Source organism: Psychrilyobacter piezotolerans, assembly GCF_003391055.1.
Taxonomy (GTDB): domain Bacteria; phylum Fusobacteriota; class Fusobacteriia; order Fusobacteriales; family Fusobacteriaceae; genus Psychrilyobacter; species Psychrilyobacter piezotolerans.
In genome coordinates this window covers 1-57671 of sequence record NZ_QUAJ01000008.1, presented here as the reverse complement: position 1 = coordinate 57671, position 57671 = coordinate 1, and the positions used below count along the sequence as shown (strand labels likewise).

Sequence of the window (57671 nt, the reverse complement as noted above, 5' to 3'; positions counted from 1 at the left end):
TAGATGAGGAAAGGACTTTTAGGAATATAAAAACAATAGATATAGATGCCTGTGGTCTCCAGTGTCCAGGACCAATTTTAAAAACTAAACAAAGTATGGAAGGGTTAAAAGAGGGGGATATCCTTTCTATTAAGGCTTCAGATTTGGGATTTAAAAAGGATATAAAGGTCTGGGCTGAAAAAACAGGAAATAAACTGGTCAGTGTGAATAGCGAAGACGGTGTTATTACGGCAAATATACAAAAATTAAAAAAATTACCTCCTCAAGGAACTAAAATAATGAAAGACCCCGACAATAAACAAACTATGGTAGTGTTCTCCGGGGATTTAGATAAGGTACTGGCATCGTTTATCATAGCCAACGGAGCCCTGGCCATGGGAAAAGAGGTATCTATGTTCTTTACTTTCTGGGGATTAAATGCCCTTAGAAAAGAAAATTTCACAAATAAAAATAAATCATTTATAGATAAGATGTTTGGAATGATGATGCCCAAGGGAGTTAATAAGCTGAAGTTATCCAATATGAATATGGGTGGAATGGGAACTATGATGATGAAGAAGGTAATGCATGATAAAAATGTGGATACCCTGCCGACCCTTTTGAAGACTTATCTTGAAAATGGCGGAAAGATAATAGCATGTCAAATGTCTGTAGGTATTATGGGATTTAGTCACGACGAACTAATAGATGGGATAGAATATGGAGGAGTAGCAGCATTTTTAGGAGAATCCGAAGAATCTTATTCAACATTGTTTATATAAAAAAAACATAAAAAGGAGTTTTGGCCTAAAAAATTTTAACTAATGACAATTAATAAAAAAAATATTTACAAATAGGGAGGAAGAATATGTCTAAACCATTAAAATATGGAACCAAAGTATATCTTAAAAGTCAAACAGACGGCCATTCAGGACGGTGGCTTTGCGGATGTAGAGATGATGAAAATAAAGGGGTTTATACCACCGATAAAAAAAAAGAACCGAAAAAAATAAATACTTATAAATGGGAAATATGGGAAACTCCGAATTCTATTGGAAGCGGAGATATTATATCCGGTAATACTGTATTTTTAAAATGCTTATATGAAAAAGAAGGTATGATAAACAGCTGGCTCACTGGTGGAAGGGGTGATGAAAACAAAGAGGTGTATACAAAACATGGTGGCACTGAATTTAAGGAAACTTTTCAATGGCAAATTTTATTGAGCGAAGAATCTCATAACAGGCCTATTTATTTAAATGATAATATTTATTTAACTTTAAATTTGAGTGGGATGCCTCCTCTATATCTTACTGGTGGAAGAGGTCACGGAAATAAAGATGTATATACTCGAAAAAGTATCGATAAAATAAGTACCTTTTTATGGAAACTCAAAGAGGTGAAATCCATATAAAAGTTCCATAATAATTCTTTCTTAACTTTCATTTCTAATACTAATAAAATCAATATTAAAAGGACGCTATAAATTTAGCGTCCTTTTATTTGGTACTTTTTTAATTTTTGTCACAATATTCTTTCCGCTATAATTATATTATTTAAGATTATATTAATTTTTTAAAATAGTTACAGGTTGATGGAGCATTGTGTTATTGGGATAGAAAACAAGTTCGTTCTCCATGGTAATTATTTCTACATAGAATAACTTCATATTATGTATAACTCCTTCAATCTGATCATCTCCACTTCCTACTCTCACTTTGTCCCCAAGTTTTATATTATAGTTGAAAAAGAGAATAACACCAGAGGAAATATTACTAAGATTTGACCATGAAGCAAAACAAGCAGTACCTATTATGGTAAAGGTAGTAGCAATAATAAGGAAAAATTCCCTAAGTTTTACTCCCCACACCAGTAGCAATGTGGAAAAAATTATAATTCCTACAAAAAAAACAACAAATCTTTCGGTTATTTTTATTCTTTCGTGAGAAAGAAATTTTTTTCTTCCAAACCTCTCAATTCCTTTATAGAAAATCATCCTAACAATTAAAAATACCACAATGAGTAAAATACTTAATAATATATTCTCTATAGGTTTGAATAATATATTCATATTTTCTGAAAATTTTAATGGTATATTCATATTTTTGCCTCCATTCACTCTCATAAAAATTGTAATTTTTATGAGAGTGTTATTTAATCTAAATTATAATCTTTAAGACCTATAGTACTATATGGTGGGCCATTTCGTCAAACACTTCACCTATTTTTCAAAGAAATTTCTTAGATCCATTTTTTTAACTTTAGTACAGCCAGAGTTATTATTATGGATAAAATCATAAGAAAAATGCACAGTGGATACCCGAAGCTCCAGTTTAATTCTGGCATAATATTAAAATTCATCCCATAAATTCCGGCGATCAAAGTTGGAGGAGCAATGCACACTGTGACAACAGTAAAAATTTTAATTATTTGATTTTGTTCCAGTTCAATTTTACTGGATATATTTTCTTTCAGATCATTTAATCTGTCAAAATTATAATTGATATGTCCGTTTATTACTGCCAGATCTTTATTCTCATAAATTAAAAATTTTTTATTTTTTTCATCTATGAGTGGGCTTCTTTTGAGCTGCAGTATAATCCTCTGTAATTCTATCAAACACTCTTTAAGTTGAATGTTGTCTAACTTTATTTTAGTAAGATTATCAAGTTCCTCTAGAGAAATATTTTTAAGATTAAGAACTTTCTTAAAATATTTTTTTACTTTTTTTGATATTAATTCTATCAAATCAGCATAATAATCCGTAAGAGCACTTAAAAAAAGCAGAGAGATTCTTTGACCTGAAAAATTTTTATCAATATCAAAAATTCGATTTTTTAAAATTTGCATAAGAGATATTTTAGAAATACCATTTGAGTTTAAAATGACAAGATCTTCTAAAATTACTATATGAACAAAACCTTCCTCTATTCTTTCCTGCTCAGTCAAATTTGGAATGGTCAAATTTAAAAATATATGTGAATCTTCTTCTACATATCTTGAACTTATCTCTATTTCGTTTCTTTTGTCCAAAGGTTGAAAAGTAAACTTAAATTCTTTAGATAATCTGATCATCTCTTGTTCATTTGCCTCAACCAGGTTAACACATAAAATTTCAGAACGATCAATGTCTAGTTCATCGAGACTCGATATCTTTTTAATTGTTCCGTTTTGTAATAAAACCTCAATCATCTATTCCCTCCAATTCTATATTTATGCAACACAAATATATTAACATATATCCATTGATAAATATAGAATATGTTAATTTAACCCTATTTTTTTTTATTTCAGTTGTCCATAAAATTTCGATGTTTTCTAACTTAAAATAGATCTCCTCCGCACTTCAACTCCCAAATACAATATTCTAATTCATTATAGACCACTAGGGAAACATTGATTTTATTGAAATATTGTAGTATAAAGTATGGCGGGCTTAAAGTATATAATCTAGGGGGAGAAGATGAAAGTATCTAAAGGATTATTAAAAAAATTAGAAGAACTATATTCTCAGTATGAAAAAGAAGTTCCAAAGACAGAAGAAAATGAATATTTAAAAGCAAATACCAGAAAAACTTATTTATTGCATAGTAATAATTTTATGAGATGGCTTAAAAATGATTTTGAACCAGGAGAAAGGAATGAATAAAAGAATTATGAAAATACTCTATGGAACAACTAATGATTCAAAAATTAACCATATGAAAAAAGATTATCAGGGTTTCCAATAGATTCACTTTCTAAAGAAATTCAAAGTGGGAAATATTATTTAGAAATAAAGAATGAATCTGAAAGTAAAGACAAGATGGAAGATGGATTCAAAAGATTTTTTGAAAATAATTTAAAAGAATTGATAGATTAAAAAATTAATATAAAAAGGGAGCAATAATTTTTTGAATTATTGCTCCCTTTTCCGATATTCTATCTCGTTACTATCAATAAAGCTATTCCACCAAGTATTCCAATGATAATTGTTCTAATATAATCTCTTTTTTTTAAACTCAAAATATTCTCCTCCACAGGCTAGGTTTAATTTACTTCTCTATTTAAATATTATATCATACATTATAATGAATTTTTAAAAAATAGTGTTGACATGATATTTAAAGATATTGTAAAATAATACATAATGAATTAATAAAAAACATTTTAGGAGGAAACATGAAAAAATTTCAATGAAACTGACAATTAGTTGAAACTTCCGGCGGGAGTTACGAGATCTATTGCAAATGGATAGTATAGATAAGGTCGGTTTAGAGATATTTCTGTTCCTAACTTCTTTTCTTATAGTTTTAAAAACTATATCTATTGCTTTTTTTTCTGCTTAGATCATCTTTTATATTTTAATACAAAACTTTAAAATTCTATAGGGCAAAATCCCAAAGGGATTCATATTTTTATGCCATTGTTATGGGGCTTTATCGGATAAAAATTATCAATATATATGTGGAGGATACTCCCTGTTTTTATTGAACCATTTTTTTATAGAAAAAAATGGAAGATCAAAGATAGAAAGATTATAAATATTGCGTTAAAAATCAGAAAAAACTAATCATATTTAGAAGAAGGAGAAAAAAATGTTTATAGATACACACATGCACTGTATAGAAGGTTCAGATGACAGTTTCATTAAAATTTCAGAAATTGTAAAAAGAGCAAAAACCATGGGACTCAACGGGATCTGTATTACAGATCACGATAATAATAAAGTTAAAGAATATGCTGTTCAATATGGAAAAAAACATGATTTCAAGATCTTTGTAGGAGCTGAAATCCTAACCCATGAAGGAGATATATTGGTATTTGGATTAGATGATATTCCTACAGAAAAACTTTATGCCCAGGAATTAATAGATTTAGTCAACTCCAAGGGAGGAGTTACCATTGCTGCTCATCCATTCAGGGAAAATAACAGAGGATGCGGAAAACACCTGAAAAATCTAAAAGGTCTTACTGCTATCGAAACTTTTAACGGCAGTACAAAATCTTATAATAATCTAAATGCCTTTGAAAGTGCCATTGAATTGAATTTAGCTACTACGGCAGCCAGTGACTGCCATACCAGTGATGCAATAGGTAAATATTGTACAAAATTTTTGGATGATATTGAAACTGAAAAAGATTTAATAGATGCTATTAAGAGTAGAAGGGTAAGGCCTGCAGTATACAGGGATGGAGAATATATAAAAATAGATAACTATGAGAAATATGGAGAGATTTTTCCAGAAGACTCAGCTTATGGTCGTGTGGTATAAGTAAAAATCGATTAAATAAAGAGACTCTCAGAATATTTTTCTGAGAGTCTTTTTTGGTGATCAGGATCCGGAAATATATAAATTATTCTCCTTGTATTTCTTCAGTATCTCCGAAAGTTTTTGTTCCATCGGCAGATTCTGCTGGAATATCCAGGTTTTCATTATATTTTAAAAGAGATTTTTTTATTTTATTTATAGAAATATCACTAATTCCTGCTTCCTTTAAAGCATTTACAGTTTCTATATTTACCTCAGCACCAGAATAATCACCGATCAGCTTCTGAACCAATTTTTCCAGGTCATTGGGATGATTTGGATCATATCCTTCCAGTGAGCTTAAATCCAAATCAGGATTTTTTTCCATTTCCTTTCTGATCTCATTTCTGACTCTTTTTTTAGTCTTGATAGCCGCCTTTATTTCCTTGTCGGTATAATCTCCTATGGGTTTGCTGAGTTCCTCCAAACCCAAAAATTCTTTAAGTTGATCTTCGTTATAACTGCCCACTTCATCTTTAAGTTGTCCCCAGTTTTTTTTGGCATCTTCTGCTTTTATATTCTTTTCATGTTTTTCGGGTTTATCCCTTTCAGGCTTCTCTTTCTCGGGTTTATCCTTTCCAGAATTGCCTTTAGCATACAGCTCGTTAGTCAGTGTCAGAGAAGCAACCATTATCATAAGTAGCGTCAGTTTTTTCATATTAATCCTCCTGTTTATTAGTAGCGATAACATTATATAACATTTTTGAGATTTTTGCCAAAAAAAAAGAACACTTCAGTGCTCTTAAGTTAATCTTAAATAAATTTTAAATATAATTATTAACCCCAAATTCAAATAATTTATAAGCGATTGTAAGCATTACACAGCCTATAGCAAAGTCTGAAACTTTCCAAGTTATATCTTTCTTAAATAAAGGGGAAAGGAATCCTGCTCCTATTCCAAAACCTTCAATAATAATACTTGGATTCATCACAATTACTCCTTTTAAAATTTAATTTTTATTGACCCTGCCTAGATAGAATAGAAAAAAGGAACTAAGACAGGGACTAATCCCGACAATAAAATTCCGTTGATAAATGCTATCACAACGGTTTCCGGGTTGGTGTATTTAGAGATTATAGGAAGTGTAGAATCCATGGAAGTGGCTCCTGCAGGAGCTATAGCGGTGTAGTCGTTTAAATATTTTGCAATGAATGGTATAGAAACCACAGTGATGAGTTCCCGGAAGATATTGGTTAAAAAGGCTATGGTGCCTATCTCCGCGCTATGCAATTGTGTGAGGATAATACCGGAAAGGCTGTACCATCCGAAACCAGAGGAAATAGCCATACTTAAGTTTTTAGGCATATGAAAGATATAGCCGGTGATAAGTCCTCCTATTAAACTCCCTGCAATTATAGAAGTTGGAATTATTAAAATAATTAAACTATGTTTTTTTAGATCCTTAAAAATATGCTTATTTAATCCTATGTCTATTCCTACACAAAATATTAAAAAATAAAGTGCTGAATCTATAAGGATATCGATGTGCTGGGTAAAAGATTCAGAAATGAAAAAATATCCTCCTAAAATACCTGTTATCACAGAAGCAACTATAGATAATGTCATTAATTATTCCTCCCTTTAATTATTATTCTGCTCATGAAAAATACCAAAATGATACTGAATAGGGAAGTGAGAACGGCAAAAACAAGGGAAATACCGCCTATTTCCTTTAAATTACCGAGCAATGACCGGTTGATCCCAATGGTAATCCCAATGGCAAACAATAAAAGAATTACTCCTAAATGCTGAAATGTTGCATTAAATTTTTTCATCTTATCGGAAAATTTCACCGTAGAACCTATTAAAATGCCTAAGATTAATGATATTAATATGTTTTGCATGGACTCACTCTCCTAATTATAGTGATGCAGGGCCTATTTCAGGATCGCATCATAGATTTTATTTTTGTATATTTTCAATTCTTTGGAAGACAGGGTTCGTTCAGATTTTGGGAAATCAATGGTGAGAACCTCTTCTATAACAGTTGGTTTTTTAGAAAATATAATCACTTCATCTGCCATGAGGAGGATCTCATCTATATCGTGACTTATCATGATGAGAGTTTTTGAGTATTTTTCCAAAAGGGAGATGATCAGATCGATCAATTTTATTTTCAGGGAAAAATCCAGAGATTTTAAAGATTCATCCATCAGTATCAACTCTGTATCGTATAGAAAAGCACGGGCTATTGCAACCCTTTGTTTTTCCCCTCCGCTTAAATTTTTAACCAGATGGTCTGCCTTGTGGGGGATGTGCAGAAGTTCCAGGATATAAAGTATTTTTTCTTCTGTAGCTCCTGGAATGATATTCAAATTTTCTTTTACACTTTCCCAGGGGAGGAGTCTGTCCTCCTGGAATATATAACCTACATTTTCAAAATTTTTAATGACCTCCCCCGAATGATTTATTTCTATTCCGGCGATAATATTAAAGAGGCTGGTTTTCCCTCCTCCAGAGGGGCCTAAGATTGCAGTGACCTTATTTTTTTTAAATTTATATGTGATCTTATCCAGGATTTTTTCCCCATGGAAGGTGAGGGAAAGATCTTTTAATTCAATCATAAGTACCTCCTGAATCTGTTTTTTAAAGATGTTAAAATTGTTTTTGAAATGAGGAAACTGAGAACATATATTATCAGGGTCCATCCTAAAATTGTATCTGTTTCTATATTGAGCCATCCGATGTTTAAACCATTTCCAATTCCACTGCCGACCCTTGAGATAACCTCTGCCATGACGATCACCTTAAATGAAGACCCAAGGATGATCTCGGTGGCAGGGAGAAGGAATCTGATAAGGGAAGGAAGCTGTATCTTATAAAAACGGTCTTTTTTTGAAATATTATATATACTTGCCATCTCCAATATTTTTTTATCGATCCCCTCCATCCCGCTGACGACATTTAAGACCAGGATAGGGATGGCATTGATACAAATTATGAAGATTGGTATATATCTGCTGTCAAACCAGATTAATGCCAGTAAAATCCATGAAATTATAGGAGTACTCTGCATAAAAAGTAATCCAGGCTGGATAAGGATCTTAAGGTTTTTAGAAGAAACTATTCCAAAAGCCAAAAAAATCCCTATAAGGTAAGTCAGGATAAGGGAAGCTCCCAGCCGACTCAGGGTAATCAGGATCTCATTATAATTATTCTGCAATAAAAATAATGAGGTATAGAAAACCCGTAAAGGAGAAGGTAAAATTATAGGAGATACCTTAGCTGAGATCCCGGCCCATAAAAATAAAAATATGATCATGGGAATCAATTTTTTTTTCATCTGTTCTCTCCTAAAATTTTTATATATTCTTTTACCAGTTTATCTCCTTTTTTTCCATCGATAAGGGTTAAATTCATATATTTGATAGATTCTTCATATCCTTTCTTACTGAGATTAATATTAAAATTAACCTGAGCCAGGTCTATAAATTCATCGGGATTTTTTTTAAGATCTTTCAGGTTTTTTTTATACTCATCTATAAAATTTTCTATCTCTTTAGAATGAGTTTTACTGTATTTGCTGGTTGTATAGAGCCCTACCTGGGGGATTCCAGAAAGGGAAGTTAATTTTCTCCATTCGTCCCTGTATACGATGGTTCTGATCAGTTTAGAATTTTTTTCAAGAACCAAGGTAGCCATTGGTTCAGGCAGGACAGCATTGTCGCCTTTTTGAAGGATCATCAATTTAGCTATCTCTGGAGTGGATCTGTAGGTGATCTTAGGAGCTATATTATTTTTTTTAAACAGGAATTTTGAAATTATATCGGGGGATGAACCCTGAGCTCCAATTAGGATGTTCTCACCATCCAAATCTCTTATATTCTCTATTTTTTTATTTGATATTATGGAGATGAGCCCCTGGCTGGTTACCCCCAGTAGTTTTAATTCAAGGCCTTTATTTTTTAAATTTTCGCCCAGGTTAGTGGGGATAACATAGATTCCATCTTGGTTTTTAATGATCTTAGGAATAATTTCTGTATGGACATCCTGATAATAATGGATTTTGACTTCATCTTTCATAGGTAACATAGGGATGCTGGGTGGGGCTTTTGGGGTATAGATATCCATGGAAAAACTGCTTATGGAGATAGCCAGGCTCAGTAAGGCTGTTATTTTTATTTTTTTTCTTATCATTTTTTTTACTCCTAATTTAAATTTTTAAAATCATAAAAAAGCAACATGACGTTGCATCCAGATAAGAATAATCTAGAATTTCATAATTTTTAAGTGTCATTCACCGGCAGAAATCCTGGTGTAATTTCCTAAATCATAAAAAAGTGGTAGAGATATCTACCACTTTGATATTTAAAATATATATATATATATCGTAACTTATATCTGTTCTTTGTGGTTTTTTCTTAATTTTGCCAATTCGCCTAACCAATATTCATCGGTATTAGCAGTTCTTCGACAAGATTCACGGGCAACATTTAAAATTATCTTGCTAAATAATTTAGTATTTTTGCTGTGCAGGGAGTAAAGTGCAGATTTAGAAAATACAAGTAATTTCACATCTGTTATAGCAATAGCAGAGGCAATATATTTGAAGATACCAATAAGTTCCGTTTCACCAAATAAATTTCCTTCCTTAAATCTAACTAATTCTACCTCTGTTTCATCTAGTTGCTTAACAATTTTAATTTCACCACTTTGAATAATAAAGATATTATTTGGTGATTCTCCCTGGGTGAAAACGGCCTCTCCTTTTTTAAAGGAAGCTGTAGTCAGCATAGGGATAAGACATTCCAGTTCTCCGGCAGTCAACCCGCCAAAGAGTGATATTTTATTTAACATAGAAAAAATCAATTGTTTTTCCTTGTAAGTTACTTCAGGTTTAGATTTTTTTGTATTCATAGTGATAATTAAAACTCCCTTACATTTTTGATTTTAAACTTTTTTTTCTATATAGGCAATGATCTCATGAAGCAGCTCTTTCTTATGGTGATCAGTGACCTCGGTTGAATATGATTCCAATTCTTTTATATCTGATTCTGCCTCTTCTTTTGCAATGGTATCATAAACACGATCTAATTCTATGTGTAATTCATGTATAACAGTATCGTGTAATTTTAAAAATGTACCCACTTCCTCGGCTCTTTCATACATAGACAATTCTTTTATAATTCGATCAACTCTTGGATTCATACAGTTCCCCCCTTATATTTTGATTAATATTAGTTTACTATATAATGTATAAAATACCCAAATTTATTTTATTTCTTGAATTGTATAATTAATTGCAACTATCCTTTTATTTACAGAAATCTAGATTAACCATTTTTTTATGCAAAATTGTCGTAAAAAATATCTTTTATGCCGTTGTCATTGAGAACATTAATACAAGCCCCTATCATCCCCGGACTTCCGCAAAGAAATCCTTCCTTGTGTTTAGAAGGAGTAATTTTAGATTTTAAATATTTATCCAGAACATCAGTAATCAAACCTTGTTCACCATCCCAATTCTCATCAGGTGAACAATCTGATAGTGCAGGAATAAAATGAAAGTTAGGCCATTTTTTTTCCATTTCTTGAAATTCTTTAAGTAAAAATAAATCTTTTGTAGTTCTGGCTCCAAAAAAATACCAAACTTCTCTATCAATTTCACCTTTTTCTAACATGTCATGGAATATAGACTTAAATGGAGCCATACCAGATCCTCCAGCAATACAAATCATTACAGATTCACAATCTGATTTTTCAAATTCACCAAAAGGTCCTATTAATCTTAATTTATCCCCTACTTTCATATACTTATGAACCCATGTGGTAGCTATTCCGTCTGGAACCAGCCGAATTAACATAGCAACCTTATTTCTTTCTGAAGGTTTAGAAGAAATAGAATAAGCCCTTTGAGTGGATTCTTTTATTTTTCCATATGGAGGAACAACTAATTGAATATATCTTCCAGAAACAAAATCTATAGACTCATCTCCTATAGATACGATAACTTCTTTGATATCATAGGTTAAATCATTGATTTCTTCAACAATGCCGGAGAATTCTCTGGCGTTGAATAATTCTTCCGGGATATATACATCCAGGTTTTTTTTTACCTTGATTTGGCATGCCAATCTTGTATTGTTATTGATTTCTTCAATGGATAAATAAGGTTTTTCAGTGGGAAGGACAGGGCCTATATCTGTGGAAATTTTACACTTACAAGCTCCGCAAGATCCCCTTCCTCCACAACCAGAGGGAAGAAAAACTCCTTCTGAAGATAAAGTTGTCAGGAGTTTGTCTCCCCCTTTTACATCTAGCACTTTTTTACCTTTATTAATATTAATTTCTACATCTCCATAGTTATTGACATGTTTGTCTAAGATAGAGATAGTGAGAGCAAGTGCGCTAGCAAGAAGTGCAACGATAATTGGTGCAATTAAAAATTCCATAAACACTCCCCCTTTTATTGAACTATGAGCATACCGGAGAACCCTATAAATGCCATGGCCATGAACCCAATTGTTATCAGGGTTATTCCTGCTCCTTTTAAACCTTCAGGGACAGGAGCTTTTAAAACTTTTTTTTGTATAGCTGCTAAGGAAACGATAGCAAGCCACCATCCCAGACCAGAACCAAAAGCAAAAACAATACTCTGTAGAAATGAATAACCTCTAATCTCCATAAATAAAGCAACTCCTAAAATAGCACAATTAACAGTTATTAATGGTAAGAAAATACCTAAAGCCATATAAAGGGCAGGAGAAAAACGGTCGATAACCATCTCTAAAACCTGGACGGTAGCCGCGATAATTATGATAAAAACAATAAACCTGAGATATAAAAGATCAAAAGGTATTAATATATATCTGTATACAACCCAATTTATAGCAGTTGTAATAGTCAGAACTGCAGTAACAGACATTCCAAGACCGTTGGCAGAATCCATATCTTTAGATATTGATATAAAGCTGCACAACCCTAAGAAATTAGCTAATAAAATATTACTGGTAAGTATTGAAGCGAGTAACAAAACCAATGGATTAATATCTGGTGCCATGTAAAACCTCCTATTTTGAACTTTCTTTTGAAAGTTTTATGTTATTGATTATCCAAATAACACCGCCTAAGATAAAAAATGCACTTGGAGCCATAATCATTATTGTCCAAGTTTTGAATCCTTCCGGCATGATTTGAATCCCAAATAGTGAGCCAAAACCAAATAATTCCCTGATAAAAGCTATAGCCATTAGAACCCACATATATCCTATCCCTGTTGTAAAACCATCCCAAAGAGAGATTAGAGGCTTATTTGAACGAGCAAAAGCTTCGGCTCTTCCCATGATAATGCAATTAGTAATAATTAAACCTACATATGGGCCAAGAGATTTACTGATGTCTGGCAGAAAGGCTCTCAGCAATAAATCTACTATAATAACAAAGAAAGAAATTATAAGAGTTTGTATGATCATACGAACTTTACCAGGAATGAAATGTTTTATGCTGGCCACACTAAAATTAGTCAATCCAGCAACAAACACTACAGAAATACTCATTATAAGTGTATTTGTTAAATTATTAGTAACTGCTAATGTCGAGCAAATCCCAAGGATTTGAACAAAAACAGGATTATCATCCCATAAATTATCCTTTAATATGTCTTTATATTTATTCATTCCCTGCCTCCTCTCTCAGACTTTTTATCTTTTGATTTATCATAACTTCTATAGAGTGGCTGGTTCTGGTAGCTCCAACAATTCCATCTACGATTCCATCGTTAGAATTATAATTTCCATCTCCATTACCCTGTATCACTTTAATATTGTTTTTACTAACAGCTTCTCCTTTAAATTGGCTCAAAAACCACTCCTCTTCAATCCGCCCGCCTAAACCAGGAGTTTCATTATGAGAAATAATGTCTATACCTATTATAGTTTTTAAATTTTTATCCATGGCGATAATTCCATTTACTGTACCCCAAAGAGCTTTCCCGGAGAATTTGCTGACCAATATATCTTTTCCATCAATTTTTGCTGTCATAGTTTCATTGGTAGGAAGTTCTAAATTAAAGATCGATTTAAATTGTTCCTGAACCCCTTGATCTGTAAGCTGTACACCGGCAGCTTTTAAAATAGAAGAAATTTCATAATTTCTGTTATATTGAGAAACTCTATTTTTAGTACCAAGATGGGTCAAAGTCAGGAAAAAGACCAGGATAAAAGTAATAATAAATGAAAAAACAGCAGTATAGGTCATTGAATTTTTTTCCATCTATACCCCCCTTTTAATTTTCCAATAGTTTCATCAAATAATGGAGCAAACATATTTCCTAATAAAATGGCAAAACTGGTCCCTTCAAGAAAAAGAGAATAAGTTCGGATTAGTGAAGTAAAGACTCCAATGAGAAGGCCGTATAAAATTAATGAACTATTTTTTTTAGGTGAAGACACAGGGTCGGTAACCATAAATACAGCAAGAAACAGAATACTTCCAGAGAATAAACTGTAAATAGGGTTAGCTCCTCCTAAATTCATAAAATAAAGGATCGACTGCATAATTAAAAATCCAATTATAGTAGAAATAGATGACCTGTAACTTGCAGTTTTAGTAGATATTAAATAAACAAAAGCAATAAAAATGAGGATTATCGACCCTTCCCCAATAGACCCGCTCTTGAAACCGGTAAATAAATTTAAAAGGGGAGGCAGTTCACCATTCTTTAACATTGCAAGGGGGGTTGCCCCTGCAAAACCATCAAGAGATCTTGGATTTAACCATTGATTAACTGTATTTGGAAAAGAAATATAAATAAACAATCTGCCTGCAATGGCTGGATTAAAAATATTTCTTCCAAAACCACCATAAACCATCTTTCCAAAAGCAATTCCAAATATAATTCCAATTCCTACAATCCACAATGGAACCAAGGGCGGCATAGAAAGGGCATAAAGGGAACAAGTAACAAGAACAGCTTCACTTACTTTCTGCTTTGTTTTTCGAACGAATAACCATTCGGTAAATATACCCAAGGTAAAAGTAATGATAAAAATTCCTATACTTTTAAAACCATATAAAAATATTGAAAAAACTAAAAGAGGGGCAAGAGAAATAAGAACCTTTCTCATAACTGCTTGTTTTTGAAACATATTTTTAACCTCCAGAGTAACTTATTTTTCCTACGCTGATAATACTCAAATAAATTTAGGTAAGAGACAGTATGATATATAATACCAATTTTAAAAAAGAAGTCCTCTAAAAAGATAGAAATCACCTTTTTTTATTATCTAAGAAATTAAAAAAGCAAACCTTGTTAATGATTTTCAATAAAATCATATTTGAAGTTCAAAGCTAACGTTCTAATTGATGGGTTTTTAGAAATATTTTTTCTTATCTTGATATGCTATCTTTGTAAAATACCGATATAATTCTACCTGTCATTTATTCCTCCTAATTTATAATTACAACTTTACAGTATATCTTTAATCCAATTTTTATTTTCATTTTTTCCTAATAGTTTTGTTGTTATAAAGATTAATATAAAACAATTTATTATTATGATAAACTGAGGTCTGATCCACTTAGATATTTCTCCTATTACAAGGTTTCCTATGGGAATTAATAGTCCTGAAATAAAAAATACTATACCAAAAAATCTTCCCTGCATATCTTTTGGAACTGCCTCTTGAAATCCTGAAGTTAAAGGAACATTTACCATTGTATTTATAACTCCAAGTGAAAACCTTAAAAATGAATATACTATAAAAAATAAAGGTATATTCCTTAAAAATATCAGTGAGAAAATTCCTATTCCCATTATTAAAATTGATTCAATATTTATAAGAGTTGATATTCTAGCTTTCTGGCTTTTAAAAATAATAAATGAAGCTCCTACTATGGCTCCAGCCATACCCAGTGAACTACCTATTCCATATTGAGCTTTAGTCAATAAATTGATTTGGAGTGTAAGGTATGGAAAAATTATAACAAACATTGGAGTCATAAATAAGTTGAGTAACATTATGGTTATGACAAAGTTTTTTAATTTTTTATTTGAAAATATAAAATCTATCACTTCTTTTAAATTTTCTATAAAATTATTAGATATCATCTTAGTTTCCTCATGGATATAATCAATAAATATTTCAATAGTTCCTGACAATAAAAAAGTTACTCCATTTACTAGAAATATTCCACTGAGCCCCCATTTAATATAGATAAAGGTCCCCAATATAGGACTGATTAAAAACGATGTGTTATCTAATATACTTTTGCAACTATTTCCTTTTTCAAATAGTTTTTTATCTACAATTCTTGAAAAAATTGAAGAGGTAGACAGATCAAATATTTTTTCTATTAATAATGAGATTGTTAGTATCAATCCTAAATTAAATAGGCTCAAGTCGCCTATAAAGAATAAACTAATGAATAAAACTCCTTGTATGTAGTCAGTAATCACCATTATATGCTTTTTATTATTTGTCTCTACATAGCTCCCAACAAATGGCGATGCTAAGAGTGCTGGTATTGCCATTAGAGCTACAAATGTTCCTAACTTTGATACAGAATTTGTCTCATCTAAAATATATAGCGGTAAAGCTATTTGTAATAAACCTGTTCCTACCATTGAACTAAAACGACCTAATAAAAATATAATTAAATTTTTTATGTTTGCCTCCTTGTTAATTAAACAATAAATCTCCTATTTTATTCTTTATAAATTTTTTATAAAAAATAAACCTTTTCCACTTTTCAGTTTTAAATTTTTTAATATTTCTTTAATTCCATCACAATCAATAGTAAAAAAAAGTATAAAAAAAGCCTATCTAGGGGGATCCTAAATAGACTTAAATTTAATTTCTTAAACTCATAACTATTGAAGCAACCTAAACTCTTCTATTATTTTTTCCTTACCTCTTTTAAATTCATCATCATTACCGCCTCCTTGTTTTTAAATTCCTAACTTAATAATATACTTATACTCCATTATTAAGTTAGTGTCAATATAAAATCGGTATAATTTTATACTTTAATTTACTATAAATGTTAGGAAATATTGTTTTTAAAGATTACCTTTGTACATACGCAAGTAGAAATTCATTGCTGTGATTAAAGGAAATTCCTGACTGACTGTAAATAAGATAATAATATCTTTGTTATATATAAGGAGAGGGTCTATGGTGGAAGTACATGATTTAGGATTGACTACCTATGAAAAAGGACAAAAAAAACAGGAAGAAATTTATGAATATGTGTTAAATAATAAGAAAATAGACGGTGTTTTAATATTTTTGGAAGTGGATCCAGTGATTACCACTGCACACTCCTCAGATAGTGACGAAGTGGTAGTTTCAAAAAAAATACTAAATGAAAAAGGAATAAAATGCATAAAAGTAAATAGAGGCGGGAAAACAACTCTTCATGGACCGGGACAGTTGATCTGCTACCCTGTTTTAAATTTGGAAAGATTTGGAAAGGATTTACATAAATACCTAAGAAAATTAGAAGAGGTAGTAATTAATATTTTAAAAGAGTTAAATATTGATAGTGGAAGAAAAGATAGATACACAGGGGTTTGGGTAGGAGAAGAAAAAATTTGTGCCATGGGTATCCATGTAAAAAAATGGGTGACAACCCACGGAATTGCACTAAACAATGATATTGATTTAAGTTTATTCGATTCAATAATTCCATGTGGGATAAAAGATGCCGGAGTGACTTCAATTAAAAAATTAGGAATAGAGATAGACATGGACATTTTAAAAGAAAAATTTGTAGAGAATTTTAACAAAATATTTTATAAAAACTAAATCAAAAAGATCTACTCTTCAACACAAAGAAAAGAGGACACTAAGACACACGAAGAAATTCTAAAATAAAATATACAAAATACAGTATAAAAAGAAAAAAATCTGAGTTAATCTGCAGGAATATTGAGATTTGTAATTTCAAACGATCTCTACCCGATAAGGGCATCACCAAAAAACTATTAGTTTACTTTGTAAACATAGAATATTGAGATAATATCTGACTAAGTTCAACTAGAGAGTTATATTCATAACTTTAAGTTTCAGTTATGCGACAAAAATAAGGTTTTAACCAATAAAAACCTTTGTGTATCTCTTTATCTCATTTCTTAGTGCTGAAGCATCTCTGAGAATCTCAGTATGTTTTGAGTTACAGGAATGCTGATATTGTAATTTCATAACAATCTCATGCATCTGCATAAGTTCAATGACAGAGTTATGTTTATAACTCTAAGTTAATTAGATTTAAAAAAAGGGGGACTAATGGATAAACCTGGGTGGATTAGTAAGAAATTTTATAAAGATAATGAAATGGAAAAACTTTTAGATGAAAATTTATTAAATACTGTTTGTGAAGCTGCTAACTGCCCCAACAAATGGGAGTGTTTCAGGAAAAAAACAGCAACATTTATGATTTTAGGGAACAAATGCACCAGAGCTTGTAGATTTTGTTCTGTAGATAAAAATATAAGGGGAGAAAACCTAAATTCAAATGAACCTGTAAAAATAGCAGAAGTAGTTAAGAAAATAAGACTGAAACATGTTGTAATAACTTCTGTAACCAGGGATGATTTAGAAGATGAAGGGGCCATACATTTTAAGAGAACCATAGAAGAAATAAGAAGAATATCAGATGCTACCATAGAGGTACTCATCCCTGATTTTAATGGGAAAAAAGAATTGATAGATATAGTTATAGATGCTAAACCAGAGGTAATAAGTCACAACATAGAAACAGTAGAAAACCTGCATAAAAGGATAAAACCCATAGGAAGTTATGAAAATTCAATAGAATTACTTAATTATGTTAAAGAAAGGGATAAAAACATAATCACTAAAAGTGGGATAATGTTGGGGTTTGGAGAATCCATAGATGAATTAGCGGAATCTATAGAGGACTTAAAGGATATAAATTGCGACATCCTGACAATGGGACAGTATTTACGCCCCAGTGAGAAGCATATAAAAGTTTCTGAGTATATAACAGATGAAAAATTTGTTATGTATAAGAAACTAGCTTTAGAAATTGGGATACCAGTTGTTGAGAGCGGGAGATTTATCAGAAGCTCTTATAATGCCATAGATAGTATAAAAAAATTAATGAAATAGCAGCGAGGGGGAGTTATGATTTTTGAAAACCACAATCCTTTAGAAGGAAAAGTATTCCAGATATTAGATAAGACCGGAAAGATAGTAAATGAAGAATACTATAAAGATATAGATCGCGATCTACTGCTAAAAATGTATAGATGTATGGTTTTGTCCAGGATCCAGGACGAATGGGCATTGAAATTTCAAAGACAGGGGAGAATGTTAACTTTTGCTCCTACACTGGGTCAGGAAGGGTTACAGGTAGCGTCTATGGCTGCATGCAGAGACGATGACTGGTTAGTTCCTGCTTTTAGAAGTAATGCTGCCTGGTTATATAAAGGGTTACCTATGAAAAATATTTTTTTATACTGGTGTGGAAATGAAATGGGAAGTAAGATTCCTGACCATATAAATATGCTGCCTATTGTAGTGCCAATTGGAAGTCAATTTAATCATGCAACGGGAATTGGAATGTCATTTAGATATACTAAAGAGGATAAAGTAGTAGTAACTTATATAGGAGATGGGGGAACTTCTGAGGGTGAATTTTACGAAGGAATAAACTTTGCAGGTGTAGTAAATGCTCCGGTAATATTTATTATTCAAAATAACCAATTTGCTATAAGTACTGGTGTAGAATCCCAGACAAAGGCAAAAACGTTAGCTCAAAAGGGGATTGCAGCAGGAATTCCATCGATAAAAGTTGATGGGAATGACATATTTGCAATGTATTTTGCTACAAAAGAAGCTGTAGAGAATGCAAGATCAGGAAATGGACCAAGTTTAATTGAAGCAGTAACTTATAGACAGGGACCTCATACAACGGCAGATGATCCTACTATCTATAGAAGTGAGGAAAAGCATTTAGATGGGATGTCTAAAGATCCTATTATTAGAACTAAAAACTTTTTAATAGAAAGAGGAATTCTGACTGAAAAAGATGAGAAAACAATTAGAGAAGAATGTAAAAAAACAGTATTTGAAGAATTTGAAAAGGCTGAACAAGAGAATATAACCCCGCTGGAAGATATTTTTAAATATACCTATGAAGAAATGACAGAAAATTTAAAAGAACAATATGAGGAAGCTAAAAAATGGGGGGGGAATTAATGGAGGCTTTAAATAATATAGAGGCACTGAACCAGGCTTTGGATCAAATGATGGAAAAAGATGAAAAAATAGTTATCTATGGTGAAGATGCAGGTTTTGAAGGGGGAGTATTCAGGGCAACGAAAGGACTTCAAGCCAAGTATGGAAAGGATAGATGTTTTGACTCCCCTTTAACAGAGGCGGGGATAATAGGATCGGGAATAGGGATGGCAATAAATGGTATGAAACCGGTTTTAGAAATACAGTTTCAAGGGTTTCTATTCCCGGGATTAAACCAATTGTTAGTCCATGGAGCCAGGTATAGAAACAGATCAAGGGGAAGATTCACAGTCCCAATGGTTGTAAGAATGCCATATGGTGGAGGAATAAGAGCTCTGGAACACCATTCTGAAAGTATAGAGGCAATGTTAGCTCATACGCCAGGGTTAAAAGTTGTGATACCATCAAATCCATATGATACAAAGGGGTTGATGATCTCTGCAATTAAAGATCCGGATCCGGTTGTTTTTTTGGAACCAAAGAGGATATATAGAGCTTTTAAACAGGAAGTTCCCATGGAAATCTATGAAGTTCCTATTGGGAAGGCAAGAATTTTAAAAGAGGGAAATGATATTACTGTAGTCGGATGGGGGGCAATGATCCCGGAAATACAATTGGCAGTAAAGGATTTAGAAGAAGAGGGAATAAGTGTAGAAATAATTGATTTAAGAACTATTTCCCCAATCGATAAAGAAGCAATAGAAAATTCTGTGAAGAAAACAGGAAGATTTTTAGTTGTTCATGAAGCAGTAAAATCATTCGGCGTAGGAGCAGAATTAATCTCAATAGTAAATGAAAAAGCTTTTTTACACTTAGAATGTCCCCCTACCAGATTAACAGGATATGATGTTACGATACCATTAGCAAAGGGAGAAGGACACTTTATGATTAATCCGGAAAAAATCAAATCAAAAGTAAAAGAACTTATAAATTATTAAATAAAGATAGGGGGAGACAATGTTTGAGTTTAAATTTGCTGATATTGGAGAAGGGATCCACCAAGGAAAAGTATTAGATTGTTTTTTTAAAATTGGAGATATGGTAGAAGAAGGGGAAAGTTTATTTTTGGTTGAAACAGATAAAGTAAATGCTGAAATACCTTCACCTGCTAAGGGAATAATTACCGCTATTAATTTTGAGATAAATGATATTATTAATGTAGGAGATGTAGTAGTTGTTATAGATGACGGTAGTTCTGCTGAAGTTATTGAAACTATAACAGAAGAAAAAGAAAAAGCAGAAGCAGAAACAGAAGAAGGAAAAGGAGCAAGTGTAGTGGGAGAAGTAACTGTTTCCAATGAATTAATCCCTGGTTTTCATACAGAAGAAAAGGAAGAGAAAGTAATCAGGAGAAAGTCTTTGGCAACCCCAATAGCCAGGAGAATGGCTAAAGATTTAGAGGTAGATATAAACGAGGTTGAAGGAAGCGGGTTAAATGGAAGAGTAATGAAAGAGGATATCCAAAAATTTCATAATTTAAATAATAAAGCAGAAACAACAAAATCAGTAGTTTTAGAAAATGGTGATGATATAAGGGAAGAGATGTCACTAGTAAGAAAAGCTATCTTTAAAACTGTGAGTATTTCAAAAAAAGAAATTCCTCATACTACCCTGTTTGATGATATAGACTTAGAACAATTAGTAAAATTAAGGGGAGAATTATCAGAAGAAATAGGGGTGAAATTAACCTATATGCCATTTATAATGAAAGCAGTTTATTTAGGGATAAAGAAATATCCTGTATTTAATTCCACCATAGACGGAGAAGAGATAGTTTATAAAAAGCAGGTAAATTTAGGAGTGGCAGTGGATACTGACTATGGGTTGGTAGTTCCTGTATTAAAAGATTTATCCAGTTTAAGTATAATTGAAATAAGCGAAAAATTAAAAGGTTTGAGCAGCAGAGCCAGAGATAAAAAATTATCCATGGAAGATATAACAGGCGGGACATTCACTGTGAGTAATTTTGGAAAATTCGCCAAGGCAGGCACTCCTATAATTAAACATCCAGAAGTGGCTGTACTAGGGATAGGAAGAGTTAAGAAACAGGCTGTAATAATCGATTCGGAAATTCAGATAAGGTCAATCCTACCTGTATCTCTGTCAGTGGACCACAGAATAATAGATGGAGCAGATGGTGGGAGATTTATTGAAGAAGTCAGATCTTACCTGGAAAATCCAAAGTTATTATTATTAAGTTAGGAGGTGAAAATATGTATGATTTAATTGTTCTTGGGGGAGGTCCAGGAGGTTATGTGGCTGGTATAAAAGCCAGTCAGCTGGGAATGAAAGTGGCTATAATAGAAAAAAATAAATATGGAGGAGTATGTTTAAATGTGGGGTGTATTCCTACTAAAACAATGTTAAAATCAGCCAGGCTGTTTAGTGACATGTTAGAAGCTGAAAAATTTGGAATAGATATAGATGGAAGTTTTAATATAAATTGGGAAAATGTTATAAATAGAAAAGATGGAGTGGTAAATAAGCTTGTTGCAGGAGTAGAATTTTTACTGAAAAAAAATAAAATAGATATGTTTAATGGCCTGGGAAATGTCATTGATAAAAATACAGTAGAAGTCAATGGTGAAAAAATAGTATGTAAAAATTTACTTATATGCACAGGGTCAAATGCCAGGATTCCTGAAATAGAAGGAACGAAAGAGGCTCTAGAAAAGGGTTATCTGATGACAAGTACAGAAATTTTAAAAATTAAAGAGATCCCTAAAAAATTAACAATAATAGGAGGAGGAGTAATAGGGGTAGAATTTGCTATACTATTTGCGACTTTGGGGACAAAGGTTAGTATAATTCAAAGAAGTGGAAGAATTCTGGATGCCCTGGATAAAGATGTAATTAAAGAAATTACAGAGGTTTTGGATGAAAAAAATGTAGAAATAATCTATAATGCAAATACAAAATATATAGGAAATGGCTATATTAACTATATTTCCAATGAAAAAAAAGTAAAATTAGAAGGAGATAAAGTTTTAGTTTGTATAGGAAGGGTACCTAATCTAAAAGAAATAAAAAATTTAAATTTAGAGATAGAAAGGGGAGCTATTAAAACAAATAATAGGATGGAAACCAGTGTAAATGGAGTTTATGCTGCCGGGGATGTCAATGGGATCATGCAATTAGCACATGTTGCTTCCCATGAAGGAGTCATAGCAGTGGAAAACATGTTTGGAGGGGATGAAAAAATAGATTATAATAAAGCTCCTTATTGTATCTATACATTTCCAGAAGTAGCAGGAGTAGGGCTCACTGAAAGTAAAGCTAAAAAACAATATCCAAATGAAATTAAAATTTCTAAATTTCCTCTATCTGTAAATGGGAAGGCATTAGCTGAAGGGGAAGAGAAAGGGTTTGTAAAAATAATAGCTACTAAAAAATATAATGAAGTGATAGGGGTGCATATTGTTGCAAGCCATGCAACTGATATGATTAGCGAGATGGTTACGATCATGGAATTAGAAGGAACTGCCAGGGAGATAACTCGGGCTATTCATCCTCACCCGACAATGTCTGAAGCTGTTGTAGAATCTGCCCTGGGAATAGTGGATAGAGCAATTCATATTTAATTGACAACCTGGGTTTCCAAAAAAAACCAGCCGACATCTGTCGGCTGGTTATAATTTTATATTAGTCACTTAATTTTAAAACTGAGATAAATGCTTCTTGAGGTATCTCTACATTACCGATCTGTTTCATTCTTTTCTTACCGGCTTTTTGTTTCTCCAATAGTTTTTTCTTTCTGGATATATCTCCACCATAACATTTAGCCGTAACATTCTTTCTGAATGCTCTGATAGTTTCTCTTGCTATTATTTTTGCCCCCAGTGCAGCCTGAATAGGGATTTCAAATTGCTGTCTCGGGATGATTTCTTTTAATTTTTCTACGATTATTCTACCTCTAGCCTGGGCATGGTCTGTATGTGCAATAAATGAGAATGCGTCTACAGGTTCACCGGATACCAAAATATTGACTTTTACCAGATTTCCAGGTCTGTATCCAATCATCTCATATTCAAATGAAGCGTATCCCTTGGTTCTAGATTTTAATTTATCATAAAAATCTAATACTATCTCTGCAAGGGGCATCTCATATGTGATCATAGCACGGGTATCATCGATATAGTTCATACTGACATATACTCCTCTTTTTAACTGGCATAATTCCATAACTCCGCCGACATAGTCCTTTGGAACTATTATATTTCCCTTGATATACGGTTCTTCTACGATTACTTTTCCCTGTCCGCCCCCAGGAAAGTCCTCTGGATTGTCTATAGTATACATAGGTTCATTTTCTTTATGGATCCTATATTCAACCGATGGTGAAGTAGATATAAGGTCGATATCATATTCCCTTCTAAGTCTCTCTACGATGATCTCCATGTGTAAAAGGCCCAAGAACCCGCATCTAAATCCAAATCCCAATGCCAGTGATGTTTCAGGTTCAAAAGTAAGGGAAGCGTCATTTAATTGTAATTTTTCAATGGCTTCTCTCAGATCTTCATAATCATCGGTAGATATCGGATATAATCCGGCAAATACCATTGACTGGGCTTTTCTATAACCTTCTAAAGGTCGTTCACATGGATTTTTGACACTGGTAACAGTATCTCCTACCTGTGAATCATGGATAGACTTTGTACCGGTAATAACATATCCTACCGATCCTGCAGTCAATATATTTGTAGGGTTCATTCCAGGGGAGAATATTCCGCATTCAAGAACATCAAACTGATGATTGGTAGAGAATATTTTTATCTTATCTCCTTTTTTAATAGTTCCGTCTACAACTCTGACATAGGTAATAACTCCTCTATAGTCGTCAAAATGCGAATCGAATATAAGAGCCTTTAAAGGCCCGTCTTCGCTGTTTGCAGGAGCAGGGATGAATTTAACAATAGCTTCCAACAGGTCTTCTATTCCTATACCTGATTTAGCAGAAGTAAGGACTGCTTCATCAGCAGGAATACCTATAACATCTTCTATTTCATTTCTCACCTTTTCTACATCAGCAGCAGGCAGGTCGATCTTATTGATTACAGGGACTACTTCTAGGTCCTGCTCTAATGCTAAGTATACATTGGCTAAAGTCTGTGCTTCTACACCCTGGGCTGCATCTACTACTAATAGTGCACCCTCACAGGCAGCCAGAGATCTGGACACCTCATAGATAAAGTCTACATGTCCTGGTGTATCGATCAAATTTAATTGGTATGTCTTACCATCGTTAGCTTTATAGTTAATTGTAACGGTATTAGCCTTTATTGTTATTCCCTTCTCTTTTTCCAAGTCCATACTGTCTAATAGCTGGTTTTGCATATCCCTGTCGGCAACAGTTCCTGTTGACTGGATAAGCCTGTCAGCTAAGGTAGATTTTCCATGGTCTATATGTGCGATTATTGAAAAGTTTCTTTTTAATTCTTGTGACACAACGTTCCTCCTAATGTTTATATTAAATTTTTTATAAATTAACTTATAATTTTACATTCTATTATAAGCTATCTCAGTAGAAAAAGCAACCATTACTCACCTCACTTTGTTTTCCGGCGAGGACACGAATATTTATCTTTTGACTTTAATTTTTAATTAGTTAGTTTTTACTATATACTTAGGTAAAGATTAAAATGATATTGGAGGAAAGTTATGAACGATAAAAAAATAAGGTTTACCGTCCCAAATTTTGTCAACGAGATAACATTCAGGGATATAGAGAACTTTGATCTGAAAATTAACAGTTTTTTCAACAGACTGTTTACCAGCTCCTACACCAATGTGGATAAATACCCGTTTAAGAAGAGTTCGGACAACAAAAAAATACAATTTAATTTAAACAAAGAAAACAAGCTGATCTATGAGAACTTACTGCCTAAAAACAAGATACAAAATGAATCGGAATATTTCAGGGATCTTATAAGAACATATATATCCCAGCCCCACTATAAGAGGGAGAGGAGGATTTTTTATTCTGAATATGAATCTATACAAAAATCCATCCAGAGGAAGGAGGAAATTTTAATAACTCATATGGACAATGATTATATTGTGGAACCCTATTTTTTTAAAGTTACATCGGAGGAAAAAAACAACTTTTTATTCTGCTGGATATATGAAAAAAAGGAATATGGTGTTTTTAATCTGTCCAGGATATCCAAGGTGACCCCAATAAGATTCAGGAAAAACAAGAGATATCTGGATCTGGACTATATAGAGAAGGTTCATAAAAAATTTGATCCCTTCCTTTCCTATGGGAATATTGTAAAGGTGAAATTAACAGATCTGGGGAAGGCATGGTTTAAAAGGATAAGCCATTATAAACCAACTTTAGTCAAGATAGAGGGCGATATCTATTACTGTGAATCCAGCGACAGAAAAGCCATCCTGTATTTTTCCAGATTTTACAATGAAGCCGAAATCCTGGAGCCCCTGTCTCTCCGGAAAAAGATAAAGGCCCTTTTGGAAGATACCCTGTCCCAATATAAATAAAAAGAGTCATATAACATGAACCTTTCAGCATAAGATATCTATATAGTTTATCTGTTTTTACTGGGATAAAAATAAAACATTATGAACCTTTAAAATAAAAAAGAGCAGTGTTGAGAGGGATTAATTTTAATGGTAGACTATTATAGTATTAAAAAAAGCTTATAGTCGGGGTGATCTATGAAAACAATGAAAAAAAGAAAGATGATATTGGAAGGGGATATGTATAAGGTGATAATCTTACTTTCCCTCCCTATAATGTTAAACAACCTTATACAGACCATGTATAATCTGACAGATACATACTTTTTGAGTAAGTTAGGATCGGTGGAAGTAGCATCTATGACTTTAGCCTGGCCCGTGGTGTTTTTACAACTGGCACTGGGAGTGGGAATAGGGATAGCAGGTACTACCCTGATCTCCCAGAATATAGGTGCAAAAAAAATAGATGAAGCCAGAAAAATAGCAGGACAGCTTGTGAGTTTTGCCATGGGTTTTTCTGTACTGTTAAGTGTAAGCGGGATAATAAACACACCCTATATATTGAAAGTTATGGGAGCCGCAGGGGAAATATACAGCAATGCTTATATCTATCTGATCCTTATAGTCGGTGGAGCTCCCCTTATGTATGCCAGTTTTGTCTATTCCTCCATAAAACAGGGGGAAGGGGATACTACCTCTCCTATGATTCTAAGTCTTATATCTGTGACCATCAATATAATTCTCGATCCAATCTTTATATTCTACCTGGACCTGGGAATTAAGGGAGCAGCTTTAGCTACCCTCCTTGCCAGAGGTATAATGTCATTTTATATAGTATATCAGTTATTTATAAAGGATACTCCCATGAGGTTGAGACTGAAAGACCTGAAACCGGAGTTTAGTTATATAAAAAAATTGACAAAATTGGGGATCCCGGCTTCCATCGGGCAGGCTACCATAGCCATGGGATTTGTGGTGCTCAATAGTTTTGTACACACCTACGGACAGTTGACCCTGGCTGCCTTTGGAATTGGAAACAGAATAACCGGACTCATAGTGATGCCCGCCATGGGAATCGGAGGAGCTGTATCAGCTATAGTTGGCCAGAATATAGGAAACAACGATGTAAAGAGGGTAAGGGAGTGCGTATTCAAGAGTTCGGTCTTAGGAGCTGTTTTTTCTGTGGCAGGTACCGCCACCCTTTTAATATGGGGGAGCAGTATAGTTAGATTTTTCTCCACCAACAAAGATATCATATATCTGGGGAATGAATACCTGAAATATATATCCTTAAGTTTTATAGGGCTGGCCGTCCTGCCTATAATTACAGGAGCATTACAGGGAGTGGGACAGACAAAAAAAGCCATGTATCTCAGCATGTCGAGACTATGGGTATTCAGGCTGCCTGCCCTGCTGGTACTGCCTTATTTTATAGGCAGAACAGAAAAAGTAATCTGGTACTCTATATTTTCCAGTAATATCATCGCCATGCTGGTGGCCGTCTACTTCTATAAAAGATCTGAATTTAAAAGTCTGGTAGAAGATCCAGAAGATGAATGGGTAGAAAATAAAATAGACCAGGGTATCAAGATTGAGGTGGAGCAGAATTTAAAAAAAATAAAAACTAAATAAAAGTTATAAGAGTAGATGAATAAATTGCATCTACTCTTTTTTTAACCCTCTCTCGGCTGTTGCCACTCTCTCCCGCGGGGTGACGAATATTATGAATTTCTTTTAGATTAAGAAGACATTTTTAGAACCTTCTACATTTGACGCTGACTAAAATCTGACTTTTTGAATTTGAATTTGCCACCAATCTATGAACTTCTGCTGCTATAGCACAGGAGTTTTTTTCTACACAGATTCCCACTAAATTATCAAACCAAATTCCTTACACTAAGCTCACAAAGGAATAACTAGAAAGATCACTAAGAAAACATTAAAATCATAGCACGCGGATCTCTATCGAGACTACCCGATATGGGCATCACCAATATCTCTAAAGTTTATTCTATAAACTAAGAATATTGCGAACACAGAAAACTCTCTGAACTACACAGATAAAATATTTTATTTTTGGTTAGAATCTTTTTCTAGATGTTACTCTACTCCTCAGTATATCTTTTGCGATTTAAATATGACAGAAAAAAAGCAAATGAACCCGTATCAAAGATGGAAACTTTGGAACCTTATTTTTGTCACGAATTACACGAATTAAAAAAATCTCAACACAGAGACACAGAGGTCATAGAGGTTCTCAGAAAAAAACATTTATTTTTGCTTAAGACCTTGATCGAAGTTTATAGTCGTCCAACTTCAGCTGTACTGTTCCTACAATGACGATCGTGTATTACTTCCTAAGACATTTATAAACCTTCTTGACTTTCTTTCGTCTATTTCTTGTGTCAAGACAAGAAACAGACCCGTATTAAAGAGGGACTCTTTAGAACTTTCTTTTTTATCTCCCCTTCTGTGTATCTCAATATCCAAGGTTTTCAAAAAAATATTACCTTTAAATTCAAAAATACCCTCTCACTCCCCTCCTAACTTCCCCTTGTGATTACACCTCTGCTATCAAAATACATTAAATATAGTTATCCCTTTAAAGTAAGCTTCAATAGTAGCTTTGGTATAGTTGTCTTCTAAGTATTTTTGTATTGTGTCATAAAAAACACCTCCTATAGTAGTTTTAGAAAGAATAAAAAATAACATTACTTCTAAATAGAAACTATGTTATTTTTAACTTGGCTCTAAAATATGATTAAAATTATTGAAACAATATATAAAATGATGTAGCATTTAGTATGTTGTTTTTAGCGAGCAATAAAAAACAAAATCAAAAGGAGGGAAAAGTGTCAAAATACTATGATAAATTAACGGTAGAGAGAAAATTATTTTTGGGACAATTGAAACAATTAATTGAAAATGAATTTGAAGAGCAGAAGATAACTAGAGATAACAGAGGAGGCTGTTCATTACCAGAGATGGAGAGAGAAGAAGCTTTAGAAAATAATATAAGGACTATATCAATAAATGCGTCTTGGGGGATGGGGAAAAGTTTTTTTGCTAAAGCACTAAAAACAAAATTAGAAACATCAGGAATTAAAGTTTTTAATTTTAATGCTTGGAAAAATGATTATCACAAAGAACCTTTAAAATCTTTAATTGGTGAGTTAAACGAACAAATGAAATTTGGATCAGATGTAAAGGAAAAGGCTGATAAATTAATTAAAAATGTTTTAAAAGAAGGATCTAAAGTTTTAATAAGCACTCTATTAAAACACTTAAAAATATCAAATGAAGATCTAGACGGTCTGAAAGAAATCTTTAGCGAAGTAAGCGAAAGCTCACTAGATGAATATAAGAAATACAAGAAAGTTCTAGAAGATTTTAAAATAGCTCTGGAAGAAAAGTGTATTTTTACAGAAGAAACTCAAGGAAAAAAAGTGATAATAATAGATGAGTTGGATAGATGTGTTCCTAATTTTTCTGTAGAATTATTAGAGGCAGTTAAACATATTTTTAATGTAGAGGGATTAATTTTTATATTTTTAATAAATAAGGAACAATTGGGTGAGAGTGTTAAAAATTTATATGGGGATGTAAATAAAGGAGAAGGATATTTTAGAAAGTTTTTTGATTTATCTCTAGAATTACCAGAATTAAATTTAGAAGAGTATATAGATTTAGAATATCAAATAAACTTAGAAAATGGTTTTAGCCATTATGAAGACTTGAACACTTTGAATAGACATATTTTTTTTACTAGTTTAGATAATCTATACTTAACATTTACAGCGAGGGAAATAAATATGATGTATAGAAAATATCAAATATTTTTAAAATCTCTCGCAAATAATGAAAAAAACAATATCACATTTAGTGTCTTATTAGGATATTATTTCATCTTTAAAGAAAAGAAAGCAGATGATTTTTTAAAGTGGTTAGATGAAAATTTGAAAAAAAATTATAGCTTTGACATGGACGAAAACCCTCATTTTTTATTTTCTACACGTTTGGAAATTAATCGAAAATCATTTTTAAGTGATATGATATGCACAATACAACATGTATTGTCTGAAATAGAATATAAAGATGGTATAAATGAAGAACCTAAAGATGGTATAAATGAAGAACCTAAAGATGATATGAATGAAGAACCTAAAGATGATATGAATGAAGAATCTAAAGAAATAGTATATCGCTATAGAGTACAGTATTATGATTCTAATGAAAAGTATTATGATCCTAATTTTTTAACCGGAGAACAAATTTTTTATAATGGAAATGAAATAAATTATATTCATAGTGGATTATATTGTGATGAACAAACATTCGAAAGAAAATATTTTACCTTTATGCTTTCGTTACCACTAAATTATAAGTTCAACACAGGTAAATTTGGACTGATGGGTTACCTAGATAGTAAATATAATTTTATTACTGGAAATTAAGTAATTAGTTCTATAACTGAAAGTTCATAATATAAGTTTTAAAATTAGAAGAGCGAAATGGATGTTAAAAATGACATCCATTTTTAAATATATTAGAAATTTAAGAGAAAATATTTGAAAAAGTTTAATTTAAATCTAATGAATGCTATAATTGCACTAATTATTCAATAAAGGGGGAGAAAATTTGGAATTATTATATTTGTGGGTTGAAAAATATAAAACAATAGAAAATCAAGGATTTAATTTTAGTCCTAGGTATTGTTTTGAATTTAATGAAGGTAATTTAACTAAAGAGGAAAGAGATCACCTAGAAAATTTTTTCGAAGAGAATATTGTTAATATAACTGGTATTTTTGGTGGAAACGGTAGTGGGAAATCTACTCTTTTAGAAATTTTATCAACAATTAAAAATAATCGAGAAGCAGAGTTTAATTATAAATATTTTTACATTTATAAAGATAATGAAAAAATAAAACTTATAGACTCTAAAGGAATAGTAAAAGAGAAGAGCGAGGAAATTCAAATTTCAGATAAAAGAGATTTTAAAGTTAAAATAGTGCATTATTCCGATGATATAGATAATTATAATAGTTATTTTTACACAAATTATTATAACTTGCAATCTGGATATTTATTAAATAGAAGGGAAGGAGTAACTAATTATCCTTTTGTTAAATATTCATTTGAAGATTTTAAAAAACAAATTGACTTTTTAAGTAATTATAGAGATCTTATTCGTGAGTTACCATATGATGATTATATTACTTCTCTTGAGTCTATTAAAAAAATAAACTTAGAAATAAGTGAATATAATTATGAAAAAGAAATACATTTAGAGGATACAAGAATTGTAGAAAAAAAAATGGAAATATATGATAAATATATAATGACTATCGGGAATTTAAATAATGCAAGCGATATAAAAGAAAATTTTTTTTGGCAAAGAACAATAAAAAATTATTGGGGTTTACTAATTGGAGCAGTAACAGAAGATATATATAGTAACCGTTTTAATGAAATTGAAATTGAAAATTTTAAAGAGGGAACCAATTCTTTGTTTGAATGGCTAGATAACTTTTTAAAAAAAATTAAAGATCAAGTTATTGAATATGAAAAGAAAATGAATAATCCTGATTCGATTAAATTTTATTCGTCAACAAAATCAGAAGATGTAATTAATTATTTTAATAAATTAATTATTTTAATAAATTAATTAATTTAGATAATATAAAGGAAAATACATTAAATATAGACGGTAAAAGTATCTCTTATGAAATAAAAAATAAAGAGGCGTTAAGTATCTCAACTGAAAATTTTATTCACTTAGAAGATATAGATTGCTTTTTAGGAAATTTAATTAAATTTCGATGGCCTGTTAAATTAAGCTCTGGAGAATTAAAACTATTTAGATTTATGGGAAGGTTATCCGATTTAACAAATACTATAGATTTAGATGGAAATTGGGATAATATATTACTTTTAATAGACGAACTTGATACTAGTTTTCATCCTGAATGGAAGAGAAGAGTAATAAAATTTTTAAATAACTTTTTTTCAAAAATCTATTTAAAAAATAATATTCAGAAAACAACAAATAAAAAAATTCAAATAATAATTACTTCACACTCTCCATTTATAGCAAGTGATCTACCAAAAAATAATATTCTTTGTTTAAAATTAGGAAAAACAGTAGAAAAAAATAAAATAAATACTTTCGGAGCTAATATCTTTGATTTATATAAAGAAACATTTTTTGTAGACTCTACTTTTGGCGAATTTGCTACAGAAAAAATTAAAAAGGCAGTAAGTTTGTTGACACCTACTATTGATAAAGATAAGAAAAATAAGCTTTATCATATATCTGAAGACGATGAAAAAAAAATTAGATATATAATTGATTCAATAGGTGAAAAACTTATAAAAAATAAGTTAGAGAGGATGTGGGAAGATTATCTAAATAATGAAAAAGAAAAAAATAATGATATAATCAAAAGACTCATGAATCAGTATGACTTAAGTAATAAGGATTTAAAGAAATTTTTAGAGGGAGAAAACCAATGATAAAGGTGGATACTAGCGATAAAGAAAAGTGGCATGAAATAGAAAAAAAACATAAAAAATGGTGGCTAGATCATCTAGAATATTTAGATTGGGAAGAAAGCTTTAAAAGTTTAGATTTAGAACAAAAACAAACTCTTTTGACAATATTGAATAATTTTAAAGAAATTTCAATAGAAGACGATACCCCAATCAAATCATTTAAAAATATTAAAAAAATTGCTCCTAATATAGTGGAGTTTATTACAAATAAAGAATTAAAAGAAAAAATTAGCTCTATAAACCTAGAATGGAAAAATCATTATTCTATTAAGTATATAAATGAAAAATTTATAAATAAAATTCTCAGAGTTTTTTTGCGAAGGAATACTAGAGAATTCAATTGGGAAAAGTATTATTTTGAAAATTGTGAAACGAAAAAAGAAAAGGAGCTATTTTTAATCCTTTATAATAAGAATAAAAATTTAAAGGGTAAAAAAGGTTTAAATTTAAAAATTGAAGAATGGAATGAGGAAAACTTTGAAGAAAAACTAAAAAAACTAGATATTGATAGCGACTTTTTAAAGCTTCCAATAAAAGAATCTAAAGAAAAATTAAAAGGTTTAAAAGAAAAACTTTTTGATTATTCCGATATAATAACTGAACTTTTAGATAACAACTTTATAACTTCAATATCTGAAATATTTAGTTATGATAATTTAAAAGATGATTACAGGCATGACTTGATAAGTGAAATGGGAATAAGAGTTTGTCCATATTGTCAACGAAATTATATAACTAATTATATAAATGAAAAGGGTGATAGAACAACAGCAGATTTAGACCATTTTTACCCTAAATCACTATATCCATATTTAGCTCTTTCTCTTTATAATTTTATACCTAGCTGTCAGATATGTAATAGCAGGTTTAAAGGAAGTAAAGATACTTATGATAAGATAATTAATCCTTATAAAAATAGTTTTGATGACAAAGGAGTGAAATTTGAAACTTCAGAAACTTTAATAGAAAATATTTTAGGAACTGATATAGAGTTTAATATAAGGTTTAAAAATCATGATAATGTTATAGATACAATTAAAATGTTTGGTTTAGATAAAGTATATAAAACTTCTCATAATGCCTATATAAGGAATATGCTTGAAAATATTGAAAAAAGCCCTAATAAATATATAGAAAATTTGGGAGATAATATTTTCTCTGAATTGACGTCTGAGGAAAGAAATGAGGTAATAAGATCATTCAAGGAAATAGTAAAAGAACCTTATAAACATAGAATAGAAGAAGGAGAACCTTTAGGAAAATTAACCAAAGATATTTTAGATGAATTTGGAATAGATATTTAAAGATTGGTTATTAATTTAGACATGAGCATATTGTATTTGATATTATATAATTACTTTATATATATAAATAAAAGGCTATATCTATTACGGCTTTATGCAGTCCCTTCTACACTACCTGAAGCCTCTAATAGCTATTGTTCTTTAATAGGAGATAAGCGTTGGTCATACTTCTACACTTGAACCCCCACAATATTAATTAAAATCTTTTATAAGGATATAAAATCAACCTAAAAAAGATTTATATTTCAAGTATATTTATTATGGTTTTGTGAAGTCCCTTCTACAACCTTAGTAGGAGCCATTGTTCTACTTATGTTTAAATAATAAAAAAAGGAGTGTGACGTTACATCCAAGAAGGCAATTAAATTTTAATGAATTTAATTGCTTTTTTATTATTATCTTGACATTGTCGTATAAATATCGTATTATAACCACATAAATTAACTCGTATATGCTCCTAATAAGGAGGAGCGTCTCTACAGGTCACCGTAAACGACCTACTATGAGTGAAAAAATTAAGTATATGGTGGACCCTATCTTAATACATTAAGGGGAGTCTTTTAACCTAAATGCCTATTTTTCTCACTTGTTGGGAGGAGTAGGCATTTTTTGTTTACTCGAATCACAATTAGAGTTATATAAAGACTTTAGGAGGAAAAAAATGAAAAATAGATCACCATATGATTTAGATGGAGTACCAGTACTTAAGGAAGCTATACCATTAGGATTACAGCATATATTAGCTATGTTTGTGAGCAACCTGGCACCGATATTAATAGTTGGAGGAGTTATAGGAATTCCAAGTGATAAATTGACATTTTTAATCCAGTGTACTATGTTTGTATCGGGAGTAAATACATTGATTCAGGCATACAGAATAGGGCCTATTGGAGCCAGATTACCGGTTGTTGTGGGGACAAGTTTTGCATTTGTACCTGTAGCTATCTCAATCGGATTGAAATATGGATTTGAAGGTGTGTTAGGGGCAGCCCTGGTAGGGGGATTATTCGAAGCATTTATCGGATTATTCATGAGAAAAGTAAGAAAGTTTTTCCCGCCAATCGTAACAGGTGTGGTAGTTTTATCTATAGGGTTGTCACTATTACCGGTTGGGATAAAAAACTTAGCTGGTGGATTTGGAGCAAAAGATTTTGGATCACTGTCAAATTTGCTATTAGGCGGGATAGTACTTATAGTTGTTATTATCTTTAACCAGTTTGCAAAGGGTATTTGGAGAACAGCAGCAATAGCAGTTGGAACAGCAGCAGGAATAATAATAGCAGGATTTATGGGGAAGATCGATTTCGGAGCTGTAAGCCAGGCCAGTTACTTTGTAGTACCTAGACCATTTACATATGGACTGGAATTTCATCTGGATGCTATATTAGCAATGATGCTCATGTATGTAGTGTCAGCTGTGGAAACGGTAGGAGACATGTCAGGAGTAACAATGGGTGGAGCCAACAGGGAAGTAACAGACAAGGAGTTATCCGGAGGAATTTTAGCCGATGGTTTTGGAGGAGTTATAGCAGCTTCTTTCAGTATCTTACCTACTACTTCATTCAGTCAGAATACAGGAATAGTAGCCATGACAGGAGTTATGAGTAGATTTGTTGTAGGAACAGGGGCTATGTTCCTGATAGTGGGAGCATTTATTCCGAAAATAGGAGCGTTAATATCTGTAATACCTGCCAGTGTTATAGGTGGAAGTTTGGTTATGTTGTTTGCAATGATAGCTATCAGTGGGATAAACCTGATCACAAAAGAAAAATTAGTAGGCAGGAATGCAGTTATAGTAGCTGTGGCCTTGGGAGTAGGGTTTGGAATGGGAAGTGTTCCAGAAGCATTAACTTATTTGCCTGAATCATTTAAATTAATCTTTGGAGGATCTGGAATAGTTGTATCAGCGGGAATAGCAGTTATATTAAATGTGATCCTGCCTAAAGAGATAAAGCAGAAAGAAACTGTTAGAGAAAGTAAATTAAATCAAGCTTAATATATCTACCTGCCTTTTTTCGTATAGAGAAAGGGTGGGTTTTTTTAAAGGAAATAATTTAATTAATAGGAATAACTAATAAAATATCATTACAGGAGGAAACTATGTTTACAATAAAACAGCATTTAATGGCCCAGTCCATAGAGGAAGGATATGAAACTTTAGTTAAAAATAGAAATAACGTGATCTTAGGAGGGACAGGGTTTTTGAAACTGGGAAATAAAAACATCAATATTGGAATAGATCTGTCCGATCTGGACCTGGATTATATCAGGGAAGACGAAAACAATATAGAGATAGGCCCTATGACGACTTTCAGGAGTGTTGAAACAAATAAACTGTTGAGAGAAAATTTTGACGGCATCATAGCAAAATCAGTGGAGGAGATAGTGGGTATCCAGTTAAGATCTGTCATTACAGCAGGAGCTACAGTAGCTTCTAAATATGGGTTTTCAGACTTTATAACGGCGCTGCTGTCACTTAATACCCAGGTAGAATTATATAAGGGTGGAATAATATCCTTGGATGAATATCTGGCTGAGGAAAAGATCCCCAGAGACATCCTGGTAAGGATTATAATTAAAAAGGATGGGAAAAGGGCAGCTTTTAAAACTATGAGAAATTCAAAGAGCGACTATGCTGTCTTAAACTGTGCTGTATCTGACCTGGACGGGGAATACAGGGTAGCTGTAGGAGCCAGACCCGGAAGAGCAGTGGTAAAAACAATTAGTAATGAGGAAGTGAATAATAAAATCGATGAAAAGATCGAAGCCGTGGTAAATGAGATGAAGTTTGGAAAGAATATGAGAGCCAGCGGAGAATACAGAGAGATGATAGCAAAAGTTTTGATCAGAAGATGTCTCGAGGAGCTAGAAAGTAAATAAAGAAAGAGTAAGATTTGAAAACTCTAAGTTAAAGGATTTTTATCGGTGAAGACTTAGATTCTAAAATAAGTGTGATCTGTATCAAAAAAAGGAGATGAATTTTAATGGAAATTAAATTAAAAATAAACGGGATTAATAAAGAGGTAACGATAAAAGAGGGCGAATATCTGCAGTCAGCTCTAAAAAAACTGGGATTTCTAAATGTTAGAAAGGGGTGTGAAACCGGTTCCTGCGGGCTGTGCACAGTATTACTGGATGGTAAACCTACCCTTTCCTGTTCAACGCTGGCTGTGAGGGGAATTGGAAAAGATATTACTACCTTAGAGGGAGAAAGTGTGGAAGTAGCAAAGTTTGCCGAAGTTTTAACCGGTGAGGGAGCAGATCAATGCGGGTATTGTTCTCCCGGGTTTACCCTTACTGTAATAGCCATGAAGAGGGAACTGGAATCTCCTACAATAGATGAGATAAAGCATTATTTAACTGGAAATCTCTGCAGATGTACCGGGTATATGGGACAGCTTAGAGCAGTTAAAAAATATATGGAGGTAAAATAATGAACTATGTTGGTGAAGGAATAAAAAAGATAGATGGGATGGGGCTTATTAAGGGAGCATCCTCATATACTGAAGATATAGCATTAGGACATAACTATCTCACTGTAAAATTACTTCGTAGTCCCCATGCTTTTGCCAGGATAAAAAATATAGATACAACTATAGCTTCTAAGATCGAGGGGATAGAGTGTATATTGACCTATAAAGATGTAACTGATAAAAGGTTCACTTTAGCAGGACAGTCTTTTCCCGAACCGTCTCCCCATGACAGGAGAATATTGGGGGAGTTTGTAAGATATGTAGGAGATGAGGTAGCGATAGTTGCAGGAAAAGATGAGGAATCTGTATTAAAGGCCATGAAACTGATAAAGGTAGACTATGAAATATTAGAACCAATCTTAGATTTTGAAAAAGCCATAGATCATAAAACTATAATACATACTGAAAAACCATATACAAGCTTTAACTACGGGAATGAACATATGAGAAATATAGCTGCCCAGGATCTCCTTGTGGAAGGAGATGTAGAGGAAGAACTGGCAAATTCAGATGTAGTGATAGAACACAGCTATCATACACAGTCACAGATCCACGGGATGATGGAAAATTATATAGCAGTTACCTATATGGACTTCCAGGACAGGATGAATATCATCAGTTCTACCCAGATACCATTTCATGTGAGGAGACATGTATCCAAGATATTAGATATCCCCAGAAGTAAGATAAAAGTTATAAAACCCCGTGTAGGAGGGGGATTTGGCGGTAAACAAACTGCTCCAATGGAGATCTATCCTGCACTTATAACCAAAGTAACCGGGAAACCTGCAAAGTTAGCATATAACAGAAAGGAAACCCATACCTGCACCACTACCAGACACGAGATGAAATTGACTGTAAGATTAGGAGCTACAAAAGATGGAATTATAAATGCCGTAGACATCCACGGGCTGTCCAATACAGGCGCTTACGGGGAACATGCATGGACTGTATTCAGTGTTGTAGGACAAAAAACCCTGCCTATGTACAGAGCCAAGGCCCGTAGGTTTTACGGGGAGGTAGTTTATACCAATATGACTACAGCAGGAGCTTTCAGGGGATACGGTGCCACACAGGGTACCTTTGCATTGGAATCAGCGGTAAATGAATTGGCTAAAAAACTGGATATGGATCCCAGCCTGATACGGGAGAAAAATTTGGTAAAGCAGGGAGAGATAAATCCTACTCTGAACAGTTTTGTGGGAGAGAAGTCTATCGAGCTGGCCAGCAGTACTTTAGATGAGTGCATTACCCGGGGGAAGGAGATGATCGGATGGGATAAAAAATATCCTATGCAGAAGATATCACCTACAAAAGCCAGGGGTATCGGGATGGCTGTAACTATGCAGGGATCTGGAATCCATGGAATAGATACGGCATCTGCCACATTAAAATTAAATGATGACGGGTTCTACACGTTATTAGTAGGAGTCAGTGATATGGGGCAGGGATGTGACACAGTAGTAGCCCAGATGGCAGCAGAGATATTAGGTGTACCTGTATCTAAGATAATAGTAAATAGTACAGATACAGATGTAAATCCATATGATCCGGGTGCCTATGCATCCAGCGGAACCTATGTTACAGGGAATGCAGTTATAAAGGCCGCTAATCTCATGGTGGAAAAGATAGTTGAGGGGGCCTCTAAGATCTTAAATGTACCAGAGGAAGACATCGAATTTAACGGGGAATCACTGTTATTAAAAGACGGAAAAGAGATCTCTTTGGATGAGATAGCATATAAACTGGTGTCATATAAAGGTCAGAATCAGATTATGACTACCGGTACCTGGGGGGGATACACTTCTCCACCGCCATTTATAGCCGGGTTTGCTGAAGTCGAAGTAGATTTGGAAACCGGTAAGGTGGAAATGGTAGACTATGTAGCTGTAGTTGACTGTGGTACAGTGATAAATCCAAATCTGGCAAGAATCCAGGTTGAGGGAGGAGTAGCCCAGGGGATAGGGCTGGCATTGTTTGAAGATATAAAGTATGACGCAAAAGGGAAGATGATCTCCGATACATTTATGCAGTATAAGATACCATCCAGATGCGATGTGGGAGACATAAGGGTAGAATTCAAACCTAGTTTTGAACCTACAGGCCCATTTGGTGCTAAATCCATAGGAGAGGTAGTTATAAACACTTCTGCTCCTGCCATTGCAGATGCAGTAGCAAATGCTACAGGGGTAAGGATAAGGACATTACCTATCACTCCGGAAAAAGTACTTATGGGGATAGTGAATGCAGAATTTTAAAAGGTAAAATATAAAGTGGCGACAGCCGAGAGAGGTTAGATATGATAGATTTAAATTTGAAAAAAGGAGATGTGGTATCCATATTAGGAGCAGGGGGGAAGACCACCCTTTTAAATTATCTATCCAATAAATATAGTGCAGACAACTCTGTACTTATGACTACAACTACCAAAATATTTACACCTCTAAATTATGATTATCTTTATCATGATATAAATTTTTTAGATACAGAATCTTTTACGCTTAAAAATAGTCTTTATGTGGTGGCTCCTAAATATAAAGGTAAACTATCCAGTCTGCCTATGGCAGATTTAGAAGGTCTGACAAAATATTTTGACTATACCTTTATAGAAGCAGACGGTTCCCGGATGAAGCCCCTTAAGGGGTGGAGTGAAAACGAGCCGGTTATCTGTGGTAATACCACTATAACCATAGGTGTAATAGATCTCACCCAGATAGGGAAACCAATAGATGAAGAGATTGTCCACAGGGTAGAATTATTTTGCAGATTAACAGGTAAAAAAGAAGGAGATATCCTGACCATAGATGACTGTGTTGAAATTATTATAAAAAAAGATGGGATCTTTAAAAATTCAAAGGGTAAAAAGATTATATTTTTCAGTAAGGTAGATTTGATGGAAAATTTAAAAATTATAGAAGAGATAAAAATTAAACTATATGAGAAAAAATTTCATGGGGAAATAATAGCAGGGGGGATCTTATGATTACAGCTATAGTCCTTGCCTCTGGGTATAGTTCACGGATGGGTAAAAATAAACTCCTGCTGTTAAAAGACAATATTCCCATGGTTGAACATCTTTTCCGTCAGTTGTCTCGGATAAACTTTCACAAAGTTATAGTGGTTACCCAGTATGATGAGGTAGATAAATTGGCTGAATCATATGGTTATATATCTGTTATAAATATGACCCCTCAAAATGGAATCAGTGAAAGTATAAAATTAGGAGTAAAAAATACAGATGCAGATTCTAATTTTATGTTTTTTACCGGGGACCAGCCCTTTCTCAGGGGAGAGGTTATAAAAAAAATAATGGATATTTCTGAGGATGGATGTATAGCGGTTCCCAGGCTCTCAGGGAAGCGAAAGAGTCCTGTGATATTTGGCAGAGTTTACAGGGAAGAACTCCTGAAATTAGATGGTGATACAGGCGGTAAAGAAATAATAAATAAAAATTTAAACAGTGTAAAATATTTAGATTTTTCTGGTGGAAATGATTTTTTAGATATAGATACCGTGGAAGAATATGAAAAAATAAGGTAGGAGTTTCCTGCCTTGTTTTTTAAAGATGTTTTTATAACCATTTTATAATTGTAATTTGTACAAAACTATGGTAAAACTTATAGTGTACTATATCTAGTATATAAAAAAGACATAATCACAACAGGAGGTATTTGAAATGATAAAAATATACGGAAAAGAAAATTGCAGACAGTGTGAGGAATTAAAGTCTAAGTTAATAAATGATGGTGCAGAGTTTGAATATATAGAGGATATTAAAGAGTTGAGGATTGTGGCCAGTAAGGCTAAGATAATGTCAGCCCCGATAATTGAATACAACAATAAATTCTTTACCATGGATAGTTTTTTAAAAGAGGTAAAATAATATGAATAGGATGGTCATCAATAGGGATGGGGTAAGGGAACCTATAGATGTAGATAAGATCAGAGAAAAACTGATTAAAGGCTGTGAGGGGCTGGATATAAATATGGTGGAATTAGAAAGCCATATAGATACTATCTACCAGGAAAATATCACAACTAAAAGGATCCAGGAATCTCTCATCAACCTGACTGTATCTATGACAAACTTTGAATCCAGCCATTGGACAAATGTCGGGGGCAGACTCCTGATGATGGAGATTGAAAGGGAAGTATATCATGGCAGGGGATATGCATATAATGATTTTTATAAGACCATAACCGATCTATGCAAAAATGATCTATATGACAACAGGTTATTAGACTACACAGAAAAAGAAATTAATGAGTTAAATAAACACATGGTCCCGGACAGGGATATGAACTATGACTATGCTGGAGCCAATATGTTTGTAAACAGATATCTAACAAAATACAGGGGAGAAGTATGGGAACTGCCCCAAGAGGTATTCATGGCTGTCTCTATGATGCTCTCCCTCAATGAAAAAAAAGACAGAGTGGAAAAGGTAAAGAAGTTCTATGATGTCTTGTCACAAAAAAAGATATCCCTGGCAACACCAATTTTGGCCAACCTCAGGGTTCCAAATGGAAATCTAGCTTCCTGCTTTATAAGTGCTGTAGATGATAATATAGAATCTATATTCTATAATGTGGATTCCGTAGCAAAAATAAGCAAAAACGGCGGGGGAGTAGGAGTAAATCTTTCCAGAATCAGGGGGAAGGGATCGGTCGTTAATGGATATTTAAATGCCAGCGGAGGAGTAATCCCGTGGATAAAGATAATAAATGACACCGCAGTGGCTGTAAACCAGCAGGGCAGGAGAGCAGGGGCTGTGACTGTAGCCCTTGATACCTGGCATATAGATATGGAACAATTTTTAGAGCTCCAGAGTGAGAATGGAGATCAGAGAGGGAAGTCGTATGATGTATATCCCCAGGTAGTGGTATCGGATCTGTTCATGAAAAGGGTGGAAGAAAACCAAAACTGGACCCTGTTTGATCCCTATGAGGTAAGGAAAAAATATGATGTTGAACTGTGTGAACTATATGGAGATGAATTCGAAGATATATATAGAACCCTTGAAAAGGATGAAAGCCTGCAGATAGTAAAAAAAATAAGTGCCCGTGAACTCCTGAAGGAGATTATGAAGACACAGATCGAGACAGGTATGCCATATATATTTTTTAAAGACACGGCCAACAGACTGAATCACAATCCCCATAGGGGGATGATAGGTAATGGAAACCTGTGTATGGAAAGTTTTTCTAATTTCTCTCCTACGAAAAAATTTACCGCAACGAGAGAAGATAATATAGGAATATCTAAAAATACACTGGGAGAAGTACATACCTGCAACTTACTCTCTTTAAACCTGGCAGAGATAGAAGACATTGAGTTGGAGGAGATCAGTATTCTGGCTGTAAGGCTCCTGGACAATACAATCGAGCTTACAAAATCGCCCCTGAGGGAATCGGACAGGCACAATGAACTGTATAGAACTGTCGGTGTAGGAGCCATGGGTCTCTCTGATTATCTGGCTTACAGATATCTTATGTATGAGGAGTCGGCAGAAGAGGTCGATAAATTATTTGAAAAGATTGCCCTCTATACCCTCAAAGGAAGTGCTCTTTTAGCCAGGGAGAGGGGACAGTATAAGTTGTTTTCCGGGTCTAGCTGGGATAGAGGTATTTTCTTTGGAAAGGAAAAACAATACTATATAGATAACTCAGAGATAGCCAATGAATGGGCAGAGGTATTTGAGATGGTAGCTGCCTATGGGATTAGAAATGGTGAACTTACAGCAGTGGCTCCCAATACGTCTACATCGCTCTTGATGGGTGCTACTGCTTCTGTGAACCCGGTATTTTCCAGGTTTTTTATTGAAAAAAATCAAAAAGGTGCAGTTCCCCGGGTAGTGAAACATCTAAATGACAGATCCTGGTTTTACAGTGAAGCTAAAAAAATAGATCCCAAAGAATATGTTCACGTGATGAGTAAGATCTCCAGATGGATCACCCAGGGTGTATCGATGGAATTACTGTATGACCTGAATAAGGATATAAAGGCTAAAGATATATACGACACTATAATGACTGCGTGGAAGACCCAGTGTAAGTCCATATACTATACCAGAACTATTCAGAAAAACAGTAATATAGTAAGGGAAAAAGAGGAGTGTGAAAGCTGTAGTGGATAGAAAAAAAATATTTAACCCCTGTGGGACAGACAGCTTGGATAAGAGAAAAATCATAGGGGGAGATACAACGAATATATTTAACCTGAACAATGTTAAATATCAATGGGCAAACAACCTGTACAGGACCATGATGGGAAATTTTTGGATCCCTGAAAAAACAGATCTGACCCAGGATAAAAATGATTATGTCAGTTTAGTAGATGAGGAGAAAGATGCATATGACGGGATATTGTCATTTTTAGTATTTCTGGACAGTATTCAAACTAACAATATACCGAATATTTCAAACTACATTACTGCTCCAGAGGTAAATCTTATTTTAGCTATCCAGACATATCAGGAAGCTATCCATTCCCAGTCCTATCAATATATAATAGAGAGTATCCTTCCCAGGGAAAAGAGAAACCTTATATATGATAAGTGGAGAGATGATGAGGTGTTGTTTGAAAGAAATCAGTATATAGCAAAGATCTACCAGGATTTCATAGATACTCCCAGCAATAAAAATTTTGCCAGGGTACTGGTAGCCAACTTCTTATTGGAATCCCTGTACTTCTATAATGGGTTTAATTTCTTCTATCTGCTTGCCAGCAGGAATAAGATGATGGGAACCTCTGATATTATAAAATTAATCAACAGGGACGAATTATCCCATGTAGCCTTATTTCAAAATATGATAAATGAGATCAGACAAGAAAATATAGATTACTTCAGTGAGGAGGAGATCTATGGGATGTTTCAAGTGGCTGTGGAACAGGAGATAAGGTGGAGTAAACATATTATAGGTAAGAAAATATTAGGAGTCACAGAAAAAACCATTGAAGATTATACTAAATGGCTGGCCAATGAAAGGCTCCGGAGTCTTGGACTGAACAAACTTTATAGGGACTATGAGAAAAATCCCTACAAACATCTGGAAAAATTAGCAGATACTGAGGGGGAGGGAAATGTAAAAGCTAATTTCTTTGAAGGAAATGTAACTTCGTACAATATGAGTTCCTCCATAGAGGGATGGGATGAACTCTAAAATTAATACTTTTTAATCTTTAATGCTAAAAAATGAGTATTTAATATTTTGTTTTCAACCTTAAATCACAAATATTTTTTTCACAAGCACCAAAAAAGCGATACAATATATTCGGAAAACGAACCTTTTATCCGGTATAAATATATAAGTCGACGATTTCGATAAAAAACAAGTGAAAAAGTAAATAAAGTTTGTAATTTAACGGGTTATAAGTTACAATATGGAGAAATTTGTAAGTCAAAGTAAAAGGTTGATGTTAACTCAAACTTAATAATGATGAAAAAAGTTAAATTATAATGAATAAAAACTATTGACTTTTTTTATTCAAACTGTTATACTTTTCACATAGTAAGACTATTTTAGAATTAGGAGGAATAAAATGAGCAATTATTTAAATAACTTCAAAGGAGATCTTTGGAAAGAAGAGATCAATGTAAGAGATTTTATACAAAGTAACTATACACCATATGAAGGTGGAGATGAATTTTTAGCAGGTGCTACTGATAACTCTAAAAAATTATGGGATAAATTAACAGAAATGTTTAAAGTAGAAATAGAAAAAGGTGTCTACGACGCAGAGACTAAAATGCCTTCAGATGTAGCAGCATATGGAGCAGGATATATAGAGAAAGACTTAGAAAGTATTGTAGGGTTACAAACTGATGCACCATTAAAGAGAGCAATGTTCCCTAAAGGCGGATTAAGAACTGTTCAAAACGCATTAGAATCTTACGGGTACGAAATGGATCCAGTAACAGCTGAATTCTTCAAAAACAATAGAATAACTCATAATGATGGAGTATTCTCAGCTTATACAGATGACATCAAAGCAGCTAGAAGATCTGGAATCATCACTGGTTTACCAGATGCATACGGAAGAGGAAGAATCATAGGAGATTACAGAAGAGTAGCTCTTTATGGTGTAGACAGATTAATAGAAGATAAGATTGCTCAAAAGGAATCTTTAAATACAAATGAGATGACTGAAGATATCATCAGAAGCAGAGAAGAAGTTGCACAACAAATTGCATCTTTAAAAGCTTTAATCAAGATGTGTAATGCATACGGATTCGATGTATCTAAGCCGGCTACAAATGCAAAGGAAGCTATCCAATGGACATATTTCGCATACCTTGCTGCTACTAAGCACCAAGATGGAGCTGCTATGTCATTAGGAAGAGTATCTACTTTCTTAGATATATATATTGAAAAAGATATTGCTGAAGGAATCATCACTGAAGAAGAGGCTCAAGAGTATATCGACCAATTCGTTATGAAGTTAAGAATTGTAAGATTCTTAAGACCACCAGCATACAATGAATTATTCTCAGGAGATCCTACATGGATCACAGAATCAATTGGTGGAATGGGTGTAGACGGAAGAACTTTAGTAACTAGAACTTCATTCAGAACATTAAACACTTTATATAACTTAGGTGCAGCACCTGAGCCAAACTTAACAGTATTATGGTCACCTAGCTTACCAGAAAACTTCAAGGAATTCTGTGCTAAGGTATCAATGGATACATCATCATTACAATATGAAAATGATGATCTTATGAGAAACCAATTTGGTGATGACTATGGAATCGCTTGTTGTGTATCTCCTATGAAAATAGGTAAAGGAATGCAATTCTTCGGTGCCAGAGTAAACTTACCAAAAGCATTATTATATGCTATCAATGGTGGAAAAGACGAGAAGAGCGGGGTACAAGTAGGTCCTCAATTTGCTCCTATCACATCTGAATACTTAGACTTCGACGAAGTTATGGAAAAGTTTGACCAAAGTATGGAATGGTTATCTAAAGTATATGGAAAAGCATTAAACATAATTCATTACATGCATGACAAGTATGCTTACGAAGCATTCCAAATGTCATTACATGATTTAGAAATAGACAGAACACAAGCTCATGGAATTGCAGGAATCTCAATCGTTGCTGACTCGTTAGCAGCTATCAAAAATGCTAAGGTAAAAGTAATCAGAAATGAAGAAGGATTAGCAGTTGACTATGAGATCGAAGGAGATTACACTCCATTCGGAAACAACGATGACGAAACTGATGAATTGGCTATCATGATCACTAAAAACTTCATGAACAAGATCAGAACTCACCACATGTACAGAGGGGCTAGACCTACTCAATCATTATTAACTATCACTTCAAACGTAGTATACGGAAAGAAGACAGGTAATACACCAGACGGTAGAAGAGCTGGAGAACCATTTGGTCCAGGAGCTAACCCTATGCACGGTAGAGACAGAAGAGGAGCAATTGCTGCTATGTCATCTGTTGCAAAGTTACCATTTGAACATGCAAATGACGGTATCTCTTACACATTTGCTATAACTCCAGGAGCTTTAGGAAAAGATGATTCTATCAGAAGAAACAACCTAATCTCATTAATGGATGGATATTTCTCTCCAACTGGCGGACAGCATTTAAACGTTAACGTATTCGATAGATCATTATTAGAAGACGCTATGGAAAGACCTGAATTATATCCTCAATTAACTATCAGAGTATCTGGATATGCAGTTAACTTTGTTAGATTAACTAAGGAACAACAATTAGATGTTATAAGAAGAACTATTAACTCAACTATGTAATAAAAAGTTATAGTTTGAAAAAAGTGGTAGTTAATTAATTTTAACTGCCACTTTTATGTTATAATAATAATAATACCTCTCTTCTTTGTTGTAAGAGAACAACCTGTTGTCAGAATAAAGAATAAAATTATATAAATTTTCTCCCTTGGAGAGAGGGTAAAGTGAAGGAGATGAAAGAGATGAAATTAACAGGAAAACTACATTCATTTGAAAGTTGCGGGACCGTAGACGGGCCTGGTATCAGATTTATTGTATTTACACAAGGGTGTCCCCTAAGATGTAAATATTGTCATAACCCGGATACATGGGATCTTAAAGATGCCAAATACGAAAGAGACATTGAATTTACTATAAATGAAATAAAAAAATATAAGCCGTTTTTTAGAAATGGCGGCGGATTAACAGTTACAGGCGGGGAACCATTTGTACAGATAAACTATATAGAAGCTTTATTTAAAAGAGCCAAAGAAGAGGGAATCCATACTGCTGTGGATACTTCCGGTTATATATTCAATGACAGGGTAAAGGAAGTACTTGAATATGTGGACTTAGTGCTGTTAGATATAAAAAGTATAAACCCGGATACATATAAGGAACTGACAGGGGTAGAGCTAGAGAATACTCTAAAGTTTGCTGAATATCTGGATAGTATAGGAAAACCTGTGTGGATAAGACATGTTGTTGTCCCTGGAATAACAGATAAGAAGGAAAACTTGGAAAAATTAGCTGACTATGTTTCTAAATTAAAAAATGTAGAAAAAATTGAGTTACTGCCATTTCACCAGCTTGGAACACATAAGTGGGAAGAGATGAACCTTGAGTATCAGTTGAAAGATGTTAAAGAACCTACTGCAGGAGATATGAAGGCTGCCAGACAAATATTTAGAGATAAGGGATTAAATGTAGGGTAGAAATACCCTCTCTAAATTAAATATAATAAAAAAGATCCCAGATTAATTTGAATCTGCGATCTTTTTTATTACAGAACTTCCTCTGTCTTGATTTAATTTCACATTTTTCCCTATTTGTTTTATAATGATATTAAATAGAAGAAATTAATCATGGAGGAGAAGAAAAAATGAAATTATTAAAAGAAAGTGTAAGGATAAGTTTAAAGCTTCTGAAAATAATGCTGCCTATAAGTATTTTAGTAAAGGTCGGAAGTAATTTTGGAATAATAGATATCCTTTCTAAAACTTTGTCTCCATTAATGAAAATAATGGGACTCAGTGGAGAGATGGGGATTGTATGGGCAACAGCCATGATAACTAACATATACGGTGGAATATTAGTATTATTTACCATGGTACAAAACAATGTATTCACAGTGGCAGAGATAACTATCGTGGCCAGTATAATTTTATTTGCTCACTCCCTCCCGGTAGAGCTTAAGGTTATATCGGAAACAGGAGCAAAACCTTGGAAAATTTTAAGTATAAGGGTATTGTGTGCTGTAATATCGGGAGGATGTTTAAATTTTTTATTTAAATTTTTTAATATCTACCAGGAAACAGCAGTCTTCAGATTTACACTGAAGGAATCAAATTCAGGAATTACAAGCTGGATATTGGGAGAATTAAAAAAATATATAACAATATTCGTTATTATATTTATTCTTTTAACTTTGATGGAGGGGTTAAAAAAAATAGGAGTCATAGACTGGATAAATGATAAGTTCTCTCCAGTAATGTCTTTTCTGGGTATTGATCCAGGACTGTCGCTGACATGTATAGTTGGTCTTACTATGGGAATCAGTTATGGCAGCGGACTTATCATAAAAGAAACAAGAGAAGGTAATTATAACAGGAGAGATTTATTTCTAGTGGCTGTATTTATGAGTCTGTGCCATGCTCTTATAGAGGATACCCTTCTAATGATCCCTTTGGGAGCTAAGATGATAGGTATATTCTGGGGAAGAATATTTTTTGCGGTAATATTTACGTTAATATTTAATAAGATAATGCCGAAAGATGAGATAAAAGAAGTAGAAGCGGAATTAGAAAAATAATAAAAAAAGATCCCAGATTCAAACTAATCTGCGATCTTTTTTATTATCTAAGAAATTATACCCGCAAGGGTGTCACCAAAATACTACCAGCAAGTGGCATCACCAAGATTTCTAGAAATTATTACATAATCTAAGAATCTTGAGATAGTAGTTTACTTCGTAAACATAGAATTTTGCGATAAAAATTTATGGAATAAATAAAGGCTTATAAAACCCTGGATTATGCCTATCTGGATGCAACGTCACGTTGCTTTTCTTAGAAGTTGATATAAAATTCTGTGTTTTGTATCTTATCAAAGTTTTCTAACTCATGATCTCCTTTAAATTCCGCTGGTAAGATCTCCTCCCCCTTGAAAAATTTTAAAAAATTTATTCCCGCTCTTTTAATTCTTGCCATTTGTATTTCCTCCTATTAAAATTTTATTTATACAATTAGAGTACCAGTTATTTCACTATATTAAAAATATATATATTAAATTGATATATTGGTAATTATGAGTTTTATTGATAGTTTATTACTATCAAATATGTATAAAGTATTATAAAAATAGTATTTTAAATTTAAAAAAACAAATGTTTGTTTTAAAAATTCTTCCTAATATCCTATACTTAACAGATAACAAAAATTCATATATGTTATATATACATAAAAATGAAATTAATTTTATTAACTCAGTTAAAACGATAAAGCGGCATCTAAGATTGGAATTTAGAGTGAAATTATAAAAGGCACTTAGAATTTTTCTAAGTGCCTTTCCTTGCTATCATTAAACTTAAGAGATAAAAATTTTTTTTGTAGTTGAATTCTTTGCTTTATACAGGTTTTCATCTAATTGTAAAAAGTAATCTCTTAAGTCTTTTTTTGAGTTTAATTCTAAGATCCCGATACTGATACCGACTTTCCCTCCGGAATTATTGTAATGTATATCCAGGTTATCTATCTTATCTATAATTTTTTCAGCTAATTCAATCACTGTTTTTTTAGAAACTTTAGCTATTCCACAGAGAAACTCATCTCCTCCATACCTTCCAACTTCTCCCCTGTTAAAAAATAGTTTTTTTAGTACTTCAGCCACCTCTATTAGAACTTCATCTCCTACAAAATGACCAAAATTATCATTTACCCCCTTAAAGTTATTTAAATCCATGAGAAAGAGAAATACTTTTTCATCTTCTAAAATAGATCTTCTATAGATCTTATCAAAGGATTCATAAAAGAATCTTCTGTTATAGATTCCAGTGAGGTCATCGTATTTAGAATATTTTTCCAAAATTTTATTTGCCAGTAAAATTTTTTTATTTTGAAGGGAGTTATTGAGAGCAATGGTCATAAAGGGGATTAACTCTCTACAGACCTCTATTTCCTCTATTGAAAATATATCCCTTTCATAAATTTGAAAAGTAAACGCTCCAATTACATCTTTTTCTATTATCAAAGGGGCAAAAAAAGATGTTGAAGGGATCCGGCCTATAAAAACTGAGGTTTTTTTTCTTTTTTTTTCATAGATATATTCTTTTTTATTTAAAACCGCTTTCAATAATTTACTGGAACTTCCTTCGCTATAGAGAATTTCTTCAAAGTCTAATCTTTTATCTTCTTCAAAGAAAAAACAATCGGAGATTTTTTTTTCTTTAGGATAATTAACTGCTAATCCGATGGTGCATTCCCCATAGCTGTCTTTTAAGAAAGTGTAAACCATCTTTGACATCTCTTCTATTGAACTGGTCGAGAGCAGAGCTTTTGTTATCTCCCTTATAAAATAAAGTATATTTTTTTCCCTCATTAATTTGCAGGCCTCTTCTGTATGAGGCCCGTTGTTTACCATTTTTTTCTTTAAACTCATAATATAAATCCTTTCTTTGTAACCATAAAACTCCAAAAGAGTATCATTTTAATTAAAAAAATACATATAAACTAGAAATATAAATAAAGGAAAAAATATGAATTTTAGAAATCCTCCTTTTCTCACTGCTGAATTACTATTTATTCTGATTTTTTTCTTTTTCCTCATCCTCTAGTCCCCCTATATTATATTTCCTGTGAATATAGTATATATTATAATCAATTAAATTTCAAAGCATTTATACAATCAATATTTTTTTTGAAAAGGAACATCTTCATATATAGGTGGTTCTCTATTCTTTTTATGAAAGATCAAATAATAGTAAGAGAAAAGTCGAGAATTAGTAAATACTAATTCTCGACACTTTTTTATATTTCTTTTTTTAGGGTTCCTATTATACCTGCTGTTGCAAGGGAACCTGTAACTACTGAAAACAGATACATCATTGGATGAGTTATGATAGGGATAACGAATAATCCACCATGAGGAGCAGGTAATTCTGTTCCAAAATACATAGCTAATCCTCCAGCAAGGGCAGAACCGATTATACATGCAGGAATGATCTTTAATGGATCTGCTGCAGCAAATGGTATAGCTCCCTCTGTGATAAATAATCCTAATACAGGGAAGATTAATATCGGTTTTAGACCTTCCATAGATTCTGGCATATTAGAAGTTGATTTTTTTATAAGATTTACCACATAACCACCAATAAAACCGGCTAAGAGTCCACCTAAGAAACCTCCTCCATTGGAATTAGCCATCATTCCACCAACCATGGCAGGCATGAATCCAGGTCTATCAGCAATACTCATTCCGATAAAACCTGCTAAGATCGGAACCATCAGTGCAAATGCTCCACCTCCACCTACATCCATAAGAAATTTTGCGAATTTATTAAATTGTGGGTCTGCAGGATCAAAGGCTTTTATTCCAAACATAAATGAAACAGCTATTAATATCCCTCCTCCTACAACGAATGGCAGCATATTCGATACCCCATTCATCAGATGTTTATAAAATCCGCTTCTTTTATGAGTTTTGCTATTATTAGATTTTTTATTCTGATCTGCTCTATATATAGGAGAGTTAGGAGCATTATTAATCAGATCTTCCGGTTTCTTGATCCCGTCTTTTACAGGAACAATAAGTACAGGTTTCCCATCGAACCTATCCATCTCTAATTTTTATGGCTGATCTATAATTTGTTCTATTTTCACCTCCTTTAATAATCTATCTACTTCTATTTCGGTACATAAATTCTCTGAAAATGCTGATGCACTCCCACATGCAATACCTAATTTAAATGCTTTTACAATATCCAGGCCCTTATAAACACCACAGGTAAAGCCGGCTACTAAGGAATCACCTGCACCTACAGAATTTACTAATTTACCTTTTGGAGCACGGGCTACATATGAAGCAGCAGGAGTGATAAGAAGTGCACCGTCTCCAGCCATGGAAACAATGATGTTTTGAGCTCCTAAATCAAGTAATTTTTTCCCGTAAATGATCGTATCTTCTAGAGATTCCAACTTTACATGAAAGATATCTCCTAACTCGTGGTTATTAGGTTTTATCATATATGGTCTACCCTTTATTCCTTCTAGGAGGGCCTCACCTTTGGTATCTAATATGACTTTTACACCTTCAGGAAGATCGGTCATGATATTTTTATAGACAGCTGGACTTATAGATTTTGGTACACTGCCAGAAAGAACTAAGGTATCTCCAGATATCAACAATCCTAATTTTTCTTTTAAGTTTTTTAATGCCGCTTCTGATATCTCAGGTGAATTCCCATTTATTTCGCTCTCACTGCTGCTATCTTTCATCTTTATATTTATCCTGGTGTCGCCCCGGACTTCTATAAAATCATGATTTATATTTTTTTTATCCAGAGATTTTTTTATGAATTCTCCTGTAAATCCCCCTATAAATCCTAGTGTTGTATTAGGAGTATGCAGGTTACTTAGGACCTGGCTTACATTTATTCCCTTTCCCCCTGGTAATTTATATTCTGACTTTGTGAGGTTTATTCCACCTGGAACAAATTTTTCAATATTTATTATGTAGTCTATAGATGGGTTTAATGTTAATGTATAGATCATTTTATGACCTCCTCAATTGTTTTTATGTTGTGATATCTTTCGTCTATAATGGTATCTGTAATTATCCTTACATCTTTCAAATCTGCAAATTTTGAAAATGATATTTTATTAAATTTAGTATGATCTGCTAATATATATGAAACTTTAGAATTTTGAATAACCCTTTCTTTTATAAGGGCCTCATCTGGATCTGGAGTTGTCAGTCCGGCTTTTATATCTATGGAATTTGAACCTATAAATGATATATCATAGTTATAGCTTTCGATAGTCTTCAGTGCATCTTTTCCAATCAATGCACCTGTTTTATGTTTTAACGCTCCCCCTGTAAAATAACTTTTTATCTTGTATTTAGACAGTTCCTTTATATGATGGATCCCGTTGGTTACTACAGTAACATCTTTTGACCTCATATGTTTTATAAGGTATTCTGTAGTTGTCCCAGCATCTAAAAATACACAGTCATTTTCCTTTATATAGGTGGAAGCATGAAAGGCTATATCCTCTTTAGCCTCATTATTTTGACTGATTTTGGAAACTAAATCCTCTTCATAGGAGATATTGGATATACGAGCTCCTCCATGAACCCTTGTCAGGATCCCGTTTTCCTCCATCCTTGCTAAATCTCTTCTAATAGTTGATTCAGAAGTTTTCAATTTTTCTGTTAATTCTTTCAGTGTTACTGTTTTTTTGATTTCTAATATTGACTTTATTATCTCTTCTCGTTTTATTTGTATCATTTCACATCACCTACAACCATTATATGATACTTCCAAATATAAATCAATCATTTTCTTTCAAAAAAAATCAAAAACGTTCAAAGTATGTATAAGATAATCATTTAATCTCTCAATAAAATAACGCGAATATCGATTTCCTATCCTTTATATTATATAGGGATTAAACCTAACTAAAGTCAATAAAATCAATGATTATGTTTTATAGAATAAATAAATAAAATAACACTCTGCCAAAACAAATCAACTCATAAAAAATGTAAAAAAAAAAGAGGTTTGATCTTATAAAATATAAGAAACAAGCTTCTTTAATAATATTTAACTTTTACATTGCTTTTTTATTTTTCTAATTTTAATGTCTTTATAGCTGCCCATCTATAAAATGAAGGATCATAATTTCTTGCATTATAACCTAATTTTTCTAAAACAACCTGCATATGAGCAGATCTTATTCCAGCTGTACAGTAAGTTACTATCTTCGCAGTATCTTTATCTTCAATTCCCTTTGATTTCAGTATTTTTTCTATGGCTTTAGAATCCTTTAGAGTCCCATCTTTTTCCAAAAACAAATTAAATGGAATATTGACAGCTCCTTTTATGTGTCCGCCTCTAGCTTCGCCAAACTTAGTAGCTCCCAAATATTCATCTTCTTCTCTGGTATCTATTATAACTAAGTCGTTAAATTCCTGAATTAATTGATCGGTTGTTATATTTCTACTGTTATCCCATCTAACTATAGAATTAGTTACTTCAGGATATTTTGTTTTAGAGATTGTAGTCTTTCTATTTTCACTTTTCCATTTTTCTATTCCACCATCTAATATATGAAGATTTTTAAATCCTGCCATTTGCAGAGTCCAGTATACACGGCCATCTTCTCCCCAGGCACCACGTGTTTTACTATAAACTACAATTTCATCTGTTGACTTTATTCCTAATTCATTTAACTTTTTTGATAAATCATCAATTTCTAATACCGTTCCCCATTTTTCAGATCCAAATTCAGCATCCATATTGGACAGAGATTTCCAGTTTACTTCAATAGCTCCCGGGATATGTCCTAACTTATAAGCTTTTCCTCTGGCATCTATAATCTTGATATTATTCTTATTTTGAGACAACCATTCTGTAGATACAAAAGTATCGCCAAAAGATAATATTCCCATTAAAAGAAATATTCCCAGTATTAATTTTTTTTTCATTTTAAATCCCCCTGTATATTTTTTATCTACTGTTTCTATAACTTATATCATTTATTTTTTCGAATCAAAGGTCCAGGCAACAATTCTGGATATTTTATTCCCGTGAACCATCTCTATAACTCTGATATCCCATGCACCTAATTTTTTTAAGATCTTTTCCATAGGCTTTACATTTTCCCCCTTGGATATAAGGGAAGTAAAGTACCCCACTTTTTTTGAAAACAGAAGACTTTCCCTGGCCATTTTTTTCAAAAATAGAATTTCTCCCCCCTTGCACCAGAGTTCTGCTTTTTGACCTCCAAAGTTTAACTTTTCACTTAAATTGGAGGATCTGGTTTTATTTAAGTTATCTCTTTTTTGTTTATTGGCAGATAGGGCTTCTTTTAAAGAGGCATGAAATGGCGGGTTACACATAGTTATATCCACATACTCTTCATCTATGATCCCTTTAAAAAAGTTATTTTTATCGGTTTGGAGCTTAATAACTATGCTGTCTCCTAAATGATTTTTTTGGATTATTTCCTTTGCATTTTCCACAGAAACAGGGTCGATATCTGAAGCTATAAATTTCCACCCGTAAGACCTGTTTCCAATAATGGGATAGATACAGTTTGCACCTGTTCCAATATCTAAAACCTTAATGTCCTTTTTAGATTTAAGCACCAGGTCTGAAATATGATGGATATAGTCCGCTCTTCCCGGAATAGGAGGGCATAAAAACCCTTCCGGAACGCCCCAATGTTTAATTTCATAATAAGATTTTAACAGAGCTCTATTTAATTCTAAAACTGCCTTTTCATCTCCAAAATCAATGGTATTATCTCCACTTGGATTATTTTTTATATATTTTTTTAATTCTTTAGAATCTTCTATAAGGGATTTAAAATCGTACCTTCCTGAATGGGGGTTCCTCAAATGAAATCCTTTTTGTTTTTTATTATTCAATTTATTTCTCCTATATAACTATTAATATTCTTCGTGACCGGTCTTTTGATTTTTCTATTGGATTAAATTGTAACATGATTAGGATAAAGAGGCAATAAAAAGAACGCCCTGGAAAGACGTTCTTAATAAAGATAAAACTACATAATTTTCTAAACTGACTTAAAAGTATTTACCTCTGTCTGGCCTGTTCTTCTAATTTTGCTATCCTATCCTCTGTAGATGGATGGGTACTGAATAATTTTGCCATATTCTGTCCCTTCAATGGATTTACTATAAACATATGTGCAGTTGCCGGCTTGGCGTCCATAGGTGTTCTGGTACTCCACATCTCTAATTTTTTCAGTGCATTGGCCAGATACAGCGGATTTCCTGCTAATTTTCCTCCGTAACTGTCGGCTTTATATTCACGGGTACGTGAAATTGCCATCTGAACCAGCATTGCTGCCATTGGGGCAAATATAGCTATCCCAATCAGAGCTATCGGATTTTTATCTTCATCGTCTCTTCCACCGAATATAGCAGCCCATCTAGCCATGGTAGCAAGATATGCAATGGCTCCAGCAAAGGATGCTGCAATTGTTCCAATTAATATATCCTTATTATGAACATGACCTAATTCATGAGCTAAAACACCCTTTAGTTCATTTCTGTCTAAAATTTCTGTGATTCCACGAGTCACTGCCACTGCTGCATGTTTTGAATTTCTACCTGTTGCAAATGCATTGGGCTGAGACTGGTTGATCATATATACTTTCGGCATAGGAAGATCAGCTCTTTCAGCTAATTCCCTTACTATAGAGTACACTTCAGAGTTCTTTTCTACCTCCTGGGCTTTATACATCCTAAGTACGATTTTATCACTATTCCAATAGCTTATTATGTTTATTCCAAAAGAAAATATCAGAGCAAACATAGCACCATTACGCCCCCCGATAGCTCCTCCGATAAATAATAAGATCAATGTCATAGAGATCATCAATAAAAATGTTTTGATTGTGTTCATAAACTCCTCCTTTATCTAATTCAATAATTGTTTGCAGTATATTATAACCTAAACCCATAAAATAGTAAAACTTTAGATATAACTAGAAATAATTTATAATTTATGGTATATATATGTATACACTTTGGTTTATTAATAAAAATTAATCTTTAAAATGAAAAGAGTGTTTATCTATTAGGAGGTCTGTATATATGAAAAAAGTATTGTTAATATTAGCGTTGTCAGGGTTTATTATCTCATGTTCTGCCAATGAGCCTATGGAAACAAGATCAGATTCAGTGAGGATAGAAACTATTCAAAAAGAATTCGCAGGGACCACCTGGAAGTTATCTAAATATCTTTCAGATGATCAATTAAAAGATGTAACAGAGACTTCAAAAGCTGATCTGAAGTTTGAGGGGGGAAAGTTTTACGGTAACGGGAGTGTGAACAGGTACTTCGGAAGCTACACATTAAATAACAGTGAACTCAGTATGGGCAGAATTGGAACTACTTTAATGATGGGGCCTGAAGATGCCATGCAGCAGGAATATGCATTTACTGCACTTTTACAAAAAGTTACATCCTATGAGATTGTAGGAGAAGAATTAAAACTTTTCAGTGATGGGAAACTAATATTAGTTTTAACTGAAGAAAATAAATAAAAAAAAGCTAACGCTTCTTCAACCCCCAGCCCCCATCTTGGGGGTTTTTTGGTATAATAACTATTATGACTACTATTACACTTAAAGATATTCTTACCAACGACAACCTAAAAGCTTTTTTT

General features: G+C 32.9%; 55 protein-coding genes and 1 riboswitch (1 of these 56 running past the window's edge). Of the genes, 29 read left to right on the top strand and 26 right to left on the bottom strand.

The genetic code is table 11. From position 1 onward, the window contains the following. Positions 1-761, top strand: partial view of an FAD-dependent oxidoreductase gene (locus DYH56_RS06090; RefSeq protein WP_114641980.1) — the final stretch only. The gene continues 1768 nt to the left of window position 1, outside the view; the window shows 761 of its 2529 coding nt (coding positions 1769-2529); its start codon lies off the left edge, out of view; it ends in the stop codon at positions 759-761. Positions 762-847: 86 nt separating this feature from the next. Then, the gene (locus DYH56_RS06085) at positions 848-1393 is read left to right on the top strand and encodes a hypothetical protein (protein ID WP_114641979.1); all 546 of its coding nucleotides are present in this window, start codon (positions 848-850) and stop codon (positions 1391-1393) included. Positions 1394-1546: 153 nt separating this feature from the next. Here the strand turns inward: DYH56_RS06085 and DYH56_RS06080 are convergent, their stop codons facing one another. Both DYH56_RS06080 and DYH56_RS06075 read right to left on the bottom strand, forming a co-directional pair. Then, a complete protein-coding gene (locus DYH56_RS06080) occupies positions 1547-2080 on the bottom strand; it encodes a mechanosensitive ion channel family protein (RefSeq protein WP_158539079.1) in 534 nt (177 codons plus the stop codon). A 140-nt stretch (positions 2081-2220) separates the two neighbouring features. Then, a complete protein-coding gene (locus DYH56_RS06075) occupies positions 2221-3171 on the bottom strand; it encodes a CorA family divalent cation transporter (protein ID WP_114641977.1) in 951 nt (316 codons plus the stop codon). A 271-nt stretch (positions 3172-3442) separates the two neighbouring features. Between DYH56_RS06075 and DYH56_RS06070 the strand changes: the two genes are divergently transcribed. Together DYH56_RS06070 and DYH56_RS06065 are read left to right on the top strand one after the other, a co-directional pair. After that, positions 3443-3628: a hypothetical protein gene (locus DYH56_RS06070; RefSeq protein ID WP_114641976.1), complete on the top strand. Its 186-nt coding sequence runs from the start codon at positions 3443-3445 to the stop codon at positions 3626-3628. Between the two features lie 928 nt (positions 3629-4556). Beyond that, the gene (locus tag DYH56_RS06065; RefSeq protein ID WP_114641975.1) at positions 4557-5234 is read left to right on the top strand and encodes a PHP-associated domain-containing protein; all 678 of its coding nucleotides are present in this window, start codon (positions 4557-4559) and stop codon (positions 5232-5234) included. An 82-nt stretch (positions 5235-5316) separates the two neighbouring features. On the opposite strand, the gene DYH56_RS06060 is transcribed toward DYH56_RS06065, so the two are convergent. The 15 genes from DYH56_RS06060 to DYH56_RS05995 form a co-directional block, all read right to left on the bottom strand. Then, positions 5317-5928, bottom strand: coding sequence for a hypothetical protein (locus DYH56_RS06060; protein ID WP_114641974.1), 612 nt, complete (start codon positions 5926-5928; stop codon positions 5317-5319). 106 nt (positions 5929-6034) lie between these two features. Beyond that, on the bottom strand, positions 6035-6199 hold the full coding sequence (locus DYH56_RS15950; RefSeq protein WP_158539078.1) for a hypothetical protein: 165 nt from the start codon (positions 6197-6199) through the stop codon (positions 6035-6037). Positions 6200-6240: 41 nt separating this feature from the next. Further along, positions 6241-6837: a LysO family transporter gene (locus tag DYH56_RS06055; protein WP_114641973.1), complete on the bottom strand. Its 597-nt coding sequence runs from the start codon at positions 6835-6837 to the stop codon at positions 6241-6243. Beyond that, complete coding sequence (locus DYH56_RS06050) at positions 6837-7115, bottom strand: LysO family transporter (protein ID WP_114641972.1); 279 nt, start codon at positions 7113-7115, stop codon at positions 6837-6839. Before DYH56_RS06050 ends, DYH56_RS06055 begins: the two co-directional genes overlap by 1 nt. A gap of 33 nt (positions 7116-7148) precedes the next feature. Beyond that, positions 7149-7835: an ABC transporter ATP-binding protein gene (locus DYH56_RS06045; protein ID WP_158539077.1), complete on the bottom strand. Its 687-nt coding sequence runs from the start codon at positions 7833-7835 to the stop codon at positions 7149-7151. Next, positions 7832-8554, bottom strand: a complete 723-nt coding sequence (locus DYH56_RS06040) for an ABC transporter permease (protein WP_114641970.1) — start codon at positions 8552-8554, stop codon at positions 7832-7834. Before DYH56_RS06040 ends, DYH56_RS06045 begins: the two co-directional genes overlap by 4 nt. Then, a complete protein-coding gene (locus DYH56_RS06035) occupies positions 8551-9408 on the bottom strand; it encodes a type 2 periplasmic-binding domain-containing protein (protein WP_114641969.1) in 858 nt (285 codons plus the stop codon). The genes DYH56_RS06040 and DYH56_RS06035 overlap by 4 nt, the downstream gene beginning before the upstream one ends. Positions 9409-9606: 198 nt before the next feature. Further along, the gene (locus tag DYH56_RS06030) at positions 9607-10128 is read right to left on the bottom strand and encodes a cyclic nucleotide-binding domain-containing protein (RefSeq protein WP_114641968.1); all 522 of its coding nucleotides are present in this window, start codon (positions 10126-10128) and stop codon (positions 9607-9609) included. A gap of 33 nt (positions 10129-10161) precedes the next feature. Next, positions 10162-10419: a hypothetical protein gene (locus DYH56_RS06025; RefSeq protein ID WP_114641967.1), complete on the bottom strand. Its 258-nt coding sequence runs from the start codon at positions 10417-10419 to the stop codon at positions 10162-10164. Positions 10420-10556: 137 nt separating this feature from the next. Next, a complete protein-coding gene (locus DYH56_RS06020) occupies positions 10557-11663 on the bottom strand; it encodes an NADH:ubiquinone reductase (Na(+)-transporting) subunit F (RefSeq protein WP_114641966.1) in 1107 nt (368 codons plus the stop codon). A 14-nt stretch (positions 11664-11677) separates the two neighbouring features. Next, positions 11678-12271 (bottom strand): NADH:ubiquinone reductase (Na(+)-transporting) subunit E, encoded by a 594-nt coding sequence (locus DYH56_RS06015; RefSeq protein WP_114641965.1) that lies wholly within the window; start codon positions 12269-12271, stop codon positions 11678-11680. Between the two features lie 10 nt (positions 12272-12281). Further along, the gene (locus tag DYH56_RS06010) at positions 12282-12887 is read right to left on the bottom strand and encodes an NADH:ubiquinone reductase (Na(+)-transporting) subunit D (RefSeq protein ID WP_114641964.1); all 606 of its coding nucleotides are present in this window, start codon (positions 12885-12887) and stop codon (positions 12282-12284) included. Next, positions 12880-13482, bottom strand: coding sequence for an FMN-binding protein (locus tag DYH56_RS06005; protein ID WP_114641963.1), 603 nt, complete (start codon positions 13480-13482; stop codon positions 12880-12882). Before DYH56_RS06005 ends, DYH56_RS06010 begins: the two co-directional genes overlap by 8 nt. After that, positions 13464-14357: an RnfABCDGE type electron transport complex subunit D gene (locus tag DYH56_RS06000; RefSeq protein ID WP_199532981.1), complete on the bottom strand. Its 894-nt coding sequence runs from the start codon at positions 14355-14357 to the stop codon at positions 13464-13466. Before DYH56_RS06000 ends, DYH56_RS06005 begins: the two co-directional genes overlap by 19 nt. A 320-nt stretch (positions 14358-14677) precedes the next feature. Beyond that, positions 14678-15862 carry an MFS transporter gene (locus DYH56_RS05995; RefSeq protein WP_255414683.1) on the bottom strand — a complete coding sequence of 395 codons (1185 nt, stop codon included), beginning with the start codon at positions 15860-15862 and terminating at the stop codon, positions 14678-14680. A 523-nt stretch (positions 15863-16385) separates the two neighbouring features. Here DYH56_RS05995 and lipB point away from each other — a divergent pair. From lipB to lpdA, 6 genes are all read left to right on the top strand, one after another. After that, entirely contained in the window at positions 16386-17018 is a 633-nt protein-coding gene (gene lipB / locus DYH56_RS05990) for a lipoyl(octanoyl) transferase LipB (RefSeq protein WP_114641960.1), read from the top strand. Between the two features lie 480 nt (positions 17019-17498). After that, positions 17499-18344: a lipoyl synthase gene (gene lipA / locus DYH56_RS05985; RefSeq protein WP_114641959.1), complete on the top strand. Its 846-nt coding sequence runs from the start codon at positions 17499-17501 to the stop codon at positions 18342-18344. Between the two features lie 15 nt (positions 18345-18359). Then, positions 18360-19436 carry a pyruvate dehydrogenase (acetyl-transferring) E1 component subunit alpha gene (pdhA, locus tag DYH56_RS05980; RefSeq protein ID WP_114641958.1) on the top strand — a complete coding sequence of 359 codons (1077 nt, stop codon included), beginning with the start codon at positions 18360-18362 and terminating at the stop codon, positions 19434-19436. Next, positions 19436-20413 (top strand): alpha-ketoacid dehydrogenase subunit beta, encoded by a 978-nt coding sequence (locus DYH56_RS05975; RefSeq protein ID WP_114641957.1) that lies wholly within the window; start codon positions 19436-19438, stop codon positions 20411-20413. Before pdhA ends, DYH56_RS05975 begins: the two co-directional genes overlap by 1 nt. 19 nt (positions 20414-20432) lie before the next feature. After that, entirely contained in the window at positions 20433-21677 is a 1245-nt protein-coding gene (locus tag DYH56_RS05970; protein WP_114641956.1) for a dihydrolipoamide acetyltransferase family protein, read from the top strand. Between the two features lie 11 nt (positions 21678-21688). After that, a complete protein-coding gene (gene lpdA, locus DYH56_RS05965) occupies positions 21689-23056 on the top strand; it encodes a dihydrolipoyl dehydrogenase (RefSeq protein WP_114641955.1) in 1368 nt (455 codons plus the stop codon). Positions 23057-23117: 61 nt separating this feature from the next. On the opposite strand, the gene lepA is transcribed toward lpdA, so the two are convergent. Then, on the bottom strand, positions 23118-24920 hold the full coding sequence (gene lepA, locus DYH56_RS05960; RefSeq protein WP_158539076.1) for a translation elongation factor 4: 1803 nt from the start codon (positions 24918-24920) through the stop codon (positions 23118-23120). 213 nt (positions 24921-25133) lie between these two features. Here lepA and DYH56_RS05955 point away from each other — a divergent pair, with 213 nt between their 5' ends. The 18 genes from DYH56_RS05955 (at position 25134) to DYH56_RS05870 (ending at position 49066) form a co-directional block, all read left to right on the top strand. Beyond that, positions 25134-25973 (top strand): WYL domain-containing protein, encoded by an 840-nt coding sequence (locus DYH56_RS05955; RefSeq protein ID WP_114641953.1) that lies wholly within the window; start codon positions 25134-25136, stop codon positions 25971-25973. A gap of 177 nt (positions 25974-26150) precedes the next feature. Further along, the gene (locus DYH56_RS05950; RefSeq protein WP_114641952.1) at positions 26151-27584 is read left to right on the top strand and encodes an MATE family efflux transporter; all 1434 of its coding nucleotides are present in this window, start codon (positions 26151-26153) and stop codon (positions 27582-27584) included. Positions 27585-28804: 1220 nt separating this feature from the next. Continuing rightward, positions 28805-30406 carry a KAP family P-loop NTPase fold protein gene (locus tag DYH56_RS05945; RefSeq protein WP_158539075.1) on the top strand — a complete coding sequence of 534 codons (1602 nt, stop codon included), beginning with the start codon at positions 28805-28807 and terminating at the stop codon, positions 30404-30406. A gap of 184 nt (positions 30407-30590) precedes the next feature. Next, entirely contained in the window at positions 30591-31619 is a 1029-nt protein-coding gene (locus tag DYH56_RS05940; protein WP_114641950.1) for an ATP-binding protein, read from the top strand. After that, on the top strand, positions 31598-32467 hold the full coding sequence (locus DYH56_RS05935) for an AAA family ATPase (protein ID WP_310739959.1): 870 nt from the start codon (positions 31598-31600) through the stop codon (positions 32465-32467). Before DYH56_RS05940 ends, DYH56_RS05935 begins: the two co-directional genes overlap by 22 nt. 137 nt (positions 32468-32604) lie before the next feature. Beyond that, positions 32605-33810: an HNH endonuclease family protein gene (locus DYH56_RS05930; RefSeq protein ID WP_202922754.1), complete on the top strand. Its 1206-nt coding sequence runs from the start codon at positions 32605-32607 to the stop codon at positions 33808-33810. Positions 33811-34235: 425 nt separating this feature from the next. Beyond that, a riboswitch (purine riboswitch) is annotated at positions 34236-34333 on the top strand. A gap of 138 nt (positions 34334-34471) precedes the next feature. Continuing rightward, on the top strand, positions 34472-35806 hold the full coding sequence (locus tag DYH56_RS05925) for a uracil-xanthine permease family protein (RefSeq protein WP_114641948.1): 1335 nt from the start codon (positions 34472-34474) through the stop codon (positions 35804-35806). 104 nt (positions 35807-35910) lie between these two features. After that, positions 35911-36690: an FAD binding domain-containing protein gene (locus DYH56_RS05920; RefSeq protein WP_114641947.1), complete on the top strand. Its 780-nt coding sequence runs from the start codon at positions 35911-35913 to the stop codon at positions 36688-36690. Positions 36691-36794: 104 nt separating this feature from the next. Continuing rightward, positions 36795-37244 carry a (2Fe-2S)-binding protein gene (locus DYH56_RS05915; protein WP_114641946.1) on the top strand — a complete coding sequence of 150 codons (450 nt, stop codon included), beginning with the start codon at positions 36795-36797 and terminating at the stop codon, positions 37242-37244. Continuing rightward, positions 37244-39541 (top strand): xanthine dehydrogenase family protein molybdopterin-binding subunit, encoded by a 2298-nt coding sequence (locus DYH56_RS05910; protein ID WP_114641945.1) that lies wholly within the window; start codon positions 37244-37246, stop codon positions 39539-39541. Before DYH56_RS05915 ends, DYH56_RS05910 begins: the two co-directional genes overlap by 1 nt. Positions 39542-39582: 41 nt before the next feature. Continuing rightward, the gene (yqeC, locus tag DYH56_RS05905; RefSeq protein ID WP_114641944.1) at positions 39583-40266 is read left to right on the top strand and encodes a selenium cofactor biosynthesis protein YqeC; all 684 of its coding nucleotides are present in this window, start codon (positions 39583-39585) and stop codon (positions 40264-40266) included. Next, positions 40263-40823 (top strand): nucleotidyltransferase family protein, encoded by a 561-nt coding sequence (locus DYH56_RS05900; protein WP_114641943.1) that lies wholly within the window; start codon positions 40263-40265, stop codon positions 40821-40823. The genes yqeC and DYH56_RS05900 overlap by 4 nt, the downstream gene beginning before the upstream one ends. Positions 40824-40959: 136 nt before the next feature. Continuing rightward, positions 40960-41166, top strand: a complete 207-nt coding sequence (locus tag DYH56_RS05895; RefSeq protein WP_114641942.1) for a thioredoxin domain-containing protein — start codon at positions 40960-40962, stop codon at positions 41164-41166. 1 nt (position 41167) lies between these two features. Next, a complete protein-coding gene (locus DYH56_RS05890; protein WP_114641941.1) occupies positions 41168-43420 on the top strand; it encodes a ribonucleoside-diphosphate reductase subunit alpha in 2253 nt (750 codons plus the stop codon). Next, positions 43413-44447, top strand: coding sequence for a ribonucleotide-diphosphate reductase subunit beta (locus DYH56_RS05885; RefSeq protein ID WP_114642032.1), 1035 nt, complete (start codon positions 43413-43415; stop codon positions 44445-44447). The genes DYH56_RS05890 and DYH56_RS05885 overlap by 8 nt, the downstream gene beginning before the upstream one ends. Before the next feature lie 379 nt (positions 44448-44826). Then, on the top strand, positions 44827-47058 hold the full coding sequence (pflB, locus tag DYH56_RS05880) for a formate C-acetyltransferase (RefSeq protein WP_114641940.1): 2232 nt from the start codon (positions 44827-44829) through the stop codon (positions 47056-47058). 179 nt (positions 47059-47237) lie between these two features. After that, a complete protein-coding gene (gene pflA, locus DYH56_RS05875; protein ID WP_114641939.1) occupies positions 47238-47969 on the top strand; it encodes a pyruvate formate-lyase-activating protein in 732 nt (243 codons plus the stop codon). Positions 47970-48136: 167 nt separating this feature from the next. Further along, positions 48137-49066, top strand: a complete 930-nt coding sequence (locus DYH56_RS05870) for a nucleoside recognition domain-containing protein (RefSeq protein ID WP_114641938.1) — start codon at positions 48137-48139, stop codon at positions 49064-49066. A 256-nt stretch (positions 49067-49322) separates the two neighbouring features. On the opposite strand, the gene DYH56_RS15945 is transcribed toward DYH56_RS05870, so the two are convergent. The 8 genes from DYH56_RS15945 to htpX form a co-directional block, all read right to left on the bottom strand. Next, positions 49323-49463, bottom strand: a complete 141-nt coding sequence (locus tag DYH56_RS15945; protein WP_158539074.1) for a hypothetical protein — start codon at positions 49461-49463, stop codon at positions 49323-49325. Positions 49464-49839: 376 nt separating this feature from the next. After that, on the bottom strand, positions 49840-50910 hold the full coding sequence (locus DYH56_RS05865) for a sensor domain-containing diguanylate cyclase (protein WP_114641937.1): 1071 nt from the start codon (positions 50908-50910) through the stop codon (positions 49840-49842). Between the two features lie 368 nt (positions 50911-51278). Then, positions 51279-52088, bottom strand: a complete 810-nt coding sequence (locus DYH56_RS05860; RefSeq protein ID WP_114641936.1) for a fructose-specific PTS transporter subunit EIIC — start codon at positions 52086-52088, stop codon at positions 51279-51281. 9 nt (positions 52089-52097) lie between these two features. Next, complete coding sequence (pfkB, locus tag DYH56_RS05855; RefSeq protein WP_114641935.1) at positions 52098-53021, bottom strand: 1-phosphofructokinase; 924 nt, start codon at positions 53019-53021, stop codon at positions 52098-52100. Then, the gene (locus tag DYH56_RS05850) at positions 53018-53758 is read right to left on the bottom strand and encodes a DeoR/GlpR family DNA-binding transcription regulator (protein WP_114641934.1); all 741 of its coding nucleotides are present in this window, start codon (positions 53756-53758) and stop codon (positions 53018-53020) included. Before DYH56_RS05850 ends, pfkB begins: the two co-directional genes overlap by 4 nt. Before the next feature lie 335 nt (positions 53759-54093). Next, a complete protein-coding gene (locus DYH56_RS05845; protein ID WP_114641933.1) occupies positions 54094-54957 on the bottom strand; it encodes a sulfurtransferase in 864 nt (287 codons plus the stop codon). Positions 54958-55008: 51 nt separating this feature from the next. Continuing rightward, positions 55009-55902 carry a 23S rRNA (adenine(1618)-N(6))-methyltransferase RlmF gene (gene rlmF, locus DYH56_RS05840; RefSeq protein WP_114641932.1) on the bottom strand — a complete coding sequence of 298 codons (894 nt, stop codon included), beginning with the start codon at positions 55900-55902 and terminating at the stop codon, positions 55009-55011. Between the two features lie 169 nt (positions 55903-56071). Continuing rightward, positions 56072-56905 (bottom strand): zinc metalloprotease HtpX, encoded by an 834-nt coding sequence (htpX, locus tag DYH56_RS05835; RefSeq protein WP_114641931.1) that lies wholly within the window; start codon positions 56903-56905, stop codon positions 56072-56074. 191 nt (positions 56906-57096) lie between these two features. On the opposite strand from htpX, the gene DYH56_RS05830 reads away from it, so the two are divergent. Next, on the top strand, positions 57097-57549 hold the full coding sequence (locus tag DYH56_RS05830) for an META domain-containing protein (RefSeq protein WP_114641930.1): 453 nt from the start codon (positions 57097-57099) through the stop codon (positions 57547-57549). The last annotated feature ends 122 nt before the right edge of the window (positions 57550-57671 follow it).

What these genes read in the sequence shown, in the direction of transcription:
- lipA (WP_114641959.1), top strand. Translation starts at nt 17,499, where the DNA reads ATGGATAAACCTGGGTGGATTAGTAAGAAATTTTATAAAGATAATGAA.
- DYH56_RS05970 (WP_114641956.1), top strand. Translation starts at nt 20,433, where the DNA reads ATGTTTGAGTTTAAATTTGCTGATATTGGAGAAGGGATCCACCAAGGA.
- yqeC (WP_114641944.1), top strand. Translation starts at nt 39,583, where the DNA reads ATGATAGATTTAAATTTGAAAAAAGGAGATGTGGTATCCATATTAGGA.
- pdhA (WP_114641958.1), top strand. Translation starts at nt 18,360, where the DNA reads ATGATTTTTGAAAACCACAATCCTTTAGAAGGAAAAGTATTCCAGATA.
- DYH56_RS05950 (WP_114641952.1), top strand. Translation starts at nt 26,151, where the DNA reads ATGAAAACAATGAAAAAAAGAAAGATGATATTGGAAGGGGATATGTAT.
- DYH56_RS05850 (WP_114641934.1), bottom strand. Translation starts at nt 53,758, where the DNA reads ATGATACAAATAAAACGAGAAGAGATAATAAAGTCAATATTAGAAATC.
- DYH56_RS05860 (WP_114641936.1), bottom strand. Translation starts at nt 52,088, where the DNA reads ATGGATAGGTTCGATGGGAAACCTGTACTTATTGTTCCTGTAAAAGAC.
- DYH56_RS05910 (WP_114641945.1), top strand. Translation starts at nt 37,244, where the DNA reads ATGAACTATGTTGGTGAAGGAATAAAAAAGATAGATGGGATGGGGCTT.
- DYH56_RS06065 (WP_114641975.1), top strand. Translation starts at nt 4,557, where the DNA reads ATGTTTATAGATACACACATGCACTGTATAGAAGGTTCAGATGACAGT.
- DYH56_RS05845 (WP_114641933.1), bottom strand. Translation starts at nt 54,957, where the DNA reads ATGAAAAAAAAATTAATACTGGGAATATTTCTTTTAATGGGAATATTA.
- DYH56_RS05975 (WP_114641957.1), top strand. Translation starts at nt 19,436, where the DNA reads ATGGAGGCTTTAAATAATATAGAGGCACTGAACCAGGCTTTGGATCAA.
- DYH56_RS06000 (WP_199532981.1), bottom strand. Translation starts at nt 14,357, where the DNA reads ATGTTTCAAAAACAAGCAGTTATGAGAAAGGTTCTTATTTCTCTTGCC.
- DYH56_RS06050 (WP_114641972.1), bottom strand. Translation starts at nt 7,115, where the DNA reads ATGCAAAACATATTAATATCATTAATCTTAGGCATTTTAATAGGTTCT.
- DYH56_RS05925 (WP_114641948.1), top strand. Translation starts at nt 34,472, where the DNA reads ATGAAAAATAGATCACCATATGATTTAGATGGAGTACCAGTACTTAAG.
- lipB (WP_114641960.1), top strand. Translation starts at nt 16,386, where the DNA reads ATGGTGGAAGTACATGATTTAGGATTGACTACCTATGAAAAAGGACAA.
- DYH56_RS05830 (WP_114641930.1), top strand. Translation starts at nt 57,097, where the DNA reads ATGAAAAAAGTATTGTTAATATTAGCGTTGTCAGGGTTTATTATCTCA.
- DYH56_RS06020 (WP_114641966.1), bottom strand. Translation starts at nt 11,663, where the DNA reads ATGGAATTTTTAATTGCACCAATTATCGTTGCACTTCTTGCTAGCGCA.
- DYH56_RS06010 (WP_114641964.1), bottom strand. Translation starts at nt 12,887, where the DNA reads ATGAATAAATATAAAGACATATTAAAGGATAATTTATGGGATGATAAT.
- DYH56_RS05870 (WP_114641938.1), top strand. Translation starts at nt 48,137, where the DNA reads ATGAAATTATTAAAAGAAAGTGTAAGGATAAGTTTAAAGCTTCTGAAA.
- pflB (WP_114641940.1), top strand. Translation starts at nt 44,827, where the DNA reads ATGAGCAATTATTTAAATAACTTCAAAGGAGATCTTTGGAAAGAAGAG.
- DYH56_RS06055 (WP_114641973.1), bottom strand. Translation starts at nt 6,837, where the DNA reads ATGACATTATCTATAGTTGCTTCTGTGATAACAGGTATTTTAGGAGGA.
- DYH56_RS06045 (WP_158539077.1), bottom strand. Translation starts at nt 7,835, where the DNA reads ATGATTGAATTAAAAGATCTTTCCCTCACCTTCCATGGGGAAAAAATC.
- DYH56_RS05890 (WP_114641941.1), top strand. Translation starts at nt 41,168, where the DNA reads ATGAATAGGATGGTCATCAATAGGGATGGGGTAAGGGAACCTATAGAT.
- DYH56_RS05955 (WP_114641953.1), top strand. Translation starts at nt 25,134, where the DNA reads ATGAACGATAAAAAAATAAGGTTTACCGTCCCAAATTTTGTCAACGAG.
- DYH56_RS06005 (WP_114641963.1), bottom strand. Translation starts at nt 13,482, where the DNA reads ATGGAAAAAAATTCAATGACCTATACTGCTGTTTTTTCATTTATTATT.
- pflA (WP_114641939.1), top strand. Translation starts at nt 47,238, where the DNA reads ATGAAATTAACAGGAAAACTACATTCATTTGAAAGTTGCGGGACCGTA.
- DYH56_RS06075 (WP_114641977.1), bottom strand. Translation starts at nt 3,171, where the DNA reads ATGATTGAGGTTTTATTACAAAACGGAACAATTAAAAAGATATCGAGT.
- DYH56_RS15950 (WP_158539078.1), bottom strand. Translation starts at nt 6,199, where the DNA reads ATGAATCCAAGTATTATTATTGAAGGTTTTGGAATAGGAGCAGGATTC.
- DYH56_RS05865 (WP_114641937.1), bottom strand. Translation starts at nt 50,910, where the DNA reads ATGAGTTTAAAGAAAAAAATGGTAAACAACGGGCCTCATACAGAAGAG.
- DYH56_RS06080 (WP_158539079.1), bottom strand. Translation starts at nt 2,080, where the DNA reads ATGAATATACCATTAAAATTTTCAGAAAATATGAATATATTATTCAAA.
- DYH56_RS06085 (WP_114641979.1), top strand. Translation starts at nt 848, where the DNA reads ATGTCTAAACCATTAAAATATGGAACCAAAGTATATCTTAAAAGTCAA.
- DYH56_RS15945 (WP_158539074.1), bottom strand. Translation starts at nt 49,463, where the DNA reads ATGGCAAGAATTAAAAGAGCGGGAATAAATTTTTTAAAATTTTTCAAG.
- DYH56_RS06025 (WP_114641967.1), bottom strand. Translation starts at nt 10,419, where the DNA reads ATGAATCCAAGAGTTGATCGAATTATAAAAGAATTGTCTATGTATGAA.
- DYH56_RS05920 (WP_114641947.1), top strand. Translation starts at nt 35,911, where the DNA reads ATGTTTACAATAAAACAGCATTTAATGGCCCAGTCCATAGAGGAAGGA.
- DYH56_RS05915 (WP_114641946.1), top strand. Translation starts at nt 36,795, where the DNA reads ATGGAAATTAAATTAAAAATAAACGGGATTAATAAAGAGGTAACGATA.
- DYH56_RS05895 (WP_114641942.1), top strand. Translation starts at nt 40,960, where the DNA reads ATGATAAAAATATACGGAAAAGAAAATTGCAGACAGTGTGAGGAATTA.
- DYH56_RS06015 (WP_114641965.1), bottom strand. Translation starts at nt 12,271, where the DNA reads ATGGCACCAGATATTAATCCATTGGTTTTGTTACTCGCTTCAATACTT.
- pfkB (WP_114641935.1), bottom strand. Translation starts at nt 53,021, where the DNA reads ATGATCTATACATTAACATTAAACCCATCTATAGACTACATAATAAAT.
- DYH56_RS05900 (WP_114641943.1), top strand. Translation starts at nt 40,263, where the DNA reads ATGATTACAGCTATAGTCCTTGCCTCTGGGTATAGTTCACGGATGGGT.
- DYH56_RS06060 (WP_114641974.1), bottom strand. Translation starts at nt 5,928, where the DNA reads ATGAAAAAACTGACGCTACTTATGATAATGGTTGCTTCTCTGACACTG.
- htpX (WP_114641931.1), bottom strand. Translation starts at nt 56,905, where the DNA reads ATGAACACAATCAAAACATTTTTATTGATGATCTCTATGACATTGATC.
- DYH56_RS06035 (WP_114641969.1), bottom strand. Translation starts at nt 9,408, where the DNA reads ATGATAAGAAAAAAAATAAAAATAACAGCCTTACTGAGCCTGGCTATC.
- DYH56_RS06040 (WP_114641970.1), bottom strand. Translation starts at nt 8,554, where the DNA reads ATGAAAAAAAAATTGATTCCCATGATCATATTTTTATTTTTATGGGCC.
- DYH56_RS06030 (WP_114641968.1), bottom strand. Translation starts at nt 10,128, where the DNA reads ATGAATACAAAAAAATCTAAACCTGAAGTAACTTACAAGGAAAAACAA.
- lpdA (WP_114641955.1), top strand. Translation starts at nt 21,689, where the DNA reads ATGTATGATTTAATTGTTCTTGGGGGAGGTCCAGGAGGTTATGTGGCT.
- DYH56_RS06070 (WP_114641976.1), top strand. Translation starts at nt 3,443, where the DNA reads ATGAAAGTATCTAAAGGATTATTAAAAAAATTAGAAGAACTATATTCT.